Source organism: Streptomyces sp. NPDC087844 (genome assembly GCF_044742785.1).
In the GTDB taxonomy this organism is placed as follows: domain Bacteria; phylum Actinomycetota; class Actinomycetes; order Streptomycetales; family Streptomycetaceae; genus Streptomyces.
The window spans coordinates 401236-458906 of the sequence record NZ_JBIUVD010000002.1; the positions used below are offsets into that span (position 1 = coordinate 401236).

50 protein-coding genes (1 of these 50 running past the window's edge) are annotated in these 57671 nt (G+C 69.8%); 38 read left to right on the forward strand and 12 right to left on the reverse strand.

What is annotated here, in order from left to right:
* Positions 1-135 precede the first annotated feature (135 nt).
* The 5 genes from ACIOKD_RS05410 to ACIOKD_RS05430 all read left to right on the forward strand — a co-directional run bounded on the left by ACIOKD_RS05410 (position 136) and on the right by ACIOKD_RS05430 (position 9161).
* Positions 136-2166, forward strand: a complete 2031-nt coding sequence (locus ACIOKD_RS05410) for a thioredoxin domain-containing protein (RefSeq protein WP_402078470.1) — start codon at positions 136-138, stop codon at positions 2164-2166.
* A gap of 200 nt (positions 2167-2366) precedes the next feature.
* On the forward strand, positions 2367-3713 hold the full coding sequence (locus ACIOKD_RS05415; protein ID WP_402078472.1) for a glycosyltransferase: 1347 nt from the start codon (positions 2367-2369) through the stop codon (positions 3711-3713).
* Positions 3710-5416, forward strand: coding sequence for an ArnT family glycosyltransferase (locus ACIOKD_RS05420; RefSeq protein ID WP_402078474.1), 1707 nt, complete (start codon positions 3710-3712; stop codon positions 5414-5416). The genes ACIOKD_RS05415 and ACIOKD_RS05420 overlap by 4 nt, the downstream gene beginning before the upstream one ends.
* Positions 5413-6708 (forward strand): glycosyltransferase, encoded by a 1296-nt coding sequence (locus ACIOKD_RS05425; RefSeq protein ID WP_402078476.1) that lies wholly within the window; start codon positions 5413-5415, stop codon positions 6706-6708. Before ACIOKD_RS05420 ends, ACIOKD_RS05425 begins: the two co-directional genes overlap by 4 nt.
* Complete coding sequence (locus tag ACIOKD_RS05430) at positions 6708-9161, forward strand: galactose oxidase-like domain-containing protein (protein WP_402078478.1); 2454 nt, start codon at positions 6708-6710, stop codon at positions 9159-9161. The genes ACIOKD_RS05425 and ACIOKD_RS05430 overlap by 1 nt, the downstream gene beginning before the upstream one ends.
* 155 nt (positions 9162-9316) lie before the next feature.
* Here the strand turns inward: ACIOKD_RS05430 and ACIOKD_RS05435 are convergent, their stop codons facing one another.
* The gene (locus ACIOKD_RS05435; protein ID WP_402078481.1) at positions 9317-11155 is read right to left on the reverse strand and encodes a phosphoenolpyruvate carboxykinase (GTP); all 1839 of its coding nucleotides are present in this window, start codon (positions 11153-11155) and stop codon (positions 9317-9319) included.
* Between the two features lie 387 nt (positions 11156-11542).
* Between ACIOKD_RS05435 and ACIOKD_RS05440 the strand changes: the two genes are divergently transcribed.
* The 3 genes from ACIOKD_RS05440 to ACIOKD_RS05450 all read left to right on the forward strand — a co-directional run bounded on the left by ACIOKD_RS05440 (position 11543) and on the right by ACIOKD_RS05450 (position 13799).
* Entirely contained in the window at positions 11543-12256 is a 714-nt protein-coding gene (locus ACIOKD_RS05440) for a hemolysin III family protein (protein ID WP_402078483.1), read from the forward strand.
* Between the two features lie 104 nt (positions 12257-12360).
* Positions 12361-13035: a TetR/AcrR family transcriptional regulator gene (locus tag ACIOKD_RS05445; protein ID WP_402078486.1), complete on the forward strand. Its 675-nt coding sequence runs from the start codon at positions 12361-12363 to the stop codon at positions 13033-13035.
* A gap of 35 nt (positions 13036-13070) precedes the next feature.
* Complete coding sequence (locus ACIOKD_RS05450; RefSeq protein ID WP_402078489.1) at positions 13071-13799, forward strand: Mut7-C RNAse domain-containing protein; 729 nt, start codon at positions 13071-13073, stop codon at positions 13797-13799.
* 355 nt (positions 13800-14154) lie between these two features.
* Here ACIOKD_RS05450 and ACIOKD_RS05455 read toward each other — a convergent pair whose 3' ends face one another.
* Positions 14155-14592, reverse strand: a complete 438-nt coding sequence (locus ACIOKD_RS05455; protein WP_402078492.1) for a hypothetical protein — start codon at positions 14590-14592, stop codon at positions 14155-14157.
* Positions 14593-14727: 135 nt separating this feature from the next.
* A complete protein-coding gene (locus ACIOKD_RS05460) occupies positions 14728-15939 on the reverse strand; it encodes a pyridoxal phosphate-dependent aminotransferase (RefSeq protein WP_402078495.1) in 1212 nt (403 codons plus the stop codon).
* A gap of 533 nt (positions 15940-16472) precedes the next feature.
* Between ACIOKD_RS05460 and ACIOKD_RS05465 the strand changes: the two genes are divergently transcribed.
* Complete coding sequence (locus tag ACIOKD_RS05465; protein WP_402078497.1) at positions 16473-17324, forward strand: serine protease; 852 nt, start codon at positions 16473-16475, stop codon at positions 17322-17324.
* A 19-nt stretch (positions 17325-17343) separates the two neighbouring features.
* On the opposite strand, the gene ACIOKD_RS05470 is transcribed toward ACIOKD_RS05465, so the two are convergent.
* Positions 17344-18978: an amidohydrolase family protein gene (locus tag ACIOKD_RS05470; RefSeq protein WP_402078500.1), complete on the reverse strand. Its 1635-nt coding sequence runs from the start codon at positions 18976-18978 to the stop codon at positions 17344-17346.
* A 9-nt stretch (positions 18979-18987) separates the two neighbouring features.
* Positions 18988-20292 (reverse strand): alanine racemase, encoded by a 1305-nt coding sequence (locus ACIOKD_RS05475; protein ID WP_402078503.1) that lies wholly within the window; start codon positions 20290-20292, stop codon positions 18988-18990.
* A gap of 219 nt (positions 20293-20511) precedes the next feature.
* Here ACIOKD_RS05475 and ACIOKD_RS05480 point away from each other — a divergent pair, with 219 nt between their 5' ends.
* From ACIOKD_RS05480 to ACIOKD_RS05500, 5 genes are all read left to right on the forward strand, one after another.
* The gene (locus ACIOKD_RS05480) at positions 20512-21678 is read left to right on the forward strand and encodes a sugar kinase (RefSeq protein ID WP_402079212.1); all 1167 of its coding nucleotides are present in this window, start codon (positions 20512-20514) and stop codon (positions 21676-21678) included.
* Positions 21675-22439: an IclR family transcriptional regulator gene (locus ACIOKD_RS05485; RefSeq protein ID WP_402078507.1), complete on the forward strand. Its 765-nt coding sequence runs from the start codon at positions 21675-21677 to the stop codon at positions 22437-22439. The genes ACIOKD_RS05480 and ACIOKD_RS05485 overlap by 4 nt, the downstream gene beginning before the upstream one ends.
* On the forward strand, positions 22436-22849 hold the full coding sequence (locus ACIOKD_RS05490; RefSeq protein ID WP_402078510.1) for a RidA family protein: 414 nt from the start codon (positions 22436-22438) through the stop codon (positions 22847-22849). The genes ACIOKD_RS05485 and ACIOKD_RS05490 overlap by 4 nt, the downstream gene beginning before the upstream one ends.
* A gap of 111 nt (positions 22850-22960) precedes the next feature.
* A complete protein-coding gene (locus ACIOKD_RS05495) occupies positions 22961-24523 on the forward strand; it encodes a GntP family permease (protein ID WP_402078513.1) in 1563 nt (520 codons plus the stop codon).
* A gap of 66 nt (positions 24524-24589) precedes the next feature.
* Entirely contained in the window at positions 24590-25171 is a 582-nt protein-coding gene (locus tag ACIOKD_RS05500) for a hypothetical protein (RefSeq protein ID WP_402078515.1), read from the forward strand.
* A 100-nt stretch (positions 25172-25271) separates the two neighbouring features.
* On the opposite strand, the gene ACIOKD_RS05505 is transcribed toward ACIOKD_RS05500, so the two are convergent.
* Positions 25272-26615, reverse strand: coding sequence for a M14 family metallopeptidase (locus ACIOKD_RS05505; protein ID WP_402078517.1), 1344 nt, complete (start codon positions 26613-26615; stop codon positions 25272-25274).
* Between the two features lie 323 nt (positions 26616-26938).
* On the opposite strand from ACIOKD_RS05505, the gene ACIOKD_RS05510 reads away from it, so the two are divergent.
* The gene (locus ACIOKD_RS05510) at positions 26939-28369 is read left to right on the forward strand and encodes an Nramp family divalent metal transporter (RefSeq protein WP_402078520.1); all 1431 of its coding nucleotides are present in this window, start codon (positions 26939-26941) and stop codon (positions 28367-28369) included.
* 135 nt (positions 28370-28504) lie between these two features.
* On the opposite strand, the gene ACIOKD_RS05515 is transcribed toward ACIOKD_RS05510, so the two are convergent.
* The gene (locus ACIOKD_RS05515) at positions 28505-30211 is read right to left on the reverse strand and encodes a chitinase (RefSeq protein WP_402078522.1); all 1707 of its coding nucleotides are present in this window, start codon (positions 30209-30211) and stop codon (positions 28505-28507) included.
* A gap of 409 nt (positions 30212-30620) precedes the next feature.
* On the opposite strand from ACIOKD_RS05515, the gene ACIOKD_RS05520 reads away from it, so the two are divergent.
* The 17 genes from ACIOKD_RS05520 (at position 30621) to ACIOKD_RS05600 (ending at position 45154) form a co-directional block, all read left to right on the forward strand.
* The gene (locus ACIOKD_RS05520) at positions 30621-31502 is read left to right on the forward strand and encodes a hypothetical protein (protein WP_402078524.1); all 882 of its coding nucleotides are present in this window, start codon (positions 30621-30623) and stop codon (positions 31500-31502) included.
* Between the two features lie 69 nt (positions 31503-31571).
* Entirely contained in the window at positions 31572-32285 is a 714-nt protein-coding gene (cpaB, locus tag ACIOKD_RS05525) for a Flp pilus assembly protein CpaB (RefSeq protein WP_402078526.1), read from the forward strand.
* A gap of 53 nt (positions 32286-32338) precedes the next feature.
* Entirely contained in the window at positions 32339-33967 is a 1629-nt protein-coding gene (locus ACIOKD_RS05530; protein ID WP_402078528.1) for a CpaE family protein, read from the forward strand.
* The gene (locus ACIOKD_RS05535) at positions 33964-34380 is read left to right on the forward strand and encodes a TadE family protein (protein WP_402078530.1); all 417 of its coding nucleotides are present in this window, start codon (positions 33964-33966) and stop codon (positions 34378-34380) included. Before ACIOKD_RS05530 ends, ACIOKD_RS05535 begins: the two co-directional genes overlap by 4 nt.
* Before the next feature lie 62 nt (positions 34381-34442).
* Entirely contained in the window at positions 34443-35783 is a 1341-nt protein-coding gene (locus ACIOKD_RS05540) for a CpaF family protein (RefSeq protein WP_402078532.1), read from the forward strand.
* A 205-nt stretch (positions 35784-35988) separates the two neighbouring features.
* Positions 35989-36894 carry a type II secretion system F family protein gene (locus tag ACIOKD_RS05545; RefSeq protein WP_402079215.1) on the forward strand — a complete coding sequence of 302 codons (906 nt, stop codon included), beginning with the start codon at positions 35989-35991 and terminating at the stop codon, positions 36892-36894.
* A 35-nt stretch (positions 36895-36929) separates the two neighbouring features.
* Positions 36930-37820, forward strand: coding sequence for a DUF5936 domain-containing protein (locus ACIOKD_RS05550; protein WP_402078534.1), 891 nt, complete (start codon positions 36930-36932; stop codon positions 37818-37820).
* Positions 37821-37926: 106 nt separating this feature from the next.
* On the forward strand, positions 37927-39246 hold the full coding sequence (locus ACIOKD_RS05555; protein WP_402078536.1) for a sensor histidine kinase: 1320 nt from the start codon (positions 37927-37929) through the stop codon (positions 39244-39246).
* A complete protein-coding gene (locus ACIOKD_RS05560; RefSeq protein ID WP_402078539.1) occupies positions 39239-39991 on the forward strand; it encodes a response regulator in 753 nt (250 codons plus the stop codon). Before ACIOKD_RS05555 ends, ACIOKD_RS05560 begins: the two co-directional genes overlap by 8 nt.
* Positions 39992-40096: 105 nt before the next feature.
* Positions 40097-40336 (forward strand): hypothetical protein, encoded by a 240-nt coding sequence (locus ACIOKD_RS05565; protein ID WP_402079268.1) that lies wholly within the window; start codon positions 40097-40099, stop codon positions 40334-40336.
* A gap of 11 nt (positions 40337-40347) precedes the next feature.
* Positions 40348-40938 (forward strand): pilus assembly protein TadG-related protein, encoded by a 591-nt coding sequence (locus ACIOKD_RS05570; protein WP_402079218.1) that lies wholly within the window; start codon positions 40348-40350, stop codon positions 40936-40938.
* A 15-nt stretch (positions 40939-40953) separates the two neighbouring features.
* Positions 40954-41547, forward strand: a complete 594-nt coding sequence (locus ACIOKD_RS05575; RefSeq protein ID WP_402078541.1) for a hypothetical protein — start codon at positions 40954-40956, stop codon at positions 41545-41547.
* A 62-nt stretch (positions 41548-41609) separates the two neighbouring features.
* Entirely contained in the window at positions 41610-42173 is a 564-nt protein-coding gene (locus ACIOKD_RS05580) for an OmpA family protein (protein ID WP_402079220.1), read from the forward strand.
* A gap of 149 nt (positions 42174-42322) precedes the next feature.
* A complete protein-coding gene (locus tag ACIOKD_RS05585; protein ID WP_402078543.1) occupies positions 42323-42619 on the forward strand; it encodes a GntR family transcriptional regulator in 297 nt (98 codons plus the stop codon).
* A gap of 228 nt (positions 42620-42847) precedes the next feature.
* The gene (locus ACIOKD_RS05590; protein ID WP_402078547.1) at positions 42848-43723 is read left to right on the forward strand and encodes an LLM class flavin-dependent oxidoreductase; all 876 of its coding nucleotides are present in this window, start codon (positions 42848-42850) and stop codon (positions 43721-43723) included.
* A 70-nt stretch (positions 43724-43793) separates the two neighbouring features.
* Positions 43794-44321 carry a GNAT family N-acetyltransferase gene (locus tag ACIOKD_RS05595; protein ID WP_402078550.1) on the forward strand — a complete coding sequence of 176 codons (528 nt, stop codon included), beginning with the start codon at positions 43794-43796 and terminating at the stop codon, positions 44319-44321.
* Between the two features lie 71 nt (positions 44322-44392).
* On the forward strand, positions 44393-45154 hold the full coding sequence (locus ACIOKD_RS05600; RefSeq protein WP_402078553.1) for a methyltransferase domain-containing protein: 762 nt from the start codon (positions 44393-44395) through the stop codon (positions 45152-45154).
* A gap of 231 nt (positions 45155-45385) precedes the next feature.
* Here ACIOKD_RS05600 and ACIOKD_RS05605 read toward each other — a convergent pair whose 3' ends face one another.
* Positions 45386-45736 (reverse strand): ArsR/SmtB family transcription factor, encoded by a 351-nt coding sequence (locus tag ACIOKD_RS05605; RefSeq protein WP_402078556.1) that lies wholly within the window; start codon positions 45734-45736, stop codon positions 45386-45388.
* Positions 45737-45834: 98 nt separating this feature from the next.
* Between ACIOKD_RS05605 and ACIOKD_RS05610 the strand changes: the two genes are divergently transcribed.
* The gene (locus ACIOKD_RS05610) at positions 45835-47742 is read left to right on the forward strand and encodes a heavy metal translocating P-type ATPase (protein WP_402078559.1); all 1908 of its coding nucleotides are present in this window, start codon (positions 45835-45837) and stop codon (positions 47740-47742) included.
* 75 nt (positions 47743-47817) lie between these two features.
* On the opposite strand, the gene ACIOKD_RS05615 is transcribed toward ACIOKD_RS05610, so the two are convergent.
* Entirely contained in the window at positions 47818-48975 is a 1158-nt protein-coding gene (locus ACIOKD_RS05615; protein WP_402078561.1) for a winged helix DNA-binding domain-containing protein, read from the reverse strand.
* An 853-nt stretch (positions 48976-49828) separates the two neighbouring features.
* Between ACIOKD_RS05615 and ACIOKD_RS05620 the strand changes: the two genes are divergently transcribed.
* The 4 genes from ACIOKD_RS05620 to ACIOKD_RS05635 all read left to right on the forward strand — a co-directional run bounded on the left by ACIOKD_RS05620 (position 49829) and on the right by ACIOKD_RS05635 (position 54887).
* Positions 49829-50602, forward strand: a complete 774-nt coding sequence (locus ACIOKD_RS05620; RefSeq protein WP_402078564.1) for an isoprenyl transferase — start codon at positions 49829-49831, stop codon at positions 50600-50602.
* A gap of 339 nt (positions 50603-50941) precedes the next feature.
* Positions 50942-52267 carry a PhoH family protein gene (locus ACIOKD_RS05625; protein WP_402078567.1) on the forward strand — a complete coding sequence of 442 codons (1326 nt, stop codon included), beginning with the start codon at positions 50942-50944 and terminating at the stop codon, positions 52265-52267.
* Between the two features lie 437 nt (positions 52268-52704).
* On the forward strand, positions 52705-53415 hold the full coding sequence (locus ACIOKD_RS05630) for a lytic transglycosylase domain-containing protein (RefSeq protein ID WP_402078570.1): 711 nt from the start codon (positions 52705-52707) through the stop codon (positions 53413-53415).
* 143 nt (positions 53416-53558) lie between these two features.
* Complete coding sequence (locus ACIOKD_RS05635) at positions 53559-54887, forward strand: AI-2E family transporter (RefSeq protein WP_402078572.1); 1329 nt, start codon at positions 53559-53561, stop codon at positions 54885-54887.
* A gap of 131 nt (positions 54888-55018) precedes the next feature.
* Here ACIOKD_RS05635 and ACIOKD_RS05640 read toward each other — a convergent pair whose 3' ends face one another.
* Together ACIOKD_RS05640 and ACIOKD_RS05645 are read right to left on the reverse strand one after the other, a co-directional pair.
* Positions 55019-55552: an alkyl hydroperoxide reductase gene (locus ACIOKD_RS05640; RefSeq protein ID WP_402078575.1), complete on the reverse strand. Its 534-nt coding sequence runs from the start codon at positions 55550-55552 to the stop codon at positions 55019-55021.
* 3 nt (positions 55553-55555) lie between these two features.
* Entirely contained in the window at positions 55556-56110 is a 555-nt protein-coding gene (locus ACIOKD_RS05645; protein WP_402078577.1) for a peroxiredoxin, read from the reverse strand.
* A 200-nt stretch (positions 56111-56310) separates the two neighbouring features.
* Here ACIOKD_RS05645 and ACIOKD_RS05650 point away from each other — a divergent pair, with 200 nt between their 5' ends.
* Positions 56311-57255, forward strand: coding sequence for a LysR substrate-binding domain-containing protein (locus ACIOKD_RS05650; RefSeq protein WP_402078579.1), 945 nt, complete (start codon positions 56311-56313; stop codon positions 57253-57255).
* A 191-nt stretch (positions 57256-57446) separates the two neighbouring features.
* On the opposite strand, the gene ACIOKD_RS05655 is transcribed toward ACIOKD_RS05650, so the two are convergent.
* Positions 57447-57671 carry the 3' portion of an ABC transporter permease gene (locus ACIOKD_RS05655; RefSeq protein ID WP_402079222.1) on the reverse strand. 2106 nt of this gene lie beyond the right edge of the window, so the window shows 225 of its 2331 coding nt (coding positions 2107-2331); the start codon falls outside the window, past its right edge; the stop codon is at positions 57447-57449.

A 57671-nucleotide genomic window follows, 5' to 3' on the forward strand; every position in this document is an offset into this window, starting at 1 on the left:
CCGTGGCGGCGCAACGCTGCCACTCGCCAGCCGGTCCGGCCGCGCGAGCACTGAGCCGGCACCCCTCGGCCCCGTTCGTGCGCTGTCCCTGTGGCGCATGGACGGGGCGGAGGCGGGGTGAGCAAGGATGGGGGTATGCCAAACCGACTTGCGCAGGCCACATCCCCCTACCTCCTCCAGCACGCGGACAACCCGGTCGACTGGTGGCCATGGGAGGCCGGCGCGTTCGAAGAAGCCCGGCGGCGCAACGTCCCCGTGTTCTTGAGCGTCGGCTACAGCGCGTGCCACTGGTGCCACGTCATGGCACATGAGTCCTTCGAGGACGACGACACCGCCGCGTACATGAACGAGCACTTCGTGTCCGTCAAGGTGGACCGTGAAGAGCGGCCGGACGTGGACGCCGTCTACATGGAGGCCGTGCAGGCCGCCACAGGGCAGGGCGGCTGGCCCATGTCCGTGTTCATGACGCCGGACGGGGAGCCGTTCTACTTCGGCACGTACTTCCCTCCCGGGCCCCGGCACGGCAGCCCCTCGTTCCAGCAGGTCCTCGAAGGCGTGCGCGGCGCGTGGACCGACCGGCGGGACGAGGTCGCCGAGGTCGCCCAGAAGATCGTGCGCGACCTCGCCGGCCGCGAGATCGGCTTCGGCGACGCGCAGGTGCCCGGCGAGGGCGACCTCGCGCAGGCGCTGCTCGGGCTCACCCGCGACTACGACGCCACCCACGGCGGCTTCGGCGGGGCGCCCAAGTTCCCGCCGTCCATGGCCGTCGAGTTCCTGCTGCGCCACCACGCCCGCACCGGGTCCGAGGGCGCGCTCCAGATGGCCGCGGACACCTGCGAGCACATGGCCCGCGGTGGTATCTACGACCAGCTCGGCGGCGGCTTCGCCCGCTACTCCGTCGACCGTGGGTGGGTCGTGCCCCACTTCGAGAAGATGCTGTACGACAACGCGCTGCTGTGCCGCGTGTACGCGCACCTGTGGCGGAGCACCGGCTCGGACCTCGCCCGCCGGGTCGCCCTGGAGACCGCCGACTTCATGGTCCGCGAACTGCGGACGAACGAGGGCGGGTTCGCCTCCGCGCTCGACGCCGACAGCGACGACGGCGCGGGGAAGCACGTCGAGGGCGCGTACTACGCGTGGACCCCTCAGCAGTTGCGTGACGTGCTGGGCGACGAGGATGCGAGCCTCGCCGCCGACTACTTCGGGGTGACCGAGGAAGGCACCTTCGAGGAGGGCGCCTCCGTTCTGCAACTGCCGCAGAGCGAGGGCGTGTTCGACGCCGACCGGATCGAGTCCGTCAAGACGCGGCTGAAGGAGGCGCGCGACGGCCGTCCCGCCCCCGGCCGTGACGACAAGGTCGTCGCCGCCTGGAACGGGCTCGCGATCGCCGCCCTGGCCGAGACCGGCGCGTACTTCGACCGGCCCGACCTCGTCGACGCGGCGCTCGGGGCCGCCGACCTCCTCGTGCGGCTCCACCTGGACGAGCACGCGCGCCTCGCCCGTACCAGCAAGGACGGTCGCGCCGGCGCGCACGCGGGGGTGCTGGAGGACTACGCGGACGTCGCGGAGGGGTTCCTCGCGCTGGCCTCGGTGACCGGCGAGGGCGTCTGGCTTCAGTTCGCGGGCTTCCTGCTCGACCACGTCCTCGTGCAGTTCACCGACGAGCAGTCGGGGGCCCTGTACGACACGGCGGCCGACGCCGAGAAGCTCATCCGGCGCCCGCAGGACCCGACCGACAACGCCACGCCCTCCGGCTGGAGCGCGGCGGCCGGCGCCCTGCTGAGCTATGCGGCCCAGACCGGCTCGGAGCCCCATCGGAGTGCCGCCGAGCGGGCGTTGGGCGTGGTGAAGGCGCTCGGGCCGCGCGCCCCGCGGTTCATCGGCTGGGGTCTGGCCACCGCCGAGGCCCAGCTGGACGGCCCTCGGGAGGTGGCCGTCGTCGGACCAGGTGACAATCCGGCCACCAGGGAGCTGCACCGCGCCGCCCTGCTCGCCACCGCGCCCGGCGCGGTCGTCGCCGTGGGCACAGCGGACAGTGACGAACTGCCCCTCCTTGCACACCGATCACTTGTCGACAATGAACCGACCGCGTATGTCTGCCGTAACTTCACCTGTGACGCCCCGACGACCGACGTCGACCGCCTCCGGGCGGCACTGGGGCGCTGAGCAGGGGAAACACCCGGCACGCCGAGGCCCGATGTGCGCAGGTGTTCGGATACGTCCCACTAGTCGACCGAGCATTCCGAAACACGCTATTTATCAGAACACCTCCCGGACTTCACAGAATCCCCATAGTCTCTGTCCCGGACACGACAGGAGTCACTCGCTGTCGTGACAGGGGGTTCTGGGGATCCTGGGGGGATCTTTTGCTGGCGTCTGTTTTCATCGCTGTCGTTTCGCTCGCCCTTTTCTGGATGGCCGCTTTCACCCTGTGGTGGCAGATGCACGCGTGGCGTACGCCCGAGGTGCTCGCCTCCACCCGGTTCAGCAGTCCGGACGGGGGCGAGCACGTGTCCTTCTCGCTGCTGCTGCCCGCGAGGCACGAACAGGCCGTCCTCGACCACACCATCCAGCGCCTGCTGGAATCCGGCCACACCGACTTCGAGATCATCGTGATCGTCGGCCACGACGACCCGGACACCACCGCGGTGGCCCGGCACGCCGAGGCCCGCGACCCGCGTGTACGGGTGATCGTCGACACCCACGAGAAGAAGAACAAGCCGAAGGCCATGAACACGGCGCTGCCGCACTGCCGCGGCGATGTCGTCGGAGTCTTCGACGCCGAGGACCAGGTCCATCCGGAGCTGCTCGCGCACGTCGACCACGCCTTCCGCACCACCGGCGCGGACGTCGTCCAGGGCGGCGTCCAGCTCATCAACTTCCACTCCAGCTGGTACAGCCTGCGCAACTGCCTGGAGTACTTCTTCTGGTTCCGCTCGCGGCTCCACCTCCATGCGCAGAAAGGTTTCATCCCGCTCGGCGGCAACACCGTCTTCGTCCGCACGGACGTCCTGCGGGAAGCCGGCGGCTGGGACCCCGACTGCCTCGCCGAGGACTGCGACCTGGGAGTACGACTCTCCAGCGTCGGCAAGAAGGTCGTCGTCGCGTACGACTCCGACATGGTGACCAAGGAGGAGACCCCCGGCAGCCTGATGTCGCTGCTCAAGCAGCGCACCCGGTGGAACCAGGGCTTCCTCCAGGTCTACCGCAAGAAGGACTGGAAGCAGCTGCCCGGCTTCGGCCAGCGGCTGCTCGCCCGCTACACCCTGATGACGCCGTACCTCCAGGCGATCTCCGGCGTGATCATCCCGCTCAACGTGGCCGTCGCGCTCTTCCTCGACGTCCCTGTCGGCATCGCCTTCATCACCTTCCTGCCGGCCGTCACCGCGCTCGTCACCTTCGTCTTCGAACTGGTCGGACTGCACGACTTCGGCAAGCAGTACGGGCTGCGCGTCCGCTTCGTCCACTACCTCAAGCTCGTCGCCGGCGGCCCCTTCTACCAGGTGCTCCTGGCCGGAGCGGCCGTCCGTGCCGTCTGGCGCGAGCAGCGGGGCCGCAACGACTGGGAGCTGACCAGTCACGTCGGCGCACACCTCACCGACACCGGCCGTGACACCGCCACCGCCACCGCCACGGCAACCGGCGCCGAAGCCGACGCCGCCACCGAAGCCGCGGCCGCGGCCCGCGGGTCCCGAGAGGACGTCCCTGCGTGACCTCCACCCTCCCCGCGGTGACCACGTCCAAGGTCCCCGCGCAGCGCACTCCTGTCCCCACAACCGGTCCGGCTCCTCGAACAACCCCGCCCCGGCCGGGCCGTTCGAAGGCCGACCTGATCCTGTGCGGCGTACTCCTCGCGGCCGTCATGACCGTGCAGGGCTGGAACATCGCCGACTACCCGACCCTCAGCGACGACGAGGGCACCTACCTCGCCCAGGCCTGGTCCGTGCAGCAGGGCGACGGCCTCGCCCACTACACGTACTGGTACGACCACCCGCCCCTCGGCTGGATACAGATAGCCGCACTGACCTGGATCCCGTCCCTGCTCAGCCCCGAGTCGATGACGGTCGGCTCGATGCGGATCGTGATGCTCCTGGTCAGCGCGGTGAGCGCGGTCCTCGTCCACGTACTGGCCCGCCGCCTGTCCCTGCCCCGCTGGGCGGCGGCACTCGCACTGCTGCTGTTCGGCCTCTCGCCGCTGTCCGTCGTCCTCCAGCGCGAGATCTTCCTCGACAACCTCGCGGTGATGTGGACGCTGCTCGCGTTCTGCCTCGCCGCCTCTCCGAGCCGCCATCTCTGGCACCACTTCGGCGCGGGACTCGCCGCCGCGGCGGCGGTCCTGACCAAAGAGACAATGATCTTCGTCCTGCCCGCCGTGCTCGTCACCATGTGGCGCCACAGCCATCGGGACACCCGTAAGTTCGCGATCACCGGAGCCGTCACGGCCTGCGTCCTGATCGGCATGTCGTACCCGCTCTTCGCCCTCCTCAAGGGCGAACTCCTCCCGGGCGCCGGACACGTCTCGCTCTGGGACGGCCTCCAGTACCAGCTGACCAGGCCCGGTTCGGGCTTCATCCTCGACGAGGGCTCCGGCTCCCACGGGGTCCTGCAGTCCTGGCTCTACTACGACCGCGTCCTGCCGCTGGGCGGCCTGGCCGGAGCACTGCTGCTGCTGGTCACCTGGCGCTGGTCGGTCACCGCGCGGGCGCTCGCCGGACCCGCCCTGACCGTCGCCGTCCTCGCCCTGGTCGCCCTGCGCCCGAACGGCTACCTGCCCGCCATGTACGTCATCCAGGCCCTGCCGTTCCTCGCGCTGGTCCTCGCCGGAGGCACGGCGAGCGTCGCCCACGGGGTGCTGCGCAGACGGCGCGCCGCCGGCGAGAGCACGTACGTCACCCGCGGGCGGTACGCGGTCGCGGCGCTGCTCGTCGCGGTCTCGGCCGTGTACGTCGTGCCGCGCTGGTACGACGGCGCCCGCACCGCCGCCACCACCGACGCCAACGCCCCCTACCGGGCCGCCTCGAAGTGGCTGGCCACCGAGGTCGACAACCCGCAGGACACCCGTGTCCTGGTCGACGACGCGCTCTGGCTGGACCTCGTGCACGCCGGCTACCGGCCCGGACTCGGAGTCATCTGGTTCTACAAGGCCGACCTCGACCCCGCCGTGACGAAGACGATGCCGCGCGGCTGGCGCGACCTCGACTACGTCGTCGCCTCCCCGACCGTGCGGCGCGACGCCGTCGACCTGCCCAACGTCAAGCAGGCGATGCGGCACTCGACACCGGTCGCCACCTTCGGCAAGGGCCCCGACCGCGTCGAGATCCGGCGGATCGAGAACGGCGGCAAGGAGAGCAGGGCGAGCAGGCGGAGCACGGCAGGCACCGCGGACGCCGCGGCCACGGAAGGCGGCGACCGATGACGTACGAGTCCATCGTCCCGGGGGAGTTGAGCGACCCGGCACTGCGTGCGGCCTCACCGCTCCCCGAGCCGGGCGCGGTCACCATCGTCGTGCCGACCTTCAACGAGTCCGCGAACATCCGCGAGTTGCTGCGGCAGATCACCGCGTCGGTGAACGCGCGGCTGCCCTGCGAGGTCGTCTTCGTGGACGACTCCACCGACGACACCCCCGAGGTGATCCGGGACGCCGCCCGGGACTGCCCGTACCCGGTGACCGTGCTGCACCGCGAGAGCCCCGTCGGCGGGCTCGGCGGGGCCGTCGTCGAGGGCATCCGGGCGGCGACCTCCGACTGGATCGTCGTCATGGACGGCGACCTGCAGCATCCACCTTCCCTCGTCCCGGAGCTGGTGGCCGCGGGCGAACGCGCCCCGGCCGGACTCGTCGTCGCCTCCCGCTACCTCAAGGGCGGCAGCCGCGAGGGGCTGGCGGGCGGCTACCGCGTCGCCGTCTCGCGCGGTGCCACCTGGCTGACGAAGACGCTGTTCCCGCACCGGCTGCGCGGTATCAGCGACCCGATGAGCGGCTTCTTCGCGATCCGCCGCAGCGCGGTCACCGCGGACGTCCTGAAGCCCCTCGGCTACAAGATCCTGCTGGAAATGGCCGTACGGGCCCGGCCTCGCCAGGTCACCGAGGTGCCGTTCGTCTTCCAGGACCGGTTCGCTGGCGAGTCCAAGTCGACCGCGCAGGAGGGCGTCCGCTTCCTGCGGCACCTCGCCGGACTGCGTACGGCCTCGCCGGTGGCCCGGATGGTGGTCTTCGGGCTGATCGGTGCGACGGGCTTCCTGCCCAACCTCCTGGGCCTGTGGGCGCTGACGGCGGCCGGGATGCACTATCTGCCCGCCGAGATCGTCGCCAACCAGTTCGGCGTCGCCTGGAACTTCCTGCTCATCGAACACCTCTGCTTCCGGGACCGACGGCGGCACCGGAGCTGGTGGGACAGGGCGGGCCGGTTCGCGCTGCTCGCCAACGCCGACCTGGTGCTGCGCATCCCGCTGATCGCGCTGCTCGTGGGCCGGTTCGGCATGAGCGCGCTCGCCGCCACGGCACTCGCCCTGGTGACCACCTTCGTCCTGCGGTTCGCGGGCACGGAGGCGCTGGTCTATCTGCCACGCAAGGCGCGGGCGGCGCGCAAGCCGCGACAGCCGAGAAAGCCTCTCAAGCCGCCGAAACCACGCAAGGGAGGGCGCGCGACGGATACGGCGACCGGTCAGGGCCGTCGCACAAGGAGCCGCACAGCAAGGAGATCCAGCTGATGTTCCGCAGATCCGCTCCGACGTCCGGACGCCCGGCCCGCCCCGGACGCCGTACCACGACCCTGCTGGCCGTCGGAGCCCTCACCTCGGGGCTGCTCCTCTCGGTCCCGCAGCCGGCCTCCGCCGCCAACCTCGTGAAGAACCCGGGCTTCGAGACGGCGGGCACGGGCGGCGACGGCATGCCGTACTGCTGGGAGAAGTCCGGCTGGGGCGACAACGACTTCACCTTCTCCACCGTCGGCGGCGCCCACACCGGCTCCAAGGCCATGAAGGTCGAGCTGACCCGCCGTACCGAGGGCGACCGCAAGGCGCTGATCACCGAGTCCGCCGAGTGCGCTCCGGTCGTGAGCGTCGGCAAGCAGTACGACCTCGGGCTCTGGTACAAGTCGACCACCCCGGACACCTCCCTCACGCTCTTCCGGCACGACACGACCGCCGGCTGGCAGTACTGGACCGACCTCAAGACGCTCCCGGTCAGCGCGAACTGGTCCGAGGCGACGGTCCGTACGTCCGAGGTCCCCGCGGGCACCGACCGCATCAGCTGGGGTGTCTCCGTCTACGGCACCGGTTCCGCGACCACCGACGACTACACGATGGACCAGGTCGCCGACCCGATACCCGACCCGGTGTGCACCGGCACGGCCGAACAGTGCGCCAACGGCCGCTGGGACGTGCTGCCCACGCAGAACCCGGTCCGCTCCATGCACTCCGTCGTCCTCAACAACGGCAAGGTGCTGCTGATCGCGGGCTCAGGCAACAGCGAGGAGATGTTCGAGGCGGGCACGTTCACCAGCGCGGTCTACAACCCGGTGACCGGCACGTACAAGCAGATCCCCACGCCCAAGGACATGTTCTGCGCGGGACACGTGCAACTGGACGACGGCCGTGTCCTGGTCATGAGCGGCAACAAGGGCTACCCGTCCGCCGACGGCACGATCGGCTACCAGGGCTACAAGGACTCGTACCTCTTCGACCCGGTCACCGAGACGTACAGCAGGACGAACGACATGAACGACGGGCACTGGTATCCGTCGGCGACGATCCTCGGCAACGGTGACGTGATCTCCTTCGGCGGGCTGAAGGAGGACTCGACCGGGTCCGTGGCGGCCGAGCGCTGGTCGGACGCCGAGAACAAGTGGCTGCCGCTGTGGCAGGTCAACCAGACCTGGTCGTACTGGGGCCTGTACCCGACGATGGTCCTGATGCAGGACGGCCGCCTCTTCTACACGGGCAGCCACACCTTCGGCAACAACATCCCCGGTACGGGCTCGGCGATCTACGACTACGACGCCAACACCACCACCCAGGTGCCCGGCCTGCAGCGCAAGGACGAACGCGACCAGTCGGCCAGTGTGCTGCTGCCCCCGGCCCAGGACCAGAAGGTCCTCACCATCGGCGGCGGCAACATCGACTCGAACCCCGACGCGAACCGGCTGACCGACGTCATCGACCTCAAGTCCGCCAACCCGGCGTACACCGCCGGACCGCCGCTCCCGCAGGGCACCGTCGACCTCGGCAACGGCAAGGTCCCGCAGACCGGCGCCCAGGGCAAGATGTACGTCTCCGCCGTGCTGCTGCCCGACGGGAAGGTCCTGGAGACCGGCGGCGCCCTGCACAACCGCGCCGATCCGGTCCACGAGTCGTCGCTCTACGACCCGGCGACGAACACCTTCGACCCGGTGGCCGCCGACCCGCAGGCCCGCGGCTACCACTCGTCCGCGTTCCTGCTCCCCGACGGCCGCGTGATGGCCACCGGCGACAACCCGGGCAACGGCTCCTGGAACCACAACGTGTCCGTCTACACCCCGCCGTACCTGCTCAAGGGCGCCCGCCCGAACATCACCTCACTCATCGACAACGAGTGGACGTACGGCGACACGCAACGCATCACGGTCGACCGGCCCATCGCCAGGGCCGAACTGATCCGCCCGGCCGCGGTGACGCACTCCTCCGACCCGAACCAGCGCTTCGTGGACCTGCCGCTCTCCGTCGACGGCGACAACGTCGACCTGAACGTGACGAGCAACCCGAACCTCGCCCCGCCCGGCTGGTACATGCTCTTCGCGGTCGACGCGAACGGCGTGCCGTCGGTGGCGAAGTGGGTCCACCTCCAGGGCCCGTCCGCGACGGCCGCGGCCTCCGGGGAAACGGCCTCGGGCCACGTCCACTCCTTCGCGGACTCCCTCGAAGGAAAGGTCGCCGAGCCCGGCAAGAAGCGGGCCTCGGCGAAGGTCAGCCCCACCATCGCCGGTTGCGACCGTCACTACGGCTCCGCCAACGTCTGCGTCCCGACGGTCTTCCCGGCCGAGGTCAAGAAGACGACGGCGGCTCGTTGTGCCTGGCTCAGGTCCAACGACTACGGCCCCCTGAAGATCAACGGCAAGGACGACCCACTGCGACTCGACCGCAACGGGGACGGCGTGGCCTGCGGCAAGGGGGACGCCAAGCGCTGAGCACGGACGCGCCGTGAGGGGCGGCGCAGCCCGCCCTTCAGGGGCGCGGGGAACTGCGCGCCCAGCCACGACGCACCCGCGCCCGGCCATATGCCGCAAGCGCCGGACGGGCTGATCTCTCAGCCCGTCCGGCGCTCGCTGACAAACGGCGGGCCTCAGCCCAGGCGCTTCACCAGCGCCCGGTACTCGTCCCAGAGCTCCACCGGCGTGTGCTCACCGAACGTGTTCAAGTGCTCCGGCACCAGCGCGGCCTCCTCGCGCCAGACCTCCTTGTCGACCGTGAGCAGGAAGTCGAGGTCGGACTCGGAGAGGTCGAGACCCTCCGTGTCGAGCGCGCCCTTCGCCGGCAGCACCCCGATCGGCGTCTCGACACCCTCGGCCCGCCCGCCGAGCCGGTCCACGATCCACTTCAGGACCCGGCTGTTCTCGCCGAAGCCGGGCCACACGAACTTGCCCTCGTCGTTCTTCCGGAACCAGTTGACGTAGTAGATCTTCGGGAGCTTCGCCTGGTCCCTGCCCTTGGCGACATCGACCCAGTGGCCCATGTAGTCGCCCATGTTGTAGCCGCAGAACGGCAGCATGGCGAACGGGTCGCGGCGCAGCTCACCGACCTTGCCCTCGGCGGCGGCGGTCTTCTCGGAGGCGACGTTCGCCCCGAGGAACACACCGTGGTTCCAGTCGAAGGACTCCGTCACCAGCGGAACGGCCGTGGCCCGGCGCCCACCGAAGAGGATCGCCGAGATCGGCACGCCCCGCGGGTCCTCCCACTCGGGCGCGATGATCGGGCACTGCGCGGCGGGCACGGTGAAGCGGGCGTTGGGGTGCGCGGCGGGCACTCCGGACTCGGGGGTCCAGTCGTTGCCCTTCCAGTCCGTCAGGTGGGCCGGAGTCTCCTCCGTCATGCCCTCCCACCAGATGTCGTTGTCGTCGGTCAGGGCGACGTTGGTGAAGACGGAGTTGCCCCACAGCGTCTTCATCGCGTTGGCGTTGGTGTGCTCACCGGTGCCGGGCGCGACGCCGAAGAAACCGGCCTCGGGGTTGATGGCGTACAGACGCCCGTCCTCGCCGAAGCGCATCCAGGCGATGTCGTCGCCGATGGTCTCGACGGTCCAGCCGCGGACCGTCGGCTCCAGCATCGCGAGGTTCGTCTTGCCGCAGGCGCTCGGGAACGCGGCGGCCACGTACTTCGACTCCCCCTGCGGAGGCGTGAGTTTCAGGATGAGCATGTGCTCGGCCAGCCAGCCCTCGTCACGGGCCATGACGGAGGCGATGCGCAGCGCGTAGCACTTCTTGCCGAGCAGCGCGTTGCCGCCGTACCCGGAGCCGTACGACCAGATCTCGCGGGTCTCCGGGAAGTGGGAGATGTACTTCGTGGAGTTGCAGGGCCACGGCACATCCGCCTCGCCCTCCTCCAGCGGCGCCCCGAGCGTGTGCACAGCACGCACGAAGAACCCGTCGGAGCCGAGTTCGTCCAGGACCGGCTGACCCATCCGGGTCATGGTGCGCATCGAAACGGCGACGTACGCGGAGTCGGTGATCTCGACCCCGATGGCGGAGAGGTCGGAGCCGAGCGGGCCCATGCAGAACGGGACGACGTACATCGTCCGGCCGCGCATCGAGCCACGGAAGATCCCCCCGTTGCCCTCCTTGCCCTGGAAGACCTCCCGCATCTCGGCGGGGTCCTTCCAGTGGTTGGTCGGGCCCGCGTCCGCCTCGTCCTCGGAGCAGATGAACGTCCGGTCCTCGACCCGGGCGACATCGGTCGGGTCTGAGGCGGCGTAGTAGGAGTTCGGGCGCTTGATCGGGTCGAGCTTCTTGAAGGTGCCCTTGCGGACGAGCTCCTCGCTCAGTCGCTCGTATTCGGCCTCTGAGCCGTCACACCAGACCACACTGTCCGGTTGCGTCAGTTCGGCGATCTCGTTGACCCACGAGATCAGTTCCTGATGGTTGGTGGGGACGGTGTCGGAAGAGGGAGCCGCGATGTCGCGCGCCACGATCGCTCCTAGATGAGGGGTTTTTGTTTTTTGTGCCCCGTGGGGGCCGCGACCCGGATGCTTCACGTGATCGATACTCACCGATCGTCATCGATCGTCACCGATCTTCAGGGACTTTTTTCGATCTTTTCGGTGGATATCGATCTTCCCGGCGCTCATCCGGTGCCGACCGCACTCATTTGATCATCCGACGGCTCCGCGCATATGTCCAGAGGGCCGTACATCTGAGCAGCGTGAGCATCGCCACGTGCCGCCGTACGCGTAAGAAATCCTTTCCCGGCTCACCTGGCACTTCGGTCCGGCATCCGCGTGAGACCCTGGCCACTAGGCGCATTCCTGACGGTCGGCTGATACGTAACTTACGGTTCCGTAGGTACGATGGATCGTATGACTGCGCCCAGCCCCGACGCCTCAGCGGAATCGCCGGTCGTCGACCGTGTCGCCGAAGCGCTCTCCCTGCCGCACCCCGTCAAACCAAGACTGCGCGGCTGGCTGCACGCCGGAATGTTCCCGGCGGTGCTCGTCTCCGGCCTGGTCCTGACAGCCCTCGCCGGCTCGACCCGCGCCCGTGCGGCCTGCGCGATCTTCGTCCTGACGGCCTGCCTGCTGTTCGGGGTCAGCGCGATCTACCACCGCGGCACGTGGAGTCCGCGTATGGACGGTGTGCTGCGCAGACTCGACCACGCGAACATCTTCCTGATCATCGCGGGCTCGTACACACCGCTGACGATGCTGCTGCTCCCGGAGAGCAAGGGGAAGTGGCTGCTGTGGGGCATCTGGGGCGCGGCGATCGCGGGCATCGCCTTCCGGGTCTTCTGGATCGGCGCCCCGCGCTGGCTCTACACCCCCTGTTACATCGCGATGGGCTGGGCCGCCGTCTTCTTCCTCCCCGACTTCATGCGGGCCGGAGGCATCGCCGTCCTGGTCCTGGTGATCGTGGGCGGGCTCCTCTACAGCGCCGGCGGAGTGATCTACGCGCTCAAGCGCCCCAACCCGTCACCGCGCTGGTTCGGCTTCCACGAGGTCTTCCACTCACTCACCCTCGCGGCGTTCATCGCGCACTACATCGGCATCTCGATGGTGGCCTACCAGTACGGGTAGCAGTACGGGTAGCCAGTACGGACAGCCAGTACGGACAGCCACGGCAGCTCTCCGCGGCGGCCGGGACCGGACACGGCCCCGGCCGATGGCCGACAATGACCGCCATGACGGCCGCACGTACTCCGCCTCCCGCTGCCTCCGCCGCCCACCCCCGGCCGGGACTCCGTGAGCGCAAGAAGACCAAGACGCGCACGGCCATCCGTGACGCGACGTACCGGCTGATCCGCGAGCAGGGGTACGACGCGACGACGATCGAGCAGATCGCCGAGCGGGCCGAGGTGTCGCCGTCCACGGTCCTCCGCTACTTCCCGGCCAAGGAGGACATCGTCCTCACGGACGAGTACGCCCCGATCCTGGTGGCACAGCTGCGCGCCCGCCCGGCGGACGAACCGTTGCTCGACTCCCTCCGCCACGTGTGCAGGGCGGGCATCGGCCTCGGCGCCCCGAACCTGGCCCCGGCCTCGGACTTGCCCTCCGCCTCGGAGGAACCGGAGGTGACCAGGCTGCGGACCCGGCTGATGGTCGAGGTGCCCGCCGTGCGTGCGCGGATGATGGGTAGCATGGCCGGCACCGGTCGGCTGCTCTGCCAGGTCATCGGCGAGCGCACCGGCCGGGCACCCGACGGCCTGGAGGTGCGCGTCTTCGCGATGTCCCTGGTGGGCGGTCTGACGGAGGCGGCCCTGTACTGGGCCGAGCACGGGCACGAGGACGACCTCGCTGTCCTCGTCGACCGGGCCCTGGACGTCCTGGAACAAGGGCTCGCTCCGGGGAAACCCTGAGGCCACGGGCCCGTCCCGCATGTCATCCTGAGCCGGTGAACGGACCGGAGATCCACGTCGAATTCGCCCCCCGACTGCACGTGTTCGTCCCGCACGGACGCCGGTCGGGGGCCACGCCGGTCGCCACCGACGGCTCCTCCACGCTGGGCCATGTCGTCGAGTCGCTCGGCGTCCCGCTGACCGAGGTCGGGGAACTCGTGGTGAACGGCCGCCCGGTGCCCGTCTCGCATCCGCCGGCGCCGGCCGACTCCGTGGAGGTGCGCGCGGTCGAGCGCCCCCAGCCGGTGCCGGGCGCTCCGCTGCGGTTCCTGCTCGACGTCCACCTCGGCACGCTGGCGCGCAGGCTGCGGCTCCTCGGTGTCGACACCGCGTACGAGTCACTGGACATCGGCGATCCGGCGCTCGCGGCGAGATCCGCGGCCGAGCGGCGGGTGATGCTCAGCCGGGACCGGGGCCTGCTGCGGCGCCGGGAGCTGTGGGCCGGGGGATTCGTGTACAGCACCCGACCGGACGAGCAACTACGGGACGTACTCGGCCGTTTCGCACCCGCACTGCGGCCCTGGAGCCGTTGCACCGCATGCAACGGACTGCTCGCGGAGGCCTCGAAGGACGAGGTCGCCGAGCAGCTTCGAGGGGGTACGCGGCGGTCGTACGACGTGTTCGCGAGGTGCGAGGGGTGTGGTCGCGCGTACTGGCGGGGCGCGCACCACGAGCAACTGGAGGCGATCGTGGGCCGGGCGCTCGCGGAGTTCGGCCCCGGCTGAGCCCACCCCTCTGGCCGACCCTTGTGGCCGACCGGCCCTGGTCAGCTCGGTGAGCCGTCCGGCGGCGGGCGGCAGCTCGACGTCCGCGAGGTGGGCCCGCAACTTCCCGAAGTCCCCGCGGACCCCCGGTCCTCAAACGCCGGACGGGCTGAAAGACAGCAGGGGCAGCCCCGCTTTCCAGGGGCGCGGGGAACCGCGCGACAAGCCCTCACCGGCCGCAGACCTGAACCGACGGACGCGCACGCAGCGAAAAGAAGGGTCGCACCCTCAGGGTGCGACCCTTCACACATGCATGGCACCCGGTCCGCACGTCGCTGCGGGTGCGCGCGGACCGGGGCCGATCAGGGGGAGTGGCTCAGCGAGCGGTGAGCGCAGGCTCCGCGACGGCGACGGCAGCCGCGTGCGCATCCATCCGCTCGGCGGCGAGAATCGCCCCCGCCGTGTCCGCCCGGGAGGCGGCGACAACAAGGGCGCGCCCCGCCAGGGCATGTGCCCGCTGATGCAGTCCGACGGACAGCGGCCCACGGCCTCCACCGGTGGCGGACGCGACAGCCGCACGGACGGGCGGACGCCCCCCGCGCAGCCGGGTCACCCGGTCGGCCAACCGTTCCGCGGCGACATCGAGCTCGGCGGAGGTGGACGGTTCGAGGGCGCGGAGCTCGTCCGTGACCGCGAGCAGTGCCGCCAGATGACCGGCGAGCTGGATGTCCAGCTCTTCCTCGCGCGACCGATGGGGAAAGTCGGCGGTGCCGGCCATCGTGTGGACCGACTTGGTGCGGATCGGTTCGTACATGGGAGATGGCCTCCTGTGCTCTGACAGGAAACCATCCTAGCTTAGATTTCGTCTAAAGTTGAGCAGACTCCGAAAGCGGAGCCGCCTGACCACGCACGGTGACCAGGCGTCAGTTCTGCCCGTCGGTTTCGCCCGTCAGCTCTGCCCGTACCCGTCCAGGAAGTTGCCGATCCGGGTCACCGCGTCCGTCAGATCCCGGGCGGTCGGCAGGGTGACGACCCGGAAGTGGTCGGGTTCCGGCCAGTTGAAGCCCGTTCCCTGCACGACCATGATCTTCTCGGTGCGCAGCAGGTCGAGCACCATCCGCCGGTCGTCCTTGATCTTGTAGACCTTCGGATCGAGGCGCGGGAAGAGGTAGAGCGCGCCCCTGGGTTTCACGCAGGTCACACCCGGGATCTGGGTCAGCAGCCTGTGTGCCACGTCCCGCTGCTCGCGCAGCCGCCCGCCGGGCAGAACGAGGTCGTTGATGGTCTGCCGGCCACTCAGAGCGGCGACGACACCGTGCTGACCCGGCATGTTCGCGCAGAGCCGCATGTTGGCGAGGATCGTCAGCCCCTCGATGTACGAGTCGGCGTGCGCCCGCGGCCCGGAGATCGCCATCCAGCCCACCCGGTACCCGGCCACGCGGTACGCCTTCGACATGCCGTTGAACGTGAGGGTGAGCAGGTCGGGGGCGACCTTGGCGGTCGGGGTGTGCACGGCCTCGTCGTACAGGATCTTGTCGTAGATCTCGTCCGAGCAGACCAGCAGGTTGTGGCGGCGGGCGATGTCGGTGAGCCCGCGCAGCATCGCCTCGTCGTAGACCGCGCCCGTCGGGTTGTTCGGGTTGATGATCACGATCGCCTTGGTGCGGTCGGTGACCTTCCGCTCCACGTCGGCGAGATCGGGCATCCAGTCGGACTGCTCGTCGCAGCGGTAGTGGACGGCGGTGCCGCCGGAGAGGGAGACGGCGGCGGTCCACAAGGGGTAGTCCGGCGCGGGTACGAGGACCTCGTCGCCGTCGTCCAGCAGGCCCTGCATCGCCATCACGATCAGCTCGGACACGCCGTTGCCGATGAAGACGTGCTCGACGTCCGTCTCTATGCCGAGGGTCTGGTTGTGCATGACCACGGCGCGGCGGGCCGCGAGCAGACCCTTCGCGTCGCCGTAGCCGTGCGCCGACGAGACGTTGCGGAGGATGTCCTCCAGGATCTCCGGCGGGCACTCGAAGCCGAACGCTGCGGGGTTTCCGGTGTTCAGCTTGAGGATGCGGTGGCCGGCCGCTTCCAGCCGCATCGCCTCCTCAAGGACCGGGCCCCGGATCTCGTAACAGACGTTGGCGAGCTTGGTCGACTGGATCACCTGCATGTTCGTGAGCTTACGGGCGAGTAGGGGTTGTCGCGCCGTGTTTCCGCCACGTGAGACGTCTGTCTCGGGGGGTGTGGTGTGCGTGCGGGGCGGTGGGGGTTGGCCGCGCGGTTCCCCGCGCCCCTGGGGGGGTGTCGGTGGGGGGTGTGGTGTGCGTGCGGGGCGGTGAGGGTTGGCCGCGCAGTTCCTCGCGCCCCTAAGGGCCGGCTCGGTCAGGGGCGCGGGGAACTGCGCGGGCGACCCCCACTCGGCCGCAGACATGTGCACTCCGGACCCCGCACTCCGTGCCCCGCGCGCCGCACCCGCGCCTCGCACTCCGTGCCCCGCGCGCCGCACCCGCGCCCCCCGCCCCGCACCCCGCACCCGCGCCCCGCCGCTGTCGGTGTTCGTTCGTCGTGCGGCGGGAGATGAGTGCTCGCGGCTGGAAATGGGTTCTTGTCGGGGTGCGGGAGGGGACTAAGAATGCGCATGACAAAAACGGGAAGTGGCCGGAAGATCTTCGGTCGCTCACGTCACAAGAGGGGACCCCCCACATGAAAAAGCCTCTCCTTGCCGCGCTCGGCGCCCTGATGATCGCGGGGACGGGCCTGGCAGCACCGGCGGTGGCCGCCACGGAGACGAAGACCGCCACCAGCGCACCCGCGGCCATCCAGGCCGTCACCTTCGCCGGCACGGTCTCGCTCAGCAACTGCTCCGGCTCCGTCATGCGCTTCCCCGACTCCGAGGACGACGACCCGGCGCTGGTGATGTCGAACGGCCACTGCCTGGAGACCGGTTTCCCCGCGGCCGGCGAGGTCATCGTCGACCAGGCCTCCACCCGCACCTTCGGCCTGCTGAACTCCGCAGGCACCCGCGTCGCCACCCTGCGCGCCAGCAAGATCGCATACGCCACCATGACCGACACGGACGTCTCGCTCTACCAGCTCACCACCACCTACGGGGCGATCAGGACCGCGTACGGCATCAGCCCGCTGACACTCAACGACACGCACCCGGTCGCCGGCACCGCGATCACGGTCGTCTCCGGCTACTGGAAGCGCACGTACGCCTGCAACGTCGACGGCTTCGCCTACCGACTCAAGGAGGGCGCCTGGACCTGGAAGGACTCGGTCCGCTACACCTCCGCCTGCCAGACCATCGGCGGTACGTCGGGCTCGCCCGTGATCGACAACGCCACCGGCAACGTCGTCGCCGTCAACAACACGGGCAACGAGGACGGCGGACGCTGCACCGACAACAACCCGTGCGAGGTGGACGAGAACGGCACCGTCACCGTCCGCGCGGGCATCAACTACGGCCAGGAGACCTATCAGATACCCGCCTGCTTCGGCCTCGACAGCAAGCTCGACCTGAACGCCGGCGGCTGCACCCTGCCCAAGCCGTAACCAGTCGGCCGGCGGGCGGTCAGCCAGTGGTCCGGCGGACCGCCCGCCCCGCCAGCACATCCGTCCGCCGCCCGTCCTCGACGACGAACCGCCCGTCGATCAGGACATGCGGGATGCCGGTCGGCAGCGTACGCGGCGCGTCGAAGGTCGACCCCGCGGCGACCGTCTCGGGGTCGAAGAGAACCAGATCCGCCCGGTACCCCTCCCGCACCAGCCCGCGGTCGGCCAGCCGCAGCCGCGCCGCCGGACGCGACGTCAGATGGGCGACACACTCCTCCAGACTCAGAACACCCAACTCCCGCACATACCGCCCGAGGTACTGCGGGAACGTGCCGTACGCCCGCGGATGCGGCTTTTCCCCGCGCAGAATGCCGTCCGAGCCACCGGTGTGAACACGGTGCCGCATGATCGTCCGCACGTTCTCCTCGTGCCCCACGTGCTGCAGGATCGTCGATCCGAGACCGTCGTCGAGCAGCAGCCGACGCGCGGTGGTCCAAGGCGCCTCGCCACGCGCGTCCGCGGACTCCTGGACCGTCCGCCCCACATAGGACCCGAGCGCCGGATCGGCGACACCGGAGATCTCGATGGTGTCCCATTCGATGGGCACGCCATGACACCCGTCCGAGCCCACCACCTCCATGTGGTGCCGAATCCGCTCGGCCGCCCCTCCGTCCCCGTCGTCCCTCAGCCGGGTGAGGATCGCCTCCGGCCCGCCCTCACTCGCCCAACTGGGCAGCATCGCCACCAGAGTCGTACAACCAGGCGTGTACGGGTACGTGTCGAGACTGATGTCCGCCCCCCCGGCCAGCGCCTCATCGAGGAGAACCAACAGCTCAGGCCCTTTCCCCTTGTTGACGCCGAAGTTCATGGTGGCGTGCGCGAGATGGAGTGAGCACCCGGCCTCACGCGTCAGTTCCACCATCTCCCGGTACGCCTCCAGGGCGCCGGCGCCGTACGAGCGGTGGTGCGGGCAGTAGTAGCCGCCGTACTCGGCCACCACCCGGCACAGTTCGGTCAGCTCGGCGTCCTTGGCGTACATGCCGGGGGTGTACGTGAGCCCGGACGACATGCCGACCGCGCCCTCACGCATCCCGTCGGCGACCAACTGTCGCATCCGCCGCAGCTCTTCAGGCGTCGCCTCCCGGTCGTCCCAGCCGACGGCGAGCATCCGCACAGCACCCTGCGGAATCAGATAGGCGGCGTTGACGGCGATGCCCTCACCCCCGAACCCGAAGTCCAGACGATCCAGATACTCACCCACCGACCGCCAACTGAAGTCGATGTCCTCCCCGTCGCCGTTCCAGCCGGTGATCGCGCGGCGCACCTCGGCGAGCGTGCGGTCGTCCACGGGGGCGTACGACAGCCCGTCCTGCCCGATGACCTCCAGCGTGACCCCCTGGGCGACCTTCGCGCTGTGATCGGGGTCCCGCAGCAGAGCGAGATCGCTATGGGCGTGCATGTCGATGAAGCCCGGAGCCAGTACAAGCCCCTCGGCATCCACCACCCGACGAGCGACGGGCCGCAGACATCCAGCGGCAGCCGCCTCCTGCACCACGGTCGTGATCCGGCCGCCCTCGATACCCACGTCGGCCCGGAAGGACGGGCCTCCGCTGCCGTCCACGACGTCCACGTCACGGATGACGAGATCCAGCATGGCGAGCTCCTAGAAGTAGGTGCGGACGTAGTCGACGACGGTGCCGTCCTGCTCCACCACAGGGATCAGCTGCCACTTGTCGAACGAGGTGCAGGGATGCGAGAGGCCCATGCCCACCCAGTCACCGACCTGCAACTCAGCCCCCTCGGCCGTACGGATCCAAGCATGCTGGTCGGACAGAGAAGCAACGCTGATGCCATCAGCCGGCCGCTCACCACCCTCTCCCTTCTCCCCCCGCACCACCTGCACCACGGGCAGATCCAGGTCGTACGCGGCATCGCGCTTGCCGGCGTTGGCGAAGGCCTGCTCGGCCGAGGGCCGGGAGACGACCTGCGCCCAGAGCCGGAAGGCAGGCTGCAGAGCCCCTTCCTCAGGAACCCGCACGAATGGCGTCACTTCCCGGTAGTGCCCGTCATCATGCGAGACGTAGGCACCCGAACGCAGCAGCTTCAGTGCGGGCAGCGACAGTTCGGGCAGCTCGGCGAAGACGTCGGCCACCGCGTCGAACCAGGCACTGCCCCCCGCGCTCACCACGATCTCGTCCAGCCCCCCGGCGAACCGCCCCGCCTTGTCGAAGTCCACGGCCAGAGCGGTGAGCCGCCGCAGCCAGGCCCGCACCCGCTCGGGATCGGCGTCCGGCACCTCACCCTCGTACCCCGCGACCCCCACCAGGCGAAGAGTCTCCACACCGGCCACGGCATCGGCGACGACCCCGCACTCGGCCTCGGTCCGCACCCCGGTCCGAGCAGCCTCACCCGCCGCCAGCTCGACGACGACGTCCACCGGACGCGAGGAGACCCCCCGCAACGCGGCGTCCATCAACTCGACACCCCGCACGGAGTCGACGTAACACACGAACCGAAAACCGGGGTCGGCGGCGAGCTGCGCGGCGACCCAGGCGAGGGCAGCCGCATCGACCAGCTCATTGGCCAGAAAGACACGCTGGACACCGAAGGCGCGGGCCACCCGCACCTGATGCGGCACGGCGAGCGTGATGCCCCAAGCCCCGTGCTCGATCTGCCGCCAGAAAAGCTGCGGAGCCATGGACGTCTTGCCGTGCGGAGCGAAAACAAGACCATGACGCTCCGCATACGTCTCCATGAGCCGCAGATTGTGCTCAAGCCGCTCGGCGGAGAGGGCGAGCAGCGGCGTGGTGAAACCACCGCTGAACAGATTGCGGCGCTCGGCGGCCAGCTCGCCGACGGTCAGCCCCTCGGCATCGGGCGGAAGGCCCTTGAACCGATGGTCGACAGGCTCGTCGGCGAGCGCGGCAAGACGTTCCGTACCGCGGGCAGAGCCGGAGTCGGCGGCCATAAAGCCTCCCTCATAGAGAGCCATTGCATCCTCCGCAACGACCATTGCGTATCGCGCTTACTGCTGTCTAACATCTCGGCCAACGCCGGGTCAACGGAGCCGCCCAGACCCACGGCAGAGACAGGAGCCCCCACCGCCGTGACCCGCACCGGACCGCCCGAACGCGACGACGCCCAGCGCCCCCCGGCCGCAGCGGAGGTCGTCACCCTCGGCGAGTCCATGGTCACGTTCCTGCCCTCCCGCCCAGGCCGCCTCGCCGACGTACCGTCCTTCGAGCGCGCGATCGGCGGCGCGGAATCCAACGTGGCATGCGTACTGGCAGCCGCGGGCCACACCACGCGATGGGTCAGCAGGGTCGGCGCGGACGGCTTCGGCGACCACCTCCTGGAGACGATCGCGTCCTACGGCGTGGACACCTCCGCCGTACAACGGGACCCCTCCCGCCCCACAGGCATCTACTTCCGCACGGCCGGCGACAGATCCACTCACGCCCACGAGGTGGCGTACTACCGCACGGGCTCCGCAGCCTCGGCGATGTCCCCCACCACCGTCGCCCTGGAAGCACTCCACTCAACGGAGATCCTCCACCTCTCCGGCATCACGGCAGCCCTCTCCACCACCTGCCTGTCACTTCTGACAACCCTCACGGCGCCCCACCCGGACCACGCCACCGGCCGCCCTCTGATCTCCTTCGATGTCAACTACCGGGAAGGCCTCTGGCCGGACGCGACCACGGCGGGCAACACCCTCCTCACCCTGGCCCGAGGCGCGGACCTGGTCTTCGTGGGCGAGGACGAGGCCGAGGAGGCCTGGGGCATCACAGGCGGCCCGACAGCCATCCGCGAGGCCCTCCCGGAACCCCACGTCCTGGTGATCAAGAACGGCAGCCAGGGCGCCACGGTCTTCGAGTCATCGACACCCCCCACGCACCCGCGTACGGAAGCGAGGGGGCGTACCGGGGGGTGTTCGCCCGCAGGCGCCGGTGCGTCAACCGCCCTCCCCTCCAAAGCCCCCTGTTCCGCACCGGACCGAGGACGGACACCCCCCGGTACGTCCCCGTCCCACCCCACCCCCGGGAGCGACACAGTGACCGCCGCCCCCGCCCTCAGGGTGGACGTGGTGGCGACGGTGGGCGCAGGCGACGCCTTCGCGGCAGGCTTCCTCTCGGCGACCCTCCGCGGCCTCCCCCCAGAACACCGCCTCCGCCACGGCCACCTCATGGCCGCCGCGGCCCTCACCGTCCCCGGAGACCTGGGCGCACCCCCCTCCCGCGACCACGCCGACCGCCTCGCCGCCCTGGACGACACAGCGTGGGGGAGACTTCGACTCGGCCCCGGCTGGACGAACACCGCAGACCGGGCCCAGGAGGAGGTACCGACCCCATGAGCCAGACAGTCGACCGAGCGCTGAGCATCCTGCCGCTGCTCGCCGAGGGCCCCGCCGACCTAGGACAGGTCGCCGACCGCCTGGACGTCCACAAATCCACCGCCCTGCGGCTCCTGCGCACCCTCCACGAACACGGCCTGGTATACCGCCAGTCCGACCAGCGCTACCGCCTGGGCGCCCGCCTCTTCGCGCTCGCCCAGGAGGCCGTGGAGAACCTCGACGTCCGCGAGATCGCCCACCCCCATCTCGTACGCCTCAACGAGAACTGCGGCCACACGGTCCACCTGGCCGTGCACGAGGACGGCGAAGTCCTGTACATCGACAAGGTCGACAGCCGCTACCCGGTCCGCATGTACTCCCGCATCGGCAAACCGGTAGCCATCACCGTGGCCGCCGTGGCGAAACTACTCCTCGCCGACCTCCCCACCCCCGAGCGCCGCACCTTCGCGGAGAAGCTCGACTACCCCATGTACACGTCCCGTTCGACCCCCAGCGCCCCCGCCTTCCTGCGGGAGCTGGACAAGGTCGGAGAACAGGGCTGGGCCACCGACCTCGGAGGCCACGAGGAGTCCATCAACTGCGTAGCCGCCCCCATCCGGGGCACCGACGGACGCGTAGTCGCAGCCATGTCCGTCTCCGCCCCGAACGTAGTGGTCACCGCGGAAGAACTCCTCACACTGCTCCCCCTGGTCCGCCGCACCGCGGAGGCCATCAGCGCCGAGTACTCAGGCAAGAACCCGACGAAGGAACCCAGCTCATGACCGACAAGACCGCCCTCACCCCGAAGACCCACACCACCCCGCCCGCCAAGTTCTCGCACGGCGTCAGGAAGGGGAACATCCTCCAGGTCGCGGGCCAGGTCGGCTTCCTGCCCGCGGTGGAGGGCCGGCCGCCGACCCCCGCGGGCCCCACCCTGCGCGAGCAGACCCTCCAGACGCTCGCCAACGTCAAGGCCATCCTCGAAGAGGGCGGCGCCTCCTGGGACGACGCGATGATGATCCGCGTCTACCTCACGGACGTGGACCACTTCTCCGAGATGAACGCCATCTACAACGCGTACTTCGAAGAGCAGAACCTCACCGCACCGCCGGCGGCCCGCACCACGGTCTACGTGGGCCTCCCCGCAGGCCTACTCATCGAGATCGACGCACTGGCGGTACTGACCGCCTAGGGGCTTGCCCCCACCCCGCCGGCCCTCCACCCCCCCCCCCACAAACCCCGCACCACGTACGGCGATACCCCCTGCCCAAAAACAGCATGCTCCGAAAACGAGGCCCTCCCCATGACACCGCTCCTCGCAGCAGCCCCACCAGCCGCAGAAACCCCACCCCACACAGGAGGCCTGCTCCTCCTCCTGGACGGCACGGCAGGACTCCTGACCGTCGCGGCCCTCGGCATCATTCTTCTGCTGGTCCTGATCATCAAGGTCAGACTCCAGCCGTTCGTCGCACTGCTGGCGGTCTCCATAGCCGTCGGCCTCTCGGCCGGCCTCTCCGTCACGGAACTCTTCGGCACGGTCCAGAGATCGGCCTCCGTCTCGATGATCGAGTCGGGCATGGGCGGCATCCTCGGCCACGTGGCGATCATCATCGGCCTCGGCACGATGCTGGGCGCGATCCTGGAGGTGTCGGGCGGAGCCGAGGCACTCTCGACCCGCCTGCTGAACCTCTTCGGCGAGAAGCGCGCCCCGCTCGCCATGGGCCTCACCGGCCTCATCTTCGGCATCCCGGTCTTCTTCGACGTGGGCATCTTCGTCCTCGCACCGATCGTCTACGCCGCGGCCAAGCGCTCGGGCAAGTCGATCCTTCTCTACTGCATGCCCCTGCTCGCGGGCCTGTCGATGACGCACGCGTTCCTGCCCCCGCACCCCGGCCCGGTGGCAGCCGCCGGACTGTTCAAGGTGGACCTCGGCTGGGTCATCCTGATGGGCGTCGTCGTAGGCATCCCGGCGGTACTCGCGGCCTGGGCGTACGCGGCCTGGATCGGCAAGCGCCTCTTCGTCCCCGTACCGCAGGACATGCTGGAGGCGGCGGACGAAGCGAAGGCGGCGGTGGCCGAGGAGCGCGCGGCACGCCGAGCGGCAGCCCGCTCCACAGGAGCGCCCGACGACACGGGCACCGGCAAGGGCTCCGCACCCCTCGCAACCACCCCGAACTCCGAGGACTACGCGGAGCAGCCGGTCCCCCTCCCCACCGTCTTCCTCATCATCGGCACACCCCTGCTGCTGATCCTGGCGGCGACGTTCTCCTCCATCGCGCTGGACCCCTCGACCTTCCGCTCGGTCATCGAGTTCTTCGGGCACCCCTTCGTCGCGCTGACGATCGCGCTGCTGATGGCGTACTACCTGCTGGGCATCAGGCGGGGCTGGTCCCGCAAGTCCCTGGAGACGGTCTCCACCTCGTCCCTCAAGCCGGTGGGCAACATCCTGCTGGTGGTGGGCGCGGGCGGAGTCTTCGGCGCCGTACTGAAGGGCTCGGGCATCGCGGACGCACTCGCGGACACCTTCAACGACGTGGGCCTGCCGATCATCGTGCTGGCCTACTTGATCTCGGTCGTCCTGCGAGTGGCCCAGGGCTCGGCAACGGTGGCCATCGTCACCACAGCCGGCATCGTGGTCCCGCTGGTCGAGGGCCAGGACCTCTCCCAGGCACACCTGGCACTGATCATCATGGCGATCTCGGCCGGCTCGATCTTCGCCTCGCACGTCAACGACGGCGGCTTCTGGATCGTCGCCAAGTACTTCGGCATCTCCGAACGCGACACCCTCAAGTCATGGACGGTTCTGGAGACGGTGCTGTCGGTGGCGGGCTTCGCGATGGCGGCGACGCTGAGCGTCTTCATATAACGATGTAGCGGGACGAACCGGAGTCCGACTGTTCCTGGCACAGGATCTTCGACCATACTGCCCGCTGTGGAGCAGCGCATAGGACCCAACATCCAGCCCCTGCAAGGTGCCGCGGTCGACCCGGCGGCCGTGCCCGGCATCACGGGCCCGCGCCCCGCCGAGCCCGCCGCCACCGAACCCGGCACCGCCGGACCGAAGGCGACGAAGGAGGAACACGAACCTTCCGCCGCGGAGGCCCCCGACAACGGGCCTTCCGGCAAGGGCTCCTCGGATGAAGAACCCGAGGAGCCCGAGGAGCACGGCGAACCCGAGGAGCCCGAGGAGGCCCAGGCCCCGGAAGGCGCCCCGGTCTTCGAGGCATCCGACCGCCGCGCGAAGGTGGTCGCCGACCACCGCGGCGTACGGCTGACCCTGGACGACCAGGAGGCCGAGTTCCGCTGGGACGAGATCGGCGCGGTGGAGACGGAGTCCCCGCGCTTCGGGAAGCGTTTCACCATCACGGTGCATACGCCCGACCGCCGCTGGTACCCCCTGGAGATCGAGGCGAAGTCACGCTCCGACTTCAAGAGCTGGGAAACGGAGCTGGACGACGTCCTGGACGCCTACTTCGAGGACACCGAGGAAGCCCCGGAGCCGAGCGCCCCGTAAGGATGTGGGGAACCGCGGACCCAGCCACAACACCCCCGCGGTCCCCCACACCCCGGCTCCGCCAAACTCGACCGCAGGTCAGACGCAAGCCAGACGCAAGTCAGGCGCAGTACTGCGCTTCCTTCCCGATGGACCGGTACATGCAGTCGGCGTTCTCCAGCAACTGCAGCACCGCGTCCCGGTTCCGCGAGGTCTCCCGCTCGATGACCTCGTCGGGCGGATAGAATCCGCCCCCGCCACTGGACGACGGATACATCTCGAAGGTGTAGCCGAAGATCTTCTGGCTGCCCCACAGATAGTCGTCGATCGACCCGTCCGTGATGTAGAGGTCGCTCGACTGCTCCGGCGTATAGCCGTTGCTCGCGGCCATCTTCTGCCCGACCGTGGCGAACGCGTTGCGGTCGTCCGCCGTCATCCCGGTCGCGGTGTCCGCGGTGGTGTACCCGAAGGGCCAGAGCACCAGCTCGCTGTACGTGTGGAAGTCCACGCCGGCCTTGATCTGCTGGGTACCGCCGACGACCCGGCTGCGGACGAAGTCGGCGACGACCTTCACCTCGGGAGCCGACTCGGGCGCCGGACCCCGGTAGGTCTCGGACGAGGTGGACCCGGAGGACCCGCCACAGCACCCCCACCGGTAGTTCCAGTTGCGGTTCAGATCGGTCCCCACAGCGGTAGCACCACTGTTGGGCTGCCGATTCTTCCGCCACGACCGATAGGCACCGGTGGCGATGTCGTACTCGCCGCCGTCAGGATTCAGATCCGGCACGATCCAGATCTCCCGGTTGTTCACCATGTTGGTGACGCGGGAGTCCGAACCGTACCCGGCACCCAGCTCCCGCATCAGGTAGAGCGCCATCTCCACGGTGAGGTGCTCGCGCGCGTGCTGGTGGTGGGTGAACAGCACCTCGGGCTCGGACTCGTCGGTGGCGACGTTGTCGCTGATCTTGACGGCGATGATGTCCCGGCCCTGGTACGACTTCCCGATCACGCGCTTGCTCATGATGCCCGGGTAGGCGGCCAGCCGCTGGTTGATCTCCGTGTTCATCTCGGCGTAGTTGTGATAGCGCGAGTCGGCGGAGGGGAAGTCGAGGACGCCGACGTCGGCGTCGGCCGCCCCGGACCGGTCCGGGGCGGCGCCGAGGGAGGCGACCTCGTACCCCAGCCGCCGCAGTTCCTTCGCCTGGGACGCGCGACCCGAGACGACGACCGTCTCCTCGTCGGCCTCGTCGATCGACACACCGGTCCGCGCGATCGCCGTACGAACGGCGGAGGTGCTGCCGTGCACATGGATCTCGTACTGGCGGATCTCGTCCGTGTCGGAGGCGGGAGCCCTGCCGGGGGCGGCTCCCGCGTCGGTCATGGCGGCGACGGGCGCCGCGAGAGCCAGAGCGAGGAGCGTGGCGAGAGCAGCGCTGCGCCGCTTATGTCTGTCACGAATACGCATTGATCCTCCTGTTTTCTCCATGAGATCCGGGATCACCGGAAATGTGGGGATTGGAGCGGGGGATGGCTGTGCGGTGTGGCGCTCATCGTGGAGCTATGGCATGTCCGGGTCAAGGTCATCTCGGAAGTCGATACCGGAATCAGGCCGAAATCGAACCCCTCCCACCGCCGAACCGCCCCTCGACCGCCCCTCGACCGCCCCTCGACCACCCTTCGACCGCCCCTCGACCACCTTTCGAACAGGCGGTTCCCGCTGTGCACATCAGGTGGGAATCGGCGCACGCCCTCTTGTGCCCCGCATCTCTTTACGCTTTCTTGATCGGCATGGCGGACACCTCGGGACACGCGGACACCAGGGGCTCGGGCAGCACGGCGGGGCCCCCGGGAGGAACAGCGGCACCAGGATCATCGGGAAAAGAGGGGTCCGCCCCTCGTAAATCCAGTTGGAAGTACATCGGCCCCGGCATCGTGGTCGCCGCGACCGGCGTGGGCGCGGGCGACCTCGTCGCCACCCTGATCGCGGGCTCGAACTTCGGCTACACCCTTCTGTGGGCCGCCGTGATCGGCTGCCTCGTCAAGATCTCCCTCGCCGAGGCGGCGGGCCGCTGGCACCTGTCCACCGGCCGGACGCTGTTCGACGGCTGGGCGAGCCTCGGCCGCTGGACGTCATGGTTCTTCGTCGTGTACGTCGTGATCTGGGGCTTCGTCTACGGGGCGGCGGCCATGTCCTCGTCGGGTCTGCCCCTGCAGGCGCTGTTCCCGGACGTCATGGACCTCAAGTGGTGGGCGATCCTGACCGGCCTGGTGGGTCTGGTCTTCGTCTGGTTCAACAAGTACGCGGTCTTCGAGAAGGTCATGACCGTCCTGGTGGGCGTCATGTTCGTCGTCACGGTCTATCTGGCGATCCGCGTCACCCCCCACCTGGGCGAGGCGTTCGCGGGCCTGCTGCCGGTCCTGCCGGACGAGAAGGACTCGATCCTCAACACGCTCGGTCTGATCGGCGGAGTCGGCGGCACGATCACGCTCGCCGCGTACGGCTACTGGGTCAACGCGAAGGGCTGGACGAACACCGGCTGGATGAAGGTGATGCGGCTCGACAACCGCGTCGCCTACATCACCACGGGCATCTTCGTCGTCGCCATGCTCTTCGTGGGGGCGGAGATCCTGCACTCCTCCAACATCGCGATCGCGAGCGGCGACAAGGGCCTGATCCAGCTCGGCGACATCCTGGAGGACGAGTACGGCACGGCGACCGCCAAGTTCTTCCTCATCGGCTTCTTCGCCACGTCCTTCACCTCGCTCATCGGCGTCTGGCACGGCGTGAGCCTGATGTTCGCGGACTTCGTGGAACGCTTCCGCAAGGACAGGGCCGCGGCGAAGACCGCGAACGCCGACGCGCCCCCGCACCCGGCCTCGACCCCGGCCCCGACCCCGGCCTCCGGCGAGGAGGTGGCATCCGGCGCCCACGAGAAGTCCTGGCCGTTCCGCGCCTACCTCCTCTGGCTGACCTTCCCGCCCATGGTCCTGCTCTTCGAGGGCCAGCCCTTCCGCCTGATCATCCTCTACGGAGTCCTGGGCGCGGCCTTCCTCCCCTTCCTGGCCCTCACCCTGGTCTGGCTCCTCAACTCCTCCCGCACACCGCCCGAGTGGCGCAACGGCCTCCTGAGCAACGCCCTGCTGACGACCGCGGGCCTGCTCTTCGTCGTCCTGTGCGTGAAGCAGATCTGGGACCAGCCGTGGGCGGACTTCTTCTAGTTCCGGAGGCGCCGCAGCCGCAGCCGCAACCGGAGCCGCAGCCGGAACGTGAAGCGGCGCCGCACCCGTGCGTACACACCGGTGCGGCGCCGAAAAGGTGGAGCCGAAGGTGTCCGCCGCTACGGCACTACGGCACTACGGCAGCGCGTGCACGTGCGGCCCCACCGCGTTCGACCACGCGTTGCCCGACGTGGCGTCCCAGTTCGTGGACCAGGTCATCGCGCCGCGCAGGTCCGGGTAGGTCCTGGACGGCTTGAAGGAGCCGCAGTTCGTGCCCTTGGCGAGGCAGTCCAGGGCGTTGTTCACGATGGCCGGGGAGACGTATCCGCTGCCCGCGCCGCGCGTCGACGCCGGGACGCCGAGGCCGACCTGGGACGGGGCGAGGCCGCCCTCCAGCTGGATGCAGGCGAGGGCGGTCAGGAAGTCAACCGAGCCCTGCGAGTACACCTTGCCGTCGCAGCCGAGCATCGAACCGCTGTTGTAGTACTGCATGTTGACGACCGTGAGGATGTCCTTGATGTTCAGGGCCGTCTGGAAGTACGTGTTCGACGTGGACTGCATGTCGATGGTCTGCGGTGCCATCGTGATGATCAGTGAGGAGCCCGCCTTCGCCGACAGGGACCGCAGCGCCTGCGTCATGTACGTGGCGTTGAGGCCGTTCTCCAGGTCGATGTCGACGCCGTCGAAGCCGTACGTCTGCATCAGGGAGTGGACGGAGTTCGCGAAGTTCGCCGCCGAGGCGGAGTCGTTCACCGCGACCGTGCCGCGCTCGCCGCCGATCGAGACGATCACCTTCTTGCCCGCGGCCTTCTTGGCCTGGACGTCGGCCTTGAACTGGTCGACGGTGTAGCCGCCGAGCCCGGCCGAGTCGAGGTTGAAGGTCACGGCGCCCGGTGTCGACGTGGCGTCCGCGAAGGACACCGCGATGATGTCGTACTGGGACGGGACGTCGGAGATCTTCTGGACGGCCGCGCCGTTGTTGAAGTTCTGCCAGTAGCCCGTCACCGCGTGCTTGGGCAGGTTGCCCCCGCCGCCCGAGGACGCCTTGGTGGTCCCGGTGACCGCGGTCGACTTCGCCGACTCACCGGCCGTGTTCGTCGCGGTGACCTGGAAGGAGTAAGCGGTGGAGGCGGCCAGCCCGGTGACCGTGGCCGAAGTGCCGGTCACCGCCGCGACCTTCGTACCGCTGCGGTAGACGTTGTAGCCGCTCGCGCCCGACACCGGGTTCCAGGCGAGGGAGACGGCGGAGGACGTCGTGGAGGCCACGTTCAGGCCGGCGGGTGTCGTGGGGACCACCGGGTCGGGGTCGCCACCGCCGCCCCCGTCGGGCCCGAACACGGACACGTCGTCGGCGAAGTAGGCCGCCTGCCCGTACCAGCCGTGGGTGTAGACCGTCACGGACGTGGTGTTCGCGCCCGTCGTGAAGGACGTCGTCAGCTGCTTCCAGGACGAGGAGTCCGGGGTCCATGCCGACACGTCCGTCGTGCCCGTGCCGCTCGCGCCGAGGTAGGCGTACCCGCCCTGCACCCACGCGCTCAGCGTGTACGTCGAGTTGGCCTTCACCGCGACGGTCTGGCTGCAGCGGGCGTTGTCCTGCCCGGCCGGGGTGGCCTTCAGGGCCGCCGCACCCCCGTGCACGGGAGAGGAGACGGCGGCGCCGCTGCCCGCCGAACAGGTCCAGTTGGAGAGCCCCGACTCGAAGCCGGCGTTCTTCGTGTTGTTGACGTCCGCGGCCGAGGCCTGGCCGGCACCGGCCAGGGAGAGGGCGGACGCGGCGAGTACGGCGGCGAGGGCACCGGCCCATGTCCGTCTGCGTCTGGGTATGCCTGATACGCGGTCCACTGGGACCTCCGGTGGGGGAGTGGGGGTGAGGGAGGGGACAAGGGCCTGTGGGACAGGTCCTGACACGGTGGCCACCGTCGCCTCTCCAAACTGGTCCAGACCAATCAGGTTGTCAAGACCTTCGGTGAGGTCAACGCCCCTGACAACCGGCGCAGTTGAGGCGTGCGCGGATCACTCTGTGTGGATCACGTCGTACGTTGCGTGAATTGATCTCAAGGATCCGGTGTTGAGCGGCGCACGCCGTGGATAAGGTGCAGTTGCGGAAGGGCGCCACAGTGGCAAGTTGTGTCCGTCCGTGCGGGACTGATGGCGACACTCACGACAACGTTTACGACAATAATCAGGCGATACAGGGGCGATCTGGGACGCGGTTGACCACCCCGTCCCAGTGAACGGGGTGGTGTGCAGCGTGCCGACCGCGATAGCCGTCACCAGTTCCGATCTGGTGCTCCCGCCGCACGACCGACAGACCCCGCCCGCCGTCGTCCAGCCCCTCGACAGCCTCGAAGCCTCCATCACGGCCATGCACGCGCTCATCGAGCAGCACGGCTATGTGATCGCGCTCTACCCGTCCTCCGCGCCGGCCCGCGTGATCCGGCGGCTGCACGCGGTGCGGTCCGTTCTGGAGAGCGACCGCATCGCGCTGCTCGGCCTCGATCTGCCGCCGCTGGGTCTCGCCCTGCTCGCCCAGCAACTGCGCCAGCTCTCCGTCTGCGACTTCAGCCCCGGAGTGCTGGCCTCTTCAGCGCGGCTGCTCGCCCACTACATCTACTCGGGCGCCCTGCTGAACTCGGTCGCCAGACTCGACCGGATCCCGGTCTCGCTCACCTCGCACGCCAAGTCGTGGATGCCGGGCGCCCAGTTCGCCGTACTGGCCACTCCGCGGCCCCAACTGGTGCGCGTCGGGCAGGAGGAGCTGACCGGGCCCGAGTTCGGGACGCGGATGCTCGTCGCGGCCGGACAGCTGCCCGCCGACTGGCTCACCGGAACGCTCGCCCCCGCCTGGCACGTACAGGGTGTCGCGACCGTGCCGCTGCCCGCCGAGTCGGCCCGCTGGTGGGGCACGGGCAAGGTCGCCGAGTTCGCCGCGGGCCTCTACGACGTGTCCGTGCTCTACCAACTGGTCTCGTCCGTACGGCGCGAGGAGTGCCACTGGTGCGGTCTCGAACTCATCGGTGACCGCTGCGGTTTCTGTGCGGCGCCGTTGCCGCCACCCTCGTCGAACGAGCTTCCGAAGGCCGTCGCGCGGGCAGCCTCTTCGGTACGTGCCCTGCCCCGAGGGGCTACGTGAGCCCCGCACACCCCTCAGTACCGGTGAACACCCCTTGAACTCGGCACCGCCCCCACGAGGTGAGATGTAGTGAACTCGCGCCAGCGCCGCGGCGTCATCCTGCTGGTCCTCTCGGTCCTGTGCGCCGTGGGCGCCTTCGCCGGAGTGCTCTCGGTGATCCGCGACGTGAACTCGAAGGTCGGCCCCGAGGTCGCGGCATACCGCCTGAAGGACGACATCGCGCCCTACAAGGAGCTGTCGGCCGACCAGTTCGAGAAGGTCTCGATGCCCGAGCGGTGGCTGTCGTCCACCGCGGTCACCAGCCTCTCCCAGGTCCGCGGCAAGATCGCCGTCACGCAGCTGAAGAAGGGTTCGCTGCTCCAGACGGACATGATCGTCGACCGGCCCGCCCTGCAGGCGGGCCAGCAGGAGATCGCGATCCTGATCGACGCGGCGACCGGTGTGGCGGGCAAGATCAACCCGGGCTCGCGGGTCAACATCTACGCCACGTTCAAGGACGAGAGCGACAACGGCAAGAACCAGTCGAAGGTCATCGTGCAGAACGCCCGCGTCATCGACGTCGGCAAACTGACCGCGCTCGACCCCGGCCAGTCCGGCAACGACCGCCGGCGCACCGCCAACGAGGCCGTCCCGATCACGTTCGCCCTCGACACCGCCGACGCCCAGCGCGTCGCGTACGCCGAGTCGTTCGCCGAACACGTCCGCCTCGCCCTGATCGCGGGCGGCGCCGACGCCACCGTCGCCCCCGGCGACCGCTCGTACACCCTCGACGAGGACAAGTAGGAGGCCGTGATGCGCTCAGCATCCGCGAAGCTGTCCCACGCGAGGTCACGCCGATGACCATCCGCATCCTGCCCGCCGTCGGCGACATCGACTCCGCCCGCGCCCTCAGCACCCTCCTGAGCCAGCTCGCCGACGCCGAACCCGCCCCGCCGGTCCCCGACAGCACGGCCCTGCTGGACACCCTGGCCCGGCTGGCCGCCGAATCCCTCGACGAACTGCCCGAGGTCGTCCTCGTCCATGAGCGGATCGGCCCGGTCCCCGCGCTCGACGTCATCCGCGACCTGGTCCTGCGCTTCCCGGCCGTCGGCGTCGTCCTCATCACCGCCGACACCAGCACCGGCGTACTGACCGCCGCCATGGACTGCGGCGCGCGCGGCATCGTCGGCCTGCCGCTCGGCTACGAGGCCCTCGCCGAACGCGTCCAGGCCGCCGCCGCCTGGTCCACCGGCATGCGCCGCCACCTGGGCGGCAGCGCCACCCCCGAGCTGTACACGGGACCGGGCGGCACGATCGTCACGGTGACCGGCGCCAAGGGGGGCGTCGGCGCGACGGTCACGGCCGTCCAGCTCGCCCTGGCCGCCCAGTCCTCGGGCCGCTCGGTCGCCCTGCTCGACCTGGACCTCCAGTCCGGCGACGTGGCCTCGTACCTGGACGTGCAGTTCCGCCGCTCCATCGCCGACCTCGCCGCGATCAGCGACATCAACCCGCGCGTGCTCCAGGACGCCGTCTACGCCCACGACACCGGCCTCGGCCTGCTCCTCGCCCCCGCCGAGGGCGAACGCGGCGAGGAGATCACCGACCGGGTCGCCCGGCAGGTCCTGGGCGCCCTGCGCTCCCGCTACGACCTCGTGGTCGTCGACTGCGGCGCCCAGCTGAACGCCGCGAACGCCGCCGCCGTCGAACTCGCCGACCAGGCCCTGCTCCTGGTCACCCCCGACGTCGTCGCCGTCCGCGCCGCCAAACGCATGGTCCGCATGTGGGACCGCCTCCAGATCCGCAAGGCCGAGGAGACCCGCACGGTCGTCAACCGCTTCGCCCGCGGTACGGAGATCCAGCCGTCCCTGGTCGAACGCGTCACCGGCACCAAGGTCGTCCGCACCACGATCCCGGCCTCCTACAAGGAACTCCAGTCCGTCGTGGACGCCGGCCGCATGCAGGACCTGGACGCCCGCTCCACGGTCAAGCAGGCACTGTGGGCCCTGGCGGGCGAGCTGGGGCTGATGGCCGAGCAGCCCGCAGGAGGCGGTGGCGGCCGTCGCCGCAGAGCCTCCCCGGACAAGGACAGGGGCTCCCTCTCCCTGCGCCGCAAGGGCGGTGACCGGGGCGCGGTCACCCTCGAATTCGCCGGCATGTTCCCGATCCTGCTGGTCGTGATGACGATCCTGTGGCAGTGCGCGCTGTACGGCTACACCTACTCCCTCGTCGGGAACGCGGCGGACGAGGCGGCACGGGCGGCGACGGCGGCGTACGCGGTCGACGGCGACGTCGCGGGCGCCTGCGCCGCGGCCGGCGGGGAGCACCTGCCGGGCGCCTGGGACGGCGCCGGGATCGGCTGCGGCGTGGAGGGCCCGGTCATGAAGGCCACGGTGACCGCTCAGGTGCCCCTGTTCTTCCCGGGGTTCGACGCGGGCTGGACGGTCGAGGGAGAGGCGGGGGCCGCACTGGAAGGGGACGACGGATGAAGCGCCGCCCGAAGAGCCGCCCGAAGAGCCGCCCGAGGAACTTCCCGTGGAACTTCCTGAAAGGCCGCTGTGGGCGTCTGCGGGGCGACCGGGGCGTATCCATGCTGGAGTTCGCCGGCTTCCTGCCGATCCTGCTGCTGGTCGGGATGGCCGCCATCCAGCTGGGCCTGATCGGCTACGGCATCAACCAGGCCGGTTCGGCGGCGCGGGCCGCGGCACGGGCCGCCTCGCAGGGCGACGACGGCGCCGCGGCGGGCCAGGCGGCGGTGAGTGGCTGGCTCAACCCGAACGTGTCCGCGCCCGAGGGCGCCGACCTCACCACCGCGACGGTCACGCTCCAGGTCCCCGCCGTCATCCCCCTCCTGCCGAGCGTGACGGTGGAACGCCACGCCACGATGCCCACCGACGACTGACCGCACGACCGCACCACCGACCGCACGACCGCACCACCGCCCGACCGAGAGGAGTTGAAGACATGAGCCTGCGAGCCCGTATCGCCGCACCCGAGGAGGGCGGAGCCGGTCGCGAGGACGGACACCTCGTCGCCGTCTACCGTGCCAAGCTGCTGGAGGAGATCGACCTCGCGGAGATGTCGAGCCTCGCGGCCGCCGAACGGCGCATACGCCTGGAGCGCGTCCTCGGGCACATCATCAGCCGCGAGGGCCCGGTCCTGTCGACCACCGAGCGCTCCCAGCTGATCCGCAGGGTCGTCGACGAGGCTTTGGGCCTCGGCGTCCTGGAACCGCTCCTCGCCGACCCGTCGATCACCGAGATCATGGTCAACGGCCCGGACTCCATCTTCGTCGAGCGCGCCGGACGCGTGGAGCAGCTCCCGCTCCGCTTCGCCTCGAACGAGCAGCTGATGCAGACCATCGAGCGCATCGTCTCCACGGTCAACCGCCGTGTGGACGAGTCGAACCCGATGGTCGACGCCCGCCTCCCCACCGGAGAGCGCGTCAACGTCATCATCCCGCCGCTCGCCCTCACCGGCCCCACCCTCACGATCCGCCGCTTCCCCCGCGCGTACACGCTCCCCGAACTCATCGGTCTCGGCTCGCTCGACGAGCAGATGCTGATGCTGCTCGCCGCGTTCGTCCGGGCCCGTTTCAACGTCATCGTCAGCGGCGGTACGGGCTCGGGCAAGACCACGCTCCTCAACGCCCTCTCCGGACTCGTCCCGTCCCATGAGCGCATCATCACCATCGAGGACTCCGCGGAACTGCAACTTCAGCAGGAGCATGTGATCCGCCTCGAATCCCGCCCCCCGAACGTGGAGGGCAAGGGCCAGATCACCATCCGCGACCTGGTCCGCAACTCCCTGCGCATGCGCCCCGACCGCATCATCGTCGGTGAGGTCCGCGGCGGCGAGACCCTCGACATGCTGCAGGCCATGTCGACGGGCCACGACGGCTCCCTCGCGACCGTCCACTCGAACTCCGCCGAGGACGCCCTGATGCGCCTGCAGACCCTCGGCTCGATGTCCGAGGTGCAGATCCCGTTCGAGGCGCTCAAGGACCAGATCAACTCCGCGGTCGACGTCGTCGTCCAGCTCACCCGGCACGCCGACGGCTCCCGCAAGGTCACCGAGATCGCGCTGCTGGTCTCGCACGGCCGCGAACAGTTCCGCGTCGTGCCCGTGACCCGCTTCGTCCCGCGCCCCACGGGCCCCGACCGGGTCGTCCACGGCCACTTCGAACACCTTCCGCTGCCACGCTCGATCGCGGAGAAGCTGTACGTGGCCAACGAGCCGCTGCCGCCCGCCTTCGGGGTGGCGGAGGCGATGGACGTCCTCAACACCCGGCAGGCGATCGGATGACACCCACCGGAGCGACTGGAACCACGGGAGCGACTGGAACCACGGGAGCGACTGCAACTACGGGAGTGACCGCAACCACGGGAGTGACCGCAGCCACGGGAGCGACTGGAGTGGCTGGAGCCGTCGCCGCCATCGCGGCCGTCGCAGTCCCGACCGAGAGGAGCGAGCCGTGAACAACGCGGTCCCCCTCGCCCTCGGCGCCACGATGCTGTGCGGCACGCTGGCCGTCGCGGGCGTACACACGTACGCGTCCGGCCGCGCCCAGCGCCAGGCCCTCGTCGACCGCCTCTCCGGCGGCGGCCCCCTGCGCACCGCCGCCGGCCGGGCCCGCCGCTTCGCCGCCGTCGACCGCCGGCTGCGCCGCACCCGCCTCGGCCGCACGATCCAGCTGCGCCTGTCGGCGACGGGACTCGACGTGACGCCGGGCGAGTTCTTCACGTACGTCGCCGTCGTGGTCGTGGCGCTCTGGCTGATCGCGGCCGCGGCCCTGGCCCCGTTCTTCGGCCCCATCGCGGGCCTGGTCGGCGTCTGGAGTGCCGCGATCTTCCTCAACTGGCAGCGCCAGAAGCGCATCGAGGCCTTCATCAACCAGCTCCCGGACGTGGCCCGCCTGCTGGCCAACGCGGCGGCGGCGGGCCTCGCCCTGCGCACGGCCCTGGCGATGGCGGCGGAGGAACTGGAGGCTCCGGCGGGGGAGGAGCTGGCCCGGGTCGCGGACCAGCTGACCCTGGGCCGCTCGGTCGACGACGCCCTCGGTGAACTGGCCGAACGCCTTCCGTCCCGCGAACTCGTCGTCCTGGTCACCACCCTGGTCCTGTCCAACAAGGCGGGCGGCACGGTCGTCAACTCCCTGCGGAACCTCACCAAGACCCTGGAGGACCGCAAGGAAACCCGCCGCGAGGTCCGCACGATGCTCTCCGAGGTCAACGCGACGGCCTTCACAGTGCCGCTCCTCGGCCTCGGCTCCCTCCTCCTCGTCAACTCCTCGAACGAGGGCGCCCTGGCGAAGGTGACCGGCTCCCCACTGGGCCAGACCCTGGTACTGATCGCCATGGGCCTCTACACGATCGGCTTCTTCGTGATCCGCCGCCTCGGCAAGATCGAAGTGTGAGGGAACCGTGAGGGAACTATGAGGAGGGGACCAGGATGATCGCTCTGCTGCTCGCCGCGCTGATGGGCCTGGCCGTCGGAGGCTTCCTCCTCGGCATCCGCATGTACCGCGCGGAGGCCAAACTCCCCGGCGACATGGCCCTCGCGCTGGAGGTCGGCGGAACCCGCGTCTCGAAGGCGGACTCGGCCGTCGACCGCCTCGGCATGCGCTTCGCCCCGCTCGTACTGCGCCTGATGGGCCCCCGCCGGGTCGACGCCAAACGGCGCCGCATAGACATGGCGGGCAACCCCGGCGGCCTGACCCTGAACCGCTACGCGGCCCGCCGGGCGGTGTACGGAGTCTTCGGTGCCCTGCTCTTCCTGATCTTCCTGAGCAACGGCCGGACGCTCTTCGCCCTGCTGGCCCTGGCGTTCGGCCTGTTGGCCGCCGACGCCCTGATCTGGCAGGCGATCCGTGAACGCAAGGAGGTCATCGACCGCACCCTCCCCGACTTCCTGGACGTCCTGGCGGTCGTGGTGTCGGCGGGCCTGGGCTTCCGGCAGGCCCTGGAACGGGTTGCCGACCACTACGAGGGCCCATGGGCGGACGAGCTGCGCATCACGCTCCGCCAGATGGACATGGGCGTCAGCCGCCGCCAGGCCTTCGACGAACTGCGCAGGCGCAACTCCTCCGAGCAGGTGGCCCAGTTCGTCTCGGCGCTGCAGCAGGGCGAGGAGCTGGGCTCCCCGATCGCGGACACCCTGATCCAGCTCGCCACGGACATGCGCCGCACCGACGCCCAGAACTCCCGCCGCCGGGCGGCGAAGACGATCCCCAAGGCAACGATGGTCACGCTGGTCTTCATGCTCCCGGCCACGATGATCCTCATCGCCACGGGCATGTTCCTGGGCTCCGGCACGAACTTCGGCTCGATCCTGGGGCGCTGAGATGAGGGCCGGCAGCTGGACACAGGGGTGGCCCCGTAAAGGGCGCGGGGTTGCGACATCCGGCGGCTCCGCCGCGGGGCGCGCCCAGCCACGACGCACCCGCAGAGTGCGGACTCCCCTCCCCGCCGGAGGCACCGGCTACTTCGCCGACGACGCCACAGCCCCCGGCGGCATCCGCCTCCAACTCAACGCGCTACAAGCCCTGTGCCGCCAGGCCTTCGCCATACGCCTCACCCTGATCGCGATAGGCGCCCCCTTCGCAACGGCGAACGCCGCCGACGGCTTCCCCCGCCACGCCGTCCTCACCGCCGCGGTCCTGGGCGTGATGGGCTCGTACGCCATGCTCAGGGACTGGGACAGATGCGCGCCCCAGCTCCTGGCCCACCCGACCCTCATGGCGGTGGACCTGGTCTTCGGCGCGATACTGCTGCTCACGGCGTCCCCCGCGTCCCCCCTCGCGTACGCGGCGGTCTGTACCCCGCTCCTCTCGGGCCTGCTGTACGGATGGCGCGGCTCCGGGGTGTTCACCGGACTGCAACTGGTGGTTCTGCTCACGGTGTTCAGGGCGTGGGAACACCGCCCGGGCGCCGGCGCGAGCACCCTCCTGATCGCGGGCTTCTGCGTCGCGGCGGGCGTCATCGGGGTCACCCTGCGAAACCTGATGTTCCGCTTCGGTACGGCCGGCCATGCGCTCGCGGAGGCGAACTCCCGCCTGGCGGTCGCGGAGGCCGTCGAATCCGAACGCGCCCGTCTGGCCCGGGAGATGCACGACTCCGTGGCGAAGACCCTGCACGGCCTCGCCCTGTCGGCGGAGGCCCTGGCAGTGGCGGCGGACAACGAGAGGAACCCCCAGACCCTCAAGTCCCAGGCGACCGCGGTGGCGGGAGCGGCACGCCGGGCGGCGACGGAGTCCAGAGAACTCCTGACGGACCTACGGGCCCACACGGCGATGTCCAACCCGCCGATGAGCTTGGTGACGGAACTGGACGCGCGGGTTCGGGACTTCGAGTCCCGCACGGGCATCGAGGCAACCTTCGCCCACCGGCCGGGGCCGGCCCTCCCCCTCCCCCCGGGGGCACCCCGCCAATTCCTGGCGATCGTCTCGGAGGCACTGGAGAACACCCACCGCCACGCGGACGCGACGCACGTGCGAGTCACTCTGGAGTTCTCCCGGTCCGCCCTGCGCCTGACGGTGCGGGACGACGGCACGGGCACGGCCGTCTCCCTGGACGACGTACACGTCCTGGCGAATACCGGCCATTTCGGCCTGCTGGGAATGCAGGAACGCGCGGCATCGGTGGCCGCGGAGCTCCGGCTGCGCAGCACCGAACACGGAGGCACGGAGGTCATGCTGACCCTCCCCTGCGCCTCCACCGTCCCCGAACCTCCCTCACGCTCTCCCCACGAGGAGGCGGCACATGCCTGACCAGGCACTTCCCGGCCCGCTCCTGCGAGTGCTGGTGGCCGACGACAACCCTGTCGTGCGGGCAGGTCTCACGGCCCTGCTGAACGCCCACCCCGACATCCGGGTCGCGGCCCAGGCGGCCGACGGCGCGGAGGCGATCGCTGCCGCGACCTGTCACCGCCCCGACGTGATCCTCCTGGACGTACGCATGCCCGGCACCGACGGTCTGACCGCCCTTCCCCGGCTGGCCCGGCTGGCACCGGTGATGATGCTGACGTACAGCCGCGAACCCGCGGTGGTGGCCGAGGCGTTGGGCCGGGGCGCGGTCGGCTACCTCGTGCACGGGGAGTTCACCGCGGACGAACTGATCACCGCGGTACGGGACCTGGGCGACGGAACGGCGACCTTCACCTCGTCCGCCGTAGATGTCTCGGATTCGCTCGGTGTTTCGTACGAACCGAACCAAAACTCTTCGCAGCTGCAATCTGTTGTGGCACAGTCGTGGGCGGCTCGCCCCGCCTACGCGACGGGACTCCACCGCCGCGGCCACAACCGCCCAAAGCACAACTTGAGTTCACGGGAGGTGGAGGTCATGGATCTCATCGCGGCCGGCATGAGCAACCAGCAGATCGCCGCCACGTGCTTCATCAGCGAGAAGACGGTGAAGAATCACATCAACCGCATCTTCGCGAAGCTGCACAGCTCTTCGCGCAGCGAAGCGATCGCCTGTTGGCTGGGCACGGCCCACGGGAGGTGGAACAGGTGACTCCGACAAGGACAAGTTGGGCCCCTGGACCCACCCGCAGTAGGCGGGTTCTCACGTACGGTGCGCGGGACGGTAGTGGTTTTGGGTGGGAGGGAAGGGATCGCTGTGACCAACAACCTGGAGCCGGAGAGGTCCACGCGGGCGAGGCGAGCGCTTCGCGGACGGGTCCGGACCGTGGCCTCCCGGATGCGTGGACGGGACCGGGACGCGGGAGCGGGGTTCGTCGAGTACGCGGGCCTGATGATCCTCATCGCCGGGATCTTCACACTGATCGACGGGCTCGGTCTCGACGGACTGATCTCCGGCGCGATCCTGGACGCGGTCAATCAGGTCATCGGCGGCTGACTCCCGCACAACTGCGCGGTGACCGAGGGTCGACACTCCCCATCTCCATCTGGCTGACGGGAATTCTGCTCTTCGCCGCATTCGCCTTCTTCGCGTTCGCCCAAGCGGCGTCCGCCCGGAACGGAGCACAGTCCGCGGCGGACGCCGCCGCGTTGGCGGCCGCACAGGACGCCAGGGACGAGCTGATGGAAGGCCTGGTAGGCGCCATCGGCGTGGAGGACGGCTGGCTGGACTGGCTCGACGGCGATGGGTTCGACGGCGTTGGAGCCGCAGCCGCAGCGAGCGAGTTGGCCGCCGAGAACGACGCGACCGTAACGGGGTTCGGGAACTACACGGCGGCCGGCTACCCCGGTTACCAGGTGGAGATCCAAACCAACTACACGGTCGGGGACTCGATCATTCCGGGCACGGAGGGCATGCGGGCGAATGCCGATGCCGCAGCCGTCATCAAGCCCCGCTGCGACTTCGATGTGCCCGACGATCCGAAGGACGTCGTCGAACTGGATTGTGACGGCGAACTTTTGGATATCGACCCCGAAGATTTCGATTTGGACGACCTTCCCGACGCGTCCGTGCTGTTCTCTGTGCAACTGGCCGAGTGAAAGGAAGCCGTACCGATGAACATTCGGCGCACCACGAAGGGCCGCACGGTACTGACCGCCGTGGCGATCACGACTGGGCTGGTCCTCACGGTGGCCGGCTGCGGCGGGGGTGGAGACGAGGAGGGTTCGGACAAGAACACGTCGTCCTCCTCGCCGGCGAAGAACGATGGGGGCGACGACAAGGAGAGCTCCGAGTCACCCTCTGCGCAGCAGGTCCTGGCCGAAGTGAAGAGCGGCGGCCTGACACTGGCTGTCACCTCGGTGAAGAGGGACGACGGCGGCTTCGTCACCGTCGGGGGGACGGTGACCAACAACAGCGGAAAGTCGTGGGTGGCGGCGGACTGGCGGGGCGACGAACGGGAGCTGGCCGGGAACGGCGGGTCCATCGCGGGGGCCAGCCTGGTCGACCAGACCGGGAAGAAGAAGTACCTCGTGCTGCGCGACACAGAGGGACGCTGCCTCTGCACCAGGTTCACCGGTGGCGTGCAGTCGGGCGAGACCACAGAGTGGTTCGCCCAGTTCCCCGCCCCACCCGAAGACGCCACCAAGGTCTCCTTCCAGGTCGGGTCGATGCCCCCCGCCTCCGTAGAGATCTCCGAGGGCGAGTGACCATGCCCCTCACCCTCCGCGCCACGTCGATCACCCTCACCGCCCTCACCACCCTCGTCTTCATGACGCCGCTGTCCTCGGCCCATGCGGACGACGAGGACCCGAGCGCCCCGCCGGGCAGCGTCACCACGTCCCCGCCACCCGAGGTGGACGCGAACAGCCCGGGGCTGAAGCTGGCAGATGGCGCGACGCTCGCCGCCGCGCGGGTGCTCGACATCAAGTCGGTCGTCGAGGACCTCGGCGGGGAGGAGCGGCGCGAGGACACGAACGAGAACGTGACGTTCGCGCTCCAGGCGGAGGTCCTTTTCCCGAAGGACAGCTCGAAGCTCAACCCGGAGGCGAACGCGCGCATCGCGGCGATCGCGAACGAGATCAAGTCCCAGAACGCCACGAACGTCCGCGTGTTCGGTTTCACGGACAACCTCGGCTCGTACGCCCATGGCCTCACCCTCTCCAAGAGGCGGGCGGAGGTCGTCCACGAGGAACTGGCCTCGAACCTCGGCGGAATGAACGTCACCTTCGTGGTCCGCGGCTACAGCGAGGACTACCCGATCGCCGACAACACCTCGGATCAGGGCCGCCGCAAGAACCGCAGGGTGGAGGTCACCTTCCCGAAGGAGGCGTGAGGGGTGCGCACCACACCGCCCGGCACCGAGGACACCCGCACGGCGGGAACGCCGACGTGAGCGACACCGGCAGCACGCCGCCACGTACCAGGACCTCGACCTTGTCCCGTTCCTTCAGAAGCCCAATCTGTACGAGTAGCTTCCTGATCATGGACTTCCAGCCGGACGCTGAAATCGATCACGAGGGGCCGGTCACGCCCTACCGGCAGTTGGCGGGCATCCTGCGCGCCCGGATCGCGCGGGGCGAATGGCAGCCGAACAGGCCCATCTCCAGTGAGACCCAGCTCGTGCAGCAGTACGGGCTCGCACGCACGACGGTCCGTCGTGCGATCGCGGTGATCGTGGAAGAGGGACTCGTCTTCACCGTTCCGCAACGAGGGACGTACGTCGCCTCGCAACAGGCCGCATCCGAGGACGACGAGACCTCGCCAGGTCAGGGCACATGACATCGCGTGGTGGGGTAGCTCGATGCGTGGATGAGTAACCGACCCAGGTTCCCAGACTTCGGCCCGCAGGGCCCACGCCTTGTGCCTGACGCCGCGCCGCCCAGGGGCTGCGAAAGCGGCAGCTCATCGTCACCGTCCACGGCAAGGGCGCCTTCGTCGCCGATCCGCTGCCGGAGTGATCCGAACAAACAGGTTGAGCCCCGCCCGTCCCCCGGGTAGACACAGGCCATGACCTCACTCGGTGCTGTCTTTCGGCCCCAACTGCCACCAGAACGCCTGCGAGACCTGGCCCGCGCAGCGGACGACGCGGGGCTGGAGGAGCTCTGGCTGTGGGAGGACTGCTTCCTCGAAGGGGGCATCTCCGCCGCGGCGGCCGCCCTCGCCTGGACCGACCGGCTCCGCGTCGGAGTCGGCCTCCTCCCCGTGCCGCTGCGCAACGTGGCCGTCACCGCCATGGAGGCCGCCACCCTGCACCGGCTCTTCCCGGGCCGGCCCGTCCTGGGCGTCGGCCACGGCGTACAGGACTGGATGGGGCAGGTCGGCGCGCGGGCCGAGTCACCCGTGACGCTCCTGCGCGAGTACCTCGCCGCCCTGCGCGCCCTGCTCGCCGGTGAGCGCGTCACCACCGACGGCCGGTACGTGAAGCTCGACGACGTCGCCCTCGACTGGCCCCCGTCCGCGCCCGTGCCGATCCTCGCCGGAGCCACCGGCCCCCGTTCGCTCAAGCTCTCGGGAGAGGCCGCGGACGGCACCATCCTCACGGCCAGTACGCCACCCGACGGCGTACGGAAGGCCCGACAGCTCATCGACGAGGGACGGGCATCGGCCTCCCGTACCGACGCCCCGCACACCGTCGTCGTCTACCTCCTCACCGCCACCGGCCCCGGCGCCGCCGCCCGGCTCCACGCCGAGCTGGAGGTCGAGGGCGTGGCGTCGGTCCCGGACCTCGGTGTCGCCGGGGACGCCGGCGCTGTCGCCAAGGCCGTGCGGCGCCTCACGGAGGCGGGCGCCGACACCGTCATCCTCCAGCCCACCGCCGACGAACCGGACCCCGAGGGCTTCATCCGCTTCACCGCCGAAAAGGTACGCCCCCTCGTGCCCTGAGCGACGGCTGCGACGGCTGCGACGGCAACGGCCCGACGACTGTCAGTGCCCGCTGCCAGACTCCCTCGGTATGAGCGACCACGCGCACGCACAAGCGGACGTACGGCTGAGGAACGTGGCGAAAGCCGACCTGGAGGCGTTCTTCGAGCAGGAGCAGGACACCGAGGCGACCCGCCGGTCGAGGTTCACCGCCCGGCCGCGCGGGCGCTTCATGACCCACTGGGCCACCCGCATCCTCGGCGACGACACCGTCCTCGTACGGACGGTCGACGTGGACGGCGCCCCGGCCGGCCACGTCGTCACCTGGTGGGAAGAGGAGGGGGACGGAGAAGGGGAGACGCGGCGGCGTTTCATCGGGTACTGGCTCGGTCGCTCCCACTGGGGCAGAGGCATCGGCACCGAAGCCCTCGCGCTCTTCCTCCGCGAGGAGGGCACCCGCCCCCTCTACGCCGACCCGTTCGCCGGGAACACCGCCTCGGTGCGCCTCCTGGAACGGCACGGCTTCCGCCCGGCGGGCACGGTCCGGCACGGCGACGACGTCCACACCCTCCTCGTACTCGACGAGGACCCGGTAGCCGATGGACTCTTCACACGATGAGGCCCCGGCCGAGCAGCAGCCCGGCGGGAAACCTGTCGCGACACGTACGCACCTCCTGTCACCATCGCCCGATGAGGTCCTTCCATGAACTCGTCGCCGAAGCCGAGGCCGTCCCCAACGACGGGTGGGACTTCTCGTGGTTCGAGGGGCGGGCCACCGAGGAACGCCCCTCCTGGGGCTACGCGCGCGCCATGGGAGAGCGCCTCGCCGACGCGGACGCCGCTCTCGACCTCCAGACCGGCGGCGGCGAAGTGCTGGCCTCCGCGCGGAAGTTGCCGAGGCTCACCGTCGCCACCGAGGGCTGGCCCCCGAACGTCGCCAAGGCCACCGCCCTGCTCCATCCGCTCGGCGCGGTCGTCGTCGCCGCCCCGGAGGACGCCCCGCTGCCGTTCGGCGACCAGGTCTTCGACCTCGTCGTGAGCCGGCACCCGGTGTCGCCGCACTGGACGGAGATCGCCCGCGTCCTCAAGCCGGGCGGTACGTACTTCGCCCAGCACGTGGGCCCCGGCAGCGTCTTCGAGCTCATCGAGTACTTCCTCGGCCCGCAGCCGGAAGCCGGGCGCGGCGACCGTCACCCCGACCGCGAGCGCGCCGGCGCCGAGGCGGCCGGCCTGCGGATCGTCGACCTGCGGGCGGCGCGGCTGCGGATGGAGTTCCACGACATCGGGGCCGTCGTGCACTTCCTGCGGAAGGTGGTGTGGATGGTGCCCGGCTTCACCGTCGAGCGGTACCGGACCCGGCTGCTGAGCCTGCACGAACGGATCGAGATCGAGGGCCCGTTCGTCGCCCACAGCACCCGCCACCTCTTCGAGGCCCGCAAACCCGCCGCCTGACCGCCGCCCACCGCACCCGCGCGACCGCCGCACCTGCGCGACCGCCGCCCACCGCACCCGCCCACCGCACCTGCGCGACCGCCGCCCACCGCACCCGCCCACCGCACCTGCGCGACCGCCGCCCACCGCACCCGCCCACCGCACCCGCCCACCGCACCCGCCCACCGCACCTGCGCGACCGCCGCCCACCGCACCCGCGCGACCGCCGCCCACCGCACCTTCAGGCTGCGGTCACGTCTCGTCCCGCAGCCCCAGCCGCAGATGCTCCACGTGATGCAGCGCCTGCTCCAGCAGCTCCGCCACATGGTGGTCGTACAGCGCGTACACGATCGACCGTCCACGCCGCTCTCCTGAGACGAGCCCCAGGTTCCGCAGCAGCCGCAGCTGGTGCGAGCACGCCGACTGTTCCAGGTCCGCCGCCTCGGCGAGTTCACCGACCGCGCACGGGCCCTCCCGCAGGCGCGCCAGGATGCGCAGCCGGGAAGGCGTGGCCAGGGCCTGGAGCGTCGCCGCGACGTCCGCGGCGCCGACGGCGTCCAGACGGTCGCGGACGCTGCTCTTCGCATCGACTCCATGGCCCATGCCGTCATCGTAGCGAGGCGACCGCCCCGGCCATCGGAATCCGTCGGATCGGCCGCATAAATGAAGACGTATTCATGTGTTCCTGTATGGTGGCGCTCGTGCAGCCAGCCGACACCCGTCTCCTCGCCCTGCCCGAAGCCCGCTGGGCCGCCGTCTCCACGGCGGCCTTCCTGCTCGCGCTCCCGCTCCAACTGCTCGGCGCGACCGCCTGGCTGTGGGGTCCGCTGTACGCCGCCGCGTATCTGGCCGGCGGCTGGGAGCCCGCGCTCGAAGGGCTCAGGGCGCTGCGCGGGAAGACTCTCGACGTCGACCTGCTGATGATCGTCGCGGCGCTCGGCGCGGCCTCGATCGGCCAGGTCATGGACGGCGCGCTGCTCATCGTCATCTTCGCCACCTCGGGCGCGATGGAGGCCCTGGCCACCGCCCGCACTGAGGACAGCGTCCGCGGTCTCCTCGGTCTGGCACCCCCGACGGCCACCCGGCTGCGCCCCATGAGCGGCGCGGAGGGGGAGAGGGAGGAGACCGTCGCGGCGGGCGCGCTCGCCGTCGGGGACGTGATCCTCGTACGCCCTGGAGAGCGCGTCGGAGCCGACGGCCGCGTCCTCGACGGTGCGAGCGACATCGACCAGGCGACCATCACCGGGGAACCCCTGCCCGTACCGAAGGCAGTGGGCGACGAGGTCTTCGCCGGGACCCTGAACGGGACCGGCGCCCTGCGCGTCCGCGTCGAGCGCGACCCCTCCGACACGGTCATCGCGCGGGTCGTCGCCCTCGTCGAGGAGGCGTCCCGCACGAAGGCCCCGACACAGCTCTTCGTCGAGCGGATCGAACACCGCTACGCGCTCGGCATGGTGGCCGCGACCGTCCTCGTCTTCGCCGTCCCGCTCGCCTTCGGCGCCGACCTCACCGGGGCGCTCCTGCGCGCCATGACCTTCATGATCGTCGCCTCGCCGTGCGCGGTGGTCCTGGCGACGATGCCGCCGCTCCTGTCGGCCATCGCCAACGCGGGCCGCCACGGCGTGCTCATCAAGTCCGCCGTCGTGATGGAACGCCTCGGGCAGACCGACCGGATCGCCTACGACAAGACCGGCACGCTGACCGAAGGCACGCCCCACCTCACCAAGATCCTCCCCGAACCGGGCTTCTCGGAGAACGAGCTGCTCTCCCTCGCGGCCTCCGCCGAGCACCGCAGCGAGCACCCGCTGGCCCGCGCGATCGTGGCCGCCGCCCAGGACCTTCCGCACGAGAACGCTCACGGGCACCCCCTCGCGAACGCGCTCCAGGAGGCGTACGACTTCCGGTCCGCGCCCGGGTGCGGAGTGACCGCGACCGTCGCCGGACGCGAGGTGGCGGTCGGTTCGCCCGAGCGTCTCGGCGAGGGGGCGGCGGTCCCCGACACCGACGGCACGGCGGTCGTGGTGCGCGTGGACGGCGTACGCGCGGGCTGGCTGCTCCTGGCCGACCGGATCCGCCCCGGCGCCCCCGCCGCCGTCACCGCGCTGAACCGCCTCACCACCGCCCCGCCCGCGCTCCTCACCGGCGACAACCCCCGGGCCGCCCACGCGGTGGCCGAGCGCACCGGCATCCCCTCCGACGGCGTACGCGCCGGCCTGCTCCCGCACGAGAAGGCCGAAGCGGTACGGGATCTGGGCGGCCGGCTGCTCTTCCTCGGCGACGGGGTGAACGACGCCCCCGCCCTGGCCGCCGCCCACACCGGCATCGCGATGGGCCGGGCGGGCTCGGACCTGGCCCTGGAGACCGCCGACGCCGTACTCGTCCACGACGACCTCACCGCCGTGCCCAAGGCGGTCGCCCTCTCCCGTCGCGCCCGGCGCCTGGTCGTGCAGAACCTGTGCCTGGCGGGGGCGTTCATCGGCGTCCTGGTCGTCTGGGACCTGGCGGGCCACCTGCCGCTGCCCCTCGGCGTCGCCGGCCACGAGGGCTCCACGATCCTGGTCGGGCTCAACGGCCTGCGTCTGCTGCGGGAGAGCGCCTGGCGCGAGTAGGCCCACGACCACTTCCTCGCATGGGACCCCTTCCTCGCATGGGACCCCGTAGACCGGCTGAGGAGCCCGAGCCGGTCAGGCGTGCGCCCCGGCCGTCACCTCTCCCACCACCAGTTCCGGCTCCGCCTCCAGGATCTCGCCCACCCGCTCGACCTGTTCGCCCAACTCCGCGTGCTGCGCGCCGGTCAGCCGCCCCAGCGGCTCCACCGTCACCGTCGTCCGCTTCCCCCGCCGCCGCTGGTGCCAGACCCCCGCGACCACCCCGTCGACGAGCAGCACGGGAAAGTTCCCCGCCTGCCCGCCGGCCAGTGCCCGCGCGTAGGCGGCGCCGGGGAACATCCGCTCACGCGGCTGGGCGGCGACGGCGTACGCGTCGAAGTAGGGGAGGAGCCGCACGCCCCGTACGGCCTCGGTGGGGAAGGCGGTGTCGCCCGCCGCCACCCAGGCGGGCGTCCCCTCGAAGTCGACCTCCTCGATCCCGCCGGAGGCCGCCAGGGACGAGAATAGGGTGGCGGCCCAACCCCGGGGCGCGGCGGCCCACTTGGCGAAGTGCCGCGGCGTCGCGGGACCGTACGCGTGGAGATAGTGGCGTACGAGGGTGGCGAGGGCCTCGTCGGCGGGGAGCGGGTCGAAGCGCGGTGGGCGGGTGTACGTCGCCTTGCGGCCCCGGTTCGGGGCGAAGCACAGGGCGCCGGACTGGCCCGCGCGGTGCATCACCTGGCGCCAGCGCGGCCACTTGCCCTGGAACGCCTCCATCACCGGATCCCCGGCCCACGGTCCGGTGCGGGACACGACCTCCTCGGACAGCTCGTCGATGGTCAGCCGCCGTCCGTCGAGGGCGTCGCCGACCGCGGCGACGACCTGCTCCTCCTGGTCGGCGGTCATGCGCACCGCCGGGTTCGGGCTCGTACCGCTCGGCACGGCGGTCAGGGCGGCGGACCAGAAGGGGAGCTCGTCGGCGGCGAGGAGATGGATCGTCCCCCGCGGGCCGTACGTCTTCACCAGGCTCCGCTCGTCCCACAGCGCCGACCGCACGTCCTGGCGGGTCGCGCCGCCGCGTCGCAGGGCCAGGGAGAGCTCGGCCGCCGACAGGACCTGGGCGTGCACGGCGAGCAGCGTGGACGCGACCTCGGCGAGAGGTGTCCCGGACCGTGCGGGCAGGTGCAGCAGCTGACGCCCGTAGCGCCGCGCGCCGGCCTCGTCCCAGGTGACCCTCGTGCTCCTCGATGTCATGGCGGCGACGCTAGAGGTGAACTAGGTCAGATCCTGTCCGCTTGCTGCCGTCGGCCGTCCCGGCTCAAGCCGTATGCGAGCTAAAGGTGATCAATCCACGCATGATGAGGATTCGGTGGAAATTGCCTGATGTAAACACTCAAGGAGCAGCAAAGAGCAGCAATAACGTCTCGGTCCGGGTTGAGGGCGGCTGCAAAAATCCCTGAAACGCTCACAGAGTTTCCACATCGTTATGCCGTTTGGCTCATTCCGCTCTTCGAGGTCCCGTAAGTTCGGACCAAGGCAATTCGCGTCAGCAAAGCTGCGCGGGACGGCACCGCGCTGCGGAGGGGGCTGCGCGGTGCCCGCCACTCCCCTTGATTTCCGGGGGCGGGGGCAGTCGTCACCCGGCCGCGTCACTCTTGGGGCGTACGTCCGAGGCGGATGGGTCAACGCCTCATATCCTCGTGCGAACCCCCTGGTTCTCTTCGGATTCTCCTCGATCTCCTTCGAATTCGCTGGGAATCGGCCATGATCTGCCTCTGAATGAACGCCTCCACTCCCACTCAGACGTTGCCAGTCGACTCCGGAGAGTAGTTGTGGCACGCCGATGCGCGCGACATCACTTACGAAGGGTTATGGTGGAAACCCCCCCTCGGGCCGGTCCGTCTCCCCCCCACGGACCGGCCCGTTTTTTTGTGCGCCGGCCCGCGCCGGGCGTACGCCCCAGAGCCGCAGTCGTGCGGAGCCGGGCGCCCTCGCTCCCGGTCCGTCCAGCGGCCGGAGGCCTTGTACCCCTAGGGGAGGGGCGATCCGGCGGGGGTAGGGTGTCGCCCTCGGGGACTGCCATCTGCACGGAGGGGCTGACGAAAACGTGAACCTGCGCGACAACCTGCGCCGCTTGCTGGTCAGGTTCTATGCACGCAGGGTGGAAGGCCACCTTGACCACGACCAGGTGCCCAAGCACATCGGGGTCATCATGGACGGCAACCGGCGCTGGGCGAAGGCCGCCGGCAGCACCGCCGCCCAGGGGCACCGGGCCGGAGCCCACAAGATCGAGGAATTCCTCGGCTGGTGCTCCGAGACCGACGTCGAGGTCGTCACCCTCTGGCTGTTGTCCACGGACAACTTCGACCGCCCGGAGGAAGAACTCGTACCGCTGCTCGGCATCATCGAGAACGTCGTGAGTTCCCTCGCCGCCGACGGCCGCTGGCGCGTGCACCACGTCGGCACGCCCGACATCCTGCCCCCGCGGATGCAGACCGTCCTGAAGGAGGCCGAGGAGTCCACCGCGCACGTCGGCGGGATACTGGTCAACGTCGCCATCGGCTACGGCGGCCGTCAGGAGATCGCCGACGCCGTGCGCTCGATGATCCTCGACCATGCCGACAAGGGCACCTCGTTGGAGAAACTCGCCGAGGACGTCAGCGTCGACATGATCGGCAAGCACCTCTACACCAGCGACCAGCCCGACCCCGACCTCGTGATCCGTACGAGCGGCGAGCAGCGGCTGTCCGGATTCATGCTCTGGCAGACGGCCCACTCCGAGTACTACTTCTGCGAGGTCTTCTGGCCGGCCTTCCGCAAGGTCGACTTCCTGCGCGCCCTGCGCGACTACGCGGCCCGCCACCGGCGCTACGGCGGATGAGGGACTGAGGCGGCCCCGTCGCCAAGGGCTGCCGCGGGACCGGGGATTGGTCCTTTGGGGTGGGAGTAATGAGGAGTTCACCAGGGCGCCGCCATGTGTGCTGGCATGGCATGGCTCGTTCGAGGGCATAAAGCCTCCAGGTCGACGCCCGAATCACGGGTGTCGGATCTCAGCGGACGGCACGGGGCCGTCCGCCCGGGAGGCCCTTTGCACCAGCGCGACCGTGCGGTCAGTACGGACGAGACGGAGGGCCGGTTCACGGCCCGTGCATCGGTGCCGGAAACCGGTCCACCTCTCCTCCGTCGCTCCCCGACCTCATCCGAGGGGGTACGTCCTTCCGTGGTGACCAGCACAAAGCGCCGTATGCCAGACCGGCGCACCTATGTTCTCGACACCAGCGTCCTGCTGGCCGACCCGCACGCCATGAACCGCTTCGACGAGCACGAAGTAGTGCTGCCGATCGTCGTGGTCACGGAATTGGAGGCCAAGCGGCACCATCCCGAACTCGGCTACTTCGCCCGGCAGGCCCTGCGTCTGCTCGACGAGTTCCGGGTGAAATATGGCCGTCTCGACGCACCCATCCCCACCGGGGAGTTGGGTGGAACGGTCCGTGTCGAGCTCAATCACTCGGACCCCAGCGTGCTGCCGAGCGGCTATCGCCTGGGGGACAACGACTCCCGCATCCTCGCGGTCGCCCGCAATCTGCAGGCGGAGGGTTTCGACGTCACGGTCGTGTCGAAGGACCTTCCGCTGAGGATCAAGGCCTCCTCGGTCGGGCTCCTCGCCGAGGAGTACCGGGCGGAACTCGCCATCACGGGCTCCTCCGGCTGGACCGGAATGTCCGAACTGACGCTCTCCGGCGAGCAGGTGGACCTCCTCTTCGACCAGGAGAGCCTGTACGTCCCCGAGGCGTCCGACTTCCCCGTCCACACGGGTCTGATGATCCAGTCCGAGCGCGGCAAGGCGCTGGGACGTGTGACGGCCGAGGGCAACGTCCGGGTCGTACGCGGTGACAGGGAGGCCTTCGGTATCAAGGGCCGCAGCGCGGAGCAGCGCATCGCGCTGGATCTGCTGCTCGACCCGGACATCGGGATCGTGTCGATGGGCGGGCGGGCCGGCACCGGAAAGTCGGCGCTCGCCCTGTGCGCGGGCCTGGAGGCCGTGCTCGAACGGCGCCAGCACCAGAAGGTGATGGTCTTCCGGCCGCTGTACGCGGTCGGCGGGCAGGAGCTGGGCTATCTGCCCGGTTCCGAGTCCGAGAAGATGGGCCCCTGGGCCCAGGCGGTCTTCGACACGCTCTCCGCGGTCACCAGCCGCGAGGTCATCGAGGAGATCACCGCGCGCGGCATGCTGGAGGTCCTGCCGCTCACGCACATCCGCGGCCGCTCCCTCCACGACGCGTTCGTGATCGTGGACGAGGCGCAATCCCTGGAACGGAACGTCCTGTTGACCGTTCTGTCCCGAATCGGCTCGAATTCACGGGTGATCCTGACCCATGACGTGGCCCAGCGGGACAACCTCAGGGTCGGCCGGTACGACGGAGTGGTGGCCGTCGTCGAGAAACTGAAGGGGCATCCGCTCTTCGCGCACATCACACTCACCAGGTCCGAGCGGTCCCAGATTGCCGCCCTTGTGACCGAAATGCTGGAGGACGGACAGATCTGATCCCGGCTGCCCTCACCCGTCCCGGTCTGTCCGACAGGTGGTGGCTGCACGGTAGTTGGCGCCGTCCGGCAAAGGCGAAGAGCCTAGCCGGGCGGCGTCGTCATGCGCGCTCGTTTCCGAAAAACTTCTGAGGCAAACGAGGTGTGAGCTTTCACACCCGGTACAGAATTGCCTCCCGGCGCCGGGTTACGGCAGAGTCTCACTCCTGTCAGGCCCCGCATACGACACAGCTGTACCCCCAGCGGCACAGCACAGCAAGAACCTCAGAACTCCATAACGCCGTCGTATGCCGCCCGCGCACCAAGCGGCGCTCCCCCGCAGGGGAGTTGCCCACCGGGCCCGTGCCTCCCGTGACCCCGCAGTTGGGAGGCCAGTGCCAGGGGCAAGATTGCGTCCGCGAGGGTCACCTGTAGCGGTCGATGCTGGAAGGAAACCGTGTGAGCCGGATTTCGGTCCGTGGGCTCGCAGTGGCCTCGGCCACCGCAGTCACCGCCGTCGGCGCTGTTACGGGTGTTGCCTCGGGCAGCACCGCACCGGCGAGCGACGACGCCGAGGCAACGGCGAGCGGCGCGACGCTCCTCGCGGACATACCCGCGGGCGCGCAAGCGCAGGTGCAGACCGCCTCTCTGACTCAGCAGGCCGACTCCCAGGCCATCGCGGCGGACGCGACAGCCAAGAAGGACGCCGAAGCAGCCGCGCGCAAGCAGGCGGCCAAGGACGCGGTCGCCAAGCAGGAGGCCGCCGAGAAGGCCGCTGAGAAGGCCGAGCAGGAGGCGAAGGAGCGCAAGGAGGCCAAGAAGGTCGCCAGCCGTTCCGCCACGCGTGACGCCTCCAGCTTCACGGTCAAGGCGTCGTACACCGCCGCCGAGGTCCAGGAGATGGCCCGCCAGCTCGTTCCGGCGGACCAGTTCGCGTGCTTCAGCCGGATCGTCGACCACGAGTCCAGCTGGAACTACCAGGCGGACAACCCCACCTCCGACGCGTTCGGCCTCATGCAGGCCCTGCCGGGTTCGAAGATGTCCTCGGCCGGTGCCGACTGGGCGACCAACCCGGCGACGCAGATCAAGTGGGGCCTGAGCTACATGGACGGCCGCTACGGCAGCCCGTGCGGCGCCTGGGACTTCTGGCAGGCCAACAACTACTACTGAGCCGCCGACGGCTCAACCCCGCGGAGCCCTTCACCGTCCTACGGTGAGGGGCTTCTGCCATGTACGGTCGATGCCGACGACTCCAGGGACCCCAGGGGCTCCAGGGAGGAGTGGTGGGAAGCAACGGGGGAAGAGGACGGGTCATGTCGCGAGTGCCAGGTTGGTTCGGCCGGATCGGTGCCGGGCTCACCGAAGTGGGAGAAAGGCTGGACGCGCGCCGCGCGGCAGCCGAGAAGGACGACGAGATCGACGACAAGGACGAAGCGGTCGGTACGGACGCCTCTCAGTCGTCTCCCTCAGGGGCGTCGCCCGCGGGCACGGTCGATCACGTCCGCCCCGATCCCGCCACCGCCGTTCCGTGGGGGATGCGGGTCGCCGCCGAGGCCGGCTGGCGGCTGCTCGTCCTCGCGGGCACCGTCTGGGTGCTGATGCGCGTCATCAGCGCCGTACAACTGGTCGTCCTGGCCTTCGTCTCCGCGCTGCTCATCACCGCCCTGCTCCAGCCCACGGTCGCCCGGCTGCGCGGATACGGGTTCCCGCGCGGCCTCGCCACCGCGCTCACCGCGATCCTCGGCTTCGTCATCATGGGGCTGGTCGGATGGTTCGTGGTCTGGCAGGTCATGGAGAACATCAACAACCTCGCCGACCAGATCCAGGACGGCATCGACGAGCTGCAGCGCTGGCTGCTGAACAGCCCGTTCCACGTCACCGAGGACCAGATCAAGGACATCGCCAAGAGCCTGCGCGAGGCGGTCGGGGCGAACACCGAGGAGATCACGTCCGCGGGGCTCGAAGGCGTCACCGTCATCGTCGAGGCGCTCACCGGCATCCTCCTGACGATGTTCTCCACGCTCTTCCTCCTCTACGACGGCAAGCGCATCTGGGAGTGGACGCTCAAGCTGGTCCCGGCGGCGGCGCGTCCAGGAGTTGCGGGAGCGGGACCGCGGGCCTGGCGCACCCTCACCGCGTACGTCCGCGGCACGGTGATAGTCGCCCTGATCGACGCCACCTTCATCGGTCTCGGCATCTTCTTCCTCGACGTCCCGATGGCCGTCCCGCTCGCCGTCTTCATCTTCCTCGGCGCCTTCATCCCGCTCGTCGGTGCCGTCATCTCCGGGGCGCTGGCCGTGGTCGTCGCCCTCGTGACCCAGGGCGTCTTCACGGCGGTCATGACCCTTGCCGTGGTGCTGGCCGTCCAGCAGATCGAGGGCCACATCCTGCAGCCGTTCATCCTCGGGCGGGCGGTGCGGGTGCATCCGCTGGCCGTCGTCCTGTCCGTGGCGGCGGGTGGGATGGTCGCGGGGATCGGTGGTGCGGTGGTCGCTGTGCCGCTCGTCGCGGTGACCAACACGGTGGTGGGGTATCTGCGTTCCCACTCCCGCGAGGTGGCGCTGCGGCACTCGCCGGGGCCGCACGGGTCGACGGCGGCGGCTGCCGCCCCGCCCCCGGTGGACGCGCCGCCGCCGGCGTAGGGCGTTGTCCCGTCACCACATGGGGGCTGCGCCCCCTCGCCCCCGCAATCGCGCTGCGCGCTCGTCCTCAAACGCCGGACGGGCTGAAAGATGTCTTGCAGCCCCTGCGTACGTGACGGGACCCCGCGGAGCTACTGGGTCAGGATCGCCTCGGCGTCCAGCGTGACCGCCACCGCCTGCACCACCGCCGCGATCTTGAAGGCCTCCTGGACGGTCTCCCGGTCGACACCCGCCTTACGAAGCACCTGCTCATGCGAGTCGAGACACTGCCCGCACCCGTTGATCGCGGACACGGCGAGCGACCACAGCTCGAAGTCGACCTTCTCCACACCGGGGTTCCCGATCACGTTCATCCGGAGCCCGGCCCGCAGCGTCCCGTACTCCGGGTCGGAGAGCAGATGCCGCGTGCGGTAGAAGACGTTGTTCATCGCCATGACCGCCGCGGCGGACTTCGCCGCCGTGTAGGCCTCGGGCGAGAGCTTCGCGTTGGCCTCCTCCTCCAGCTCGCGCAGCACCCGCGGCGACCGCGAGGCGATGGCGCAGGCGAGCACCGTGCCCCACAGCTGCTGCTGCGGAAGGCCGGAGTTGCCGATGACCGAACCGAGGTTCAGCCGGAGGTCCTTGGCGTAGTCCGGAATCGCGGACTTCAGCGCGTCGAGGGACATGGGTCACTCACCGGCCAGCAGCTTGACCGGGTCGAGAGTGGTCTCGCCCTTGGTCCAGTTGCAGGGGCACAGCTCGTCGGTCTGCAGCGCGTCCAGGACCCGCAGGACCTCCTTGGGGTTACGGCCGACGGAGCCGGCGGTCACCATGGAGAACTGGATCTCGTTGTTCTGGTCGACGACGAAGACGGCACGCTTGGCGAAGCCGTCCTCGCCCTCGATGCCGAGGTCGCGCATGAGCTCGTGCCGCGAGTCGGCCATCATCGGGAAGGGCAGGTCGGTCAGGTCCGGGTGGTCCTTGCGCCAGGCATGGTGCACGAACTCGGAGTCACCGGAGAAGCCGAGGACCTGGGCGTCACGGTCGGCGAACTCGTCGTTGAGCTTCCCGAAGGCCGCGATCTCGGTCGGGCACACGAAGGTGAAGTCCTTGGGCCACGCGAAGACGATCTTCCACTGACCTTCGTACGTCTTGTGGTTGATCTGCTCGAACTCCTTGCCCTTCTCCAGCGAGACACAGGCAGTCAGATCGAACTCGGGGAACTTGTCACCGACAGTGAGCACGGGCTCTCCTTACTGCGAAGAAAACCACCTTTTAAGGGGTTTTCTCATGGGTTGGGCGTCCATGATCGTGGCACAGGGTGTATTGATTCGGGAAATAGCTACACTCGGTCATGTTGATCGGAAATGCCTATCAGTGCACGTGAGCGGTGTGTACGAGTGCGCGTGTATGCCTAGGTGGACAGATGAGCGAAAGGAGCCCCGTGCCCCCCGTGCCCCCCGTCAGGAGGAGGCAGCCCAGCCTCTCGCAACTGCGCGCCTTCGCCGCGGTGGCCGAGCATCTGCACTTCAGGGACGCCGCCGCCGCCCTCGGCATGAGCCAGCCCGCGCTGTCCGGCGCGGTCTCGGCGCTGGAGGAGACCCTTGGCGTGACGCTGCTGGAGCGCACGACCCGCAAGGTGCTCCTGTCACCGGCGGGCGAGCGGCTGGCCGTACGGGCCAAGGCGGTGCTCGACGCGGTGGGTGCCCTGCTGGAGGAGGCCGAGGCGGTACGGGCGCCGTTCACCGGGGTGCTGCGGCTCGGGGTGATCCCGACGGTGGCGCCGTATCTGCTGCCGACCGTCCTGCGGCTCGTCCACGACCGCTATCCGGCGCTCGACCTCCAGGTCCACGAGGAGCAGACGTCGAGCCTCCTGGAAGGGCTCACCACGGGCCGGCTCGATCTGCTGCTGCTCGCGGTACCCCTCGGAGTGCCCGGGGTCGTCGAACTTCCGCTGTACGACGAGGACTTCGTGCTGGTCACCCCGCTGGACCACCGGCTGGGCGGCAGGGAGGGCATTGCGCGCGAGGCGCTGCGCGAGCTGAATCTGCTGCTCCTGGACGAGGGGCACTGTCTTCGTGACCAGGCGCTCGACATCTGCCGGGAGGCCGGGCGGGCGGACGCGCCGGTCACCACGACCGCGGCGGGGCTTTCCACTCTGGTGCAACTGGTCGCGGGCGGTCTGGGGGTGACGCTGTTGCCGCGTACGGCCGTCACGGTCGAGACGGCTCGTAGCAGTCAGCTGCTCACCGGGTTCTTCGCGGAGCCCGCTCCTACGCGGCGGGTCGCGCTCGCCATGCGGGGTGGGGCTGCGCGGGCGGGGGAGTACGGGGAGTTGGCCGGGGCGCTTCGGGAAGCGCTGAAGCCGTTGCCGGTACGGGTGTTGTGACACCTGTACCGGCAACGGCTTGGGCCTTGGGCCTTGGGCCCCAGGGGGTGGGGACGGTGCGGCGCCGTTGTGGCTGGTCGCGCCGTTCCCCGCGCCCCTAAAAGATTGCGCCGTTCCCCGCGCCCCTAAGAGACTGCGCCGTTCCCCGCGCCCCTGAAGAGTCCGCGCCCCTGTGGGGCGCCCCCTCGGGGCTACTCCGTGCGCAAGCCGTCCGGGCGCATCAGGCGTAGTAGTGGGGGGACGCTCAGGGCCGTTACCAGCAGGACGACCGCCGCGCCGATGCCTGTCATGGCCAGGACGCTCAGCCAGTCCACCGTCACCGTCGTGTCCGTCATCTTCAGGAGGACCGTGCCCAGGGTGAGGCCCACCGCCGAGGCGAGGGCCAGGCCCAGCGCGACCGGGATCGCGGTCTGCCA

What these genes read in the sequence shown, in the direction of transcription:
- ACIOKD_RS05530 (WP_402078528.1), top strand. Translation starts at nt 32,339, where the DNA reads ATGACCATCCGCATCCTGCCCGCCGTCGGCGACATCGACTCCGCCCGC.
- ACIOKD_RS05485 (WP_402078507.1), top strand. Translation starts at nt 21,675, where the DNA reads ATGAGCCAGACAGTCGACCGAGCGCTGAGCATCCTGCCGCTGCTCGCC.
- ACIOKD_RS05440 (WP_402078483.1), top strand. Translation starts at nt 11,543, where the DNA reads ATGACTGCGCCCAGCCCCGACGCCTCAGCGGAATCGCCGGTCGTCGAC.
- ACIOKD_RS05545 (WP_402079215.1), top strand. Translation starts at nt 35,989, where the DNA reads ATGCTGTGCGGCACGCTGGCCGTCGCGGGCGTACACACGTACGCGTCC.
- ACIOKD_RS05480 (WP_402079212.1), top strand. Translation starts at nt 20,512, where the DNA reads ATGGTCACGTTCCTGCCCTCCCGCCCAGGCCGCCTCGCCGACGTACCG.
- ACIOKD_RS05425 (WP_402078476.1), top strand. Translation starts at nt 5,413, where the DNA reads ATGACGTACGAGTCCATCGTCCCGGGGGAGTTGAGCGACCCGGCACTG.
- ACIOKD_RS05495 (WP_402078513.1), top strand. Translation starts at nt 22,961, where the DNA reads ATGACACCGCTCCTCGCAGCAGCCCCACCAGCCGCAGAAACCCCACCC.
- ACIOKD_RS05430 (WP_402078478.1), top strand. Translation starts at nt 6,708, where the DNA reads ATGTTCCGCAGATCCGCTCCGACGTCCGGACGCCCGGCCCGCCCCGGA.
- ACIOKD_RS05460 (WP_402078495.1), bottom strand. Translation starts at nt 15,939, where the DNA reads ATGCAGGTGATCCAGTCGACCAAGCTCGCCAACGTCTGTTACGAGATC.
- ACIOKD_RS05505 (WP_402078517.1), bottom strand. Translation starts at nt 26,615, where the DNA reads ATGCGTATTCGTGACAGACATAAGCGGCGCAGCGCTGCTCTCGCCACG.
- ACIOKD_RS05550 (WP_402078534.1), top strand. Translation starts at nt 36,930, where the DNA reads ATGATCGCTCTGCTGCTCGCCGCGCTGATGGGCCTGGCCGTCGGAGGC.
- ACIOKD_RS05575 (WP_402078541.1), top strand. Translation starts at nt 40,954, where the DNA reads ATGAACATTCGGCGCACCACGAAGGGCCGCACGGTACTGACCGCCGTG.
- ACIOKD_RS05470 (WP_402078500.1), bottom strand. Translation starts at nt 18,978, where the DNA reads ATGCTGGATCTCGTCATCCGTGACGTGGACGTCGTGGACGGCAGCGGA.
- ACIOKD_RS05600 (WP_402078553.1), top strand. Translation starts at nt 44,393, where the DNA reads ATGAGGTCCTTCCATGAACTCGTCGCCGAAGCCGAGGCCGTCCCCAAC.
- ACIOKD_RS05535 (WP_402078530.1), top strand. Translation starts at nt 33,964, where the DNA reads ATGAAGCGCCGCCCGAAGAGCCGCCCGAAGAGCCGCCCGAGGAACTTC.
- ACIOKD_RS05595 (WP_402078550.1), top strand. Translation starts at nt 43,794, where the DNA reads ATGAGCGACCACGCGCACGCACAAGCGGACGTACGGCTGAGGAACGTG.
- ACIOKD_RS05580 (WP_402079220.1), top strand. Translation starts at nt 41,610, where the DNA reads ATGACGCCGCTGTCCTCGGCCCATGCGGACGACGAGGACCCGAGCGCC.
- ACIOKD_RS05590 (WP_402078547.1), top strand. Translation starts at nt 42,848, where the DNA reads ATGACCTCACTCGGTGCTGTCTTTCGGCCCCAACTGCCACCAGAACGC.
- ACIOKD_RS05455 (WP_402078492.1), bottom strand. Translation starts at nt 14,592, where the DNA reads ATGTACGAACCGATCCGCACCAAGTCGGTCCACACGATGGCCGGCACC.
- ACIOKD_RS05465 (WP_402078497.1), top strand. Translation starts at nt 16,473, where the DNA reads ATGAAAAAGCCTCTCCTTGCCGCGCTCGGCGCCCTGATGATCGCGGGG.
- ACIOKD_RS05635 (WP_402078572.1), top strand. Translation starts at nt 53,559, where the DNA reads ATGTCGCGAGTGCCAGGTTGGTTCGGCCGGATCGGTGCCGGGCTCACC.
- ACIOKD_RS05605 (WP_402078556.1), bottom strand. Translation starts at nt 45,736, where the DNA reads ATGGGCCATGGAGTCGATGCGAAGAGCAGCGTCCGCGACCGTCTGGAC.
- ACIOKD_RS05410 (WP_402078470.1), top strand. Translation starts at nt 136, where the DNA reads ATGCCAAACCGACTTGCGCAGGCCACATCCCCCTACCTCCTCCAGCAC.
- ACIOKD_RS05585 (WP_402078543.1), top strand. Translation starts at nt 42,323, where the DNA reads ATGGACTTCCAGCCGGACGCTGAAATCGATCACGAGGGGCCGGTCACG.
- ACIOKD_RS05560 (WP_402078539.1), top strand. Translation starts at nt 39,239, where the DNA reads ATGCCTGACCAGGCACTTCCCGGCCCGCTCCTGCGAGTGCTGGTGGCC.
- ACIOKD_RS05615 (WP_402078561.1), bottom strand. Translation starts at nt 48,975, where the DNA reads ATGACATCGAGGAGCACGAGGGTCACCTGGGACGAGGCCGGCGCGCGG.
- ACIOKD_RS05490 (WP_402078510.1), top strand. Translation starts at nt 22,436, where the DNA reads ATGACCGACAAGACCGCCCTCACCCCGAAGACCCACACCACCCCGCCC.
- ACIOKD_RS05510 (WP_402078520.1), top strand. Translation starts at nt 26,939, where the DNA reads ATGGCGGACACCTCGGGACACGCGGACACCAGGGGCTCGGGCAGCACG.
- ACIOKD_RS05475 (WP_402078503.1), bottom strand. Translation starts at nt 20,292, where the DNA reads ATGGCCGCCGACTCCGGCTCTGCCCGCGGTACGGAACGTCTTGCCGCG.
- ACIOKD_RS05640 (WP_402078575.1), bottom strand. Translation starts at nt 55,552, where the DNA reads ATGTCCCTCGACGCGCTGAAGTCCGCGATTCCGGACTACGCCAAGGAC.
- ACIOKD_RS05445 (WP_402078486.1), top strand. Translation starts at nt 12,361, where the DNA reads ATGACGGCCGCACGTACTCCGCCTCCCGCTGCCTCCGCCGCCCACCCC.
- ACIOKD_RS05540 (WP_402078532.1), top strand. Translation starts at nt 34,443, where the DNA reads ATGAGCCTGCGAGCCCGTATCGCCGCACCCGAGGAGGGCGGAGCCGGT.